Consider the following 57,671-nt stretch of genomic DNA (forward strand, 5'->3'; position numbering starts at 1 on the left):
GGCGGACGCCAACCCGGTGATCCAGGTGGCGGCATTTCGGGATGCGGTGGGTCTGGGGCGCAAGCGCAGCATTCAGATACTGGAGTACTTTGACCGTATCGGTCTGACACGACGCTTGGGTGATCGCCGGCAGATTCGCCTGGACAGTGCGTTGGCCCAGCACACAGAGCGCTGATTCAAAGACATGATTTCAAGGAAGGCAATCGCGCCCGGTGGCGCGGCCGGGCTTCAAACCCGGTTGGGGACGGCATCCGTTCCCGGGCAGGTTCGACTCCGGCTGCCTTCCGCCACTTCCCGGTCAGAACGGCCCGAAGCCCAACGGGTACTGGATGACCACGTACACCCGGTCGATGTCGTCGCCTGCCTGGGCCGCGTTGGCCCGGTGCGACACATGGGACAATTGCAACGACAAGCCCTTCGCCGCCCCGGACTGCACGACGTAGTGCAGGTCGATGTCGCGCTCCCAGTGTTTGCCCCCATCACCCTGTTGCGGCACGAAGGTGCCGGTCGCCGGGTCGAACGGGTTGTAGGCCCCGCCTTGCGGCGCATGGGTGCCATCGATCCGGTCGCCGGTGACGTAACGGGTCATGAACTTCAGGCCGGGTATCCCGAAGGTGGCCAGGTCCAGGTCGTAACGCGCCTGCCAGGAGCGTTCGCGGGCGCCGTTGAGGTCGGCGTATTTGATCGAGTTGGCCAGGTAGATGGAGTCGCCACCGACAAAATCGAACGGCGTATCACCGTTGATCTTCTGATAGGCCAGGGTGAAACTATGGGCGCCCAGCGTGTATCGGCCGGACAGGCTGTACGCAGTATTGTCGATGGCACCGGCCAGCGCCTGACCGGTGTCCCGGGTGTGATAGAGGTTGGCGTCGAGGAACACCTCGGACTGCTTGAAGTGCAGATTGCCGTAGTACTGATGCCAGGTATCGGTGAGCTCCGAAGCGTACAGGGCGCCGCCAACCGGGCTTTGGGTAAACAGGTCGGCGCCGACAAACGAAATGCCGCCGGCCTCGGTGTTGGCGCCATAACCGAAAAAGTTGCCCTTGCCTGACGCACTGTCCTGATTCTTGAACGCCGTGAAGTGGCCGGCCTGCAGGTTCATTCCGTCGATTTCGCGGCTGTCGAGCAGAAAACCGGTGGCGTACTCCGGTTGCAGGCGTTTGTCCGCGGTGTCGAACACCGGGCTTTCGACCTCCATTTCACCAAACGCCAGGGTGGTGTTCGAGGTCTTGAGCTTGATCGCGCCGCCACCGCCGGAGTAGTTACTTTCGCTACGACCGTCACTGCCCACGGGCAGTAATCCGGTCCCGGAATGGCCTTTGCCGCTATCGAGTTTCAACCCCAGAAAGGCATGGGCATCGAGGCCGAAGCCGACGGTACCCGGCGTGAAACCGGATTCAAAAGCGCTGATAAAACCTTGAGCCCATTCAGCCTTGTAGCTCTTGCCGGATGGCGAGGGCGATCGATAGTCGCTGTTCAGATAGAAGTTTCGGCTGAGCACGCCAAGGGTCGCGCCCTCGAAAAATCCTACGCTGTCTTTCGCCGATTCCTCGGCCAGTGCGTGGGTTGCCACCAGGCAGCAGCACAGGGCAATGGCCGCCCTGGATTCTTGCGGGGAAAAGATCATCAATGGGTCACCACAGGGGCAGGGTTTTGCCGGGTACTGCCTTTGCAATGACCATGACACTGTCCTTAGGGGGGAGTGAGGACGTGATGGTTACGTAGATCGGGTCGGGAATATTGAGTCGGTGTGCTGTCTTTTGATGCCTTTTGTCCCGCCGGTCGTTGCTGGTGTCGATCGACCTGAGTGAGATCCATTACTCCTAGCAAAAATTGTGTGTTGGCGTAACCAGATTTGATTATCCCGCTCTAGTCCTACAAATTAACTTCTCTTTTGCTGATTGGTCATGTAGGAAACTTCCGAAAGTGCTAGAGGGGGATGGAGAATTAACTTCAGATGCTTCATCGTTTATAGACAGAGAGACAAAAGTTGTCGCTTGGAGTTGCGGCTTCTATGCATTGAAAGGAATTTTAGGGCTGTGGATGGCAACTCTGCGTATAGAGTTGATCGCCGTTCTGGATTCCAGTCTTATTTATCTTCGTGATGGTTGTTACAGTTGCGCGGGTGTCAGGAGGAATGATGACTGCAAGTAGTTTTCAAAACGAAGTGCCCAAGGCTCGAGTTAATATCAAGCTCGATTTGCACACGGGTGGCGCACAGAAAAAAGTCGAATTGCCGCTTAAGTTGATGGTGATGGGCGACTACAGCAACGGTAAGGAACAGCGCCCGCTGTCCGCAAGAAACAAAATGAACATTGACAAGAATAATTTCGACAGTGTTTTGTCCGAGTATTCACCAAGCCTGAAGCTGGCGGTGGAAAACACACTGGTCAATGACCACTGCGACACCTCTGTGGAATTGAGTTTCCGGGCCATGAAAGACTTTGAACCGGAACAGGTGGCGCGGCAGATTCCGCAGTTGCGCGCACTGTTGGCCATGCGCAACCTGCTGCGCGATCTCAAGTCGAACCTGCTGGACAACGCGACCTTTCGGCACGAACTGGAGCGCATCCTCAAGGATGATGCGCTGAGTGACGAACTGCGTGCCGAACTGGCTGCCCTGGCTCCAAAAGAAGTTCGTTAATTTCCCTTCGGTTCGCTTCACAGGAAAACTCTAAATGTCCGTTGAACATTCTTCCGCGCAATCGCGTGGCGATACAGTGTTGTCTGAAGAAAGCCAGGGTATATATAGCGCTTTGTTCAGTAAGATCAATCTGAATCCAGTAGAGGAGTTGGCCGGTTTCGACTCCTTTCAGGACAATGAAGCATTGTCCGAGGCCTCTGCCGATGAGCGCGTGACCGCTGCCGTCAGCGTTTTCCTGAACTTGCTCAAGCAGTCTTCACATAAAGTCGAGCGTCTGGACAAGGCGCTGCTCGATGAGCACATTGCATCGTTGGACGAGCAGATCAGTCGCCAGCTCGATGCCGTCATGCACCATCCCGACTTCCAGCGCGTCGAGTCGACCTGGCGCGGCGTGAAATCGCTGATCGACCAAACCGATTTCCGCCGCAACGTTCGCATCGAGTTGCTGGATATCAGCAAGGACCATTTGGTCCAGGACTTCGAAGACGCACCGGAAATCGCCCAGAGCGGGTTGTATTTCCATAGCTACATCCAGGAATACGACACGCCGGGTGGCGAACCTATCGCTGCAGCCATTTCCAATTACGAATTCGACCGCAGCCCTCAGGATGTTGCCTTGTTGCGCAATGTTTCCAAGGTGGCGGCCGCAGCACACATGCCGTTCATAGGTTCTGTGGGACCTGCTTTTTTCGGCAAGGAATCGATGGAAGAAGTCGCTGCGATCAAGGACATCGGCAACTACTTTGACCGCGCCGAATACATCAAGTGGAAAGCCTTTCGCGACAGTGACGATGCCCGCTACATCGGCCTGACCATGCCGCGGGTGCTCGGTCGCTTGCCCTACGGTCCTGACACCATTGCGGTGCGCAGCTTCAACTACATCGAAAGCGTCAAGGGGCCAGACCACGACAAGTACCTGTGGACCAATGCCTCGTTCGCGTTTGCCGCGAACATGGTCAAGAGCTTCATCAGCAACGGCTGGTGTGTGCAGATCCGCGGCCCACAGTCGGGTGGCGCGGTCACCGGCCTGCCGATTCATCTGTACGACCTGGGCACCGGCAATCAGGTGAAAATCCCCTCGGAGGTGATGATTCCCGAGACGCGTGAATTTGAATTCGCCAACCTCGGTTTCATTCCTTTGTCGTACTACAAGAATCGCGACTACGCGTGTTTCTTCTCAGCCAACTCCAGCCAGAAACCCGCCCTGTACGACACCGCCGACGCGACTGCCAACAGCCGTATCAACTCGCGCTTGCCGTACATTTTCCTCCTGTCGCGCATCGCTCACTACTTGAAAATGATCCAGCGCGAGAACATCGGAACCACCAAGGATCGTCGCTTGCTGGAGCTTGAGCTCAACAAGTGGATCGGTGGGCTGGTCACCGAAATGACCGACCCCGGCGACGATTTGCAGGCTTCGCACCCGCTGCGTGAGGCGAAGGTGACGGTGGAAGACATCGAGGACAACCCCGGATTCTTCCGCGTCAAGTTGTACGCCGTGCCGCACTTTCAGGTGGAAGGCATGGACGTCAACCTGTCACTGGTTTCGCAGATGCCCAAGGCCAAAAACTGAGCCTGTTCAAACCCGGGCCATTTCGTAGGAAACGACTGTCATGAAGATCGACCGCCCCCTGTGGGCCGCGGGGGCGTTGCTGTCTCCGCAGCAATTCCAGCAGCAGGCGCGCTGGGAAGCCTGGACCAATGAGTGCCTTGCGCACCTGTCGTTGGTACATCCCTGGGGTGTACAAGCAATGGACGTTGATCTGCAGGCACTGCGCCTGGGCAAGTTAAAACTGACCCGGCTGCACTTGCGCATGGCCGACGGTACCCTGGTCGATACCGATCATGTCGATCGCCTGCCTCCTGCACTGGAGTTGGCTCGGCAGCTGCCTGATGACAGTCAGAGCGTCACGCTGTTGCTGGCCTTGCCGCTGGAACAGGGCAATGGCAACAACTGTCTGTTCGACGGGGGCAGGGCCGATCGACCGATGCGCTATCGTCAGGCCTGGCGCAAGGTTCAAGACGTGTTTGGCGATGAGGTGCAATCGATCGGGGTGCTGGAGCATGCCTTGAGCTTGCGCCTGGTCAACGATGACAACGCCGACTACCTGACTTGCCCGATTGCCCGTCTGATTCGCGACGGGCAGGGGGCCTGGATGCTCGACCCGGGCTACGTACCCCCGCTTCTCAGCTTTGCTGCTCACCCGGGTTTGCTTACCCAACTGGACAACCTGTTGACCCAGTTGGCCGCCAAGCGTCAACGGCTCATGGGCATGCGGCGCGAGAGTAATCAGCGCATGGCGGACTTTGCGGTGGCCGATGTGTCGTTGTTCTGGCTGCTAAATGCCTTGAACAGCTATCAACCCGTGTTGGCTGACCTCAAGGCGCATCCGGGGCGCCATCCCGAACAGGTCTATCTGGAACTGGCCAGGCTGGCTGGAAGCCTGCTGACCTTTTCGCTGGAACATGACATCGAGCTGATTCCTGCCTATCGGCACGAACACCTGGAAACCGTCTTCCCGCCGTTGATGAGCATGATTTCCACCTTGCTGGAAGCCAGCCTTCCGTCCCGGGTCATCGCCCTGGAGTTGCAGGAAACGGGCGCCAACCGCTGGCAAGTCAGTCTCAACGACGCTCGTTTGTGTGAGCCTGGCGGCGCGGACTTCTATCTGTCCGTGCGTTGTCGCCTGCCGGCCGCGCAGTTGCAGAGCCAGTTTCCTCGACTGTGCAAGATCGGTACGCCGGATGAGGTGGATCAATTGATCAATGCTGCACTGGACGGCGTGCCCATGCAGGCGCTCAGCCATGTGCCGGCCGCGATTCCGTTGCGCCTGGAAAATCAATACTTTGCCCTTGATCTCAATCATGCCAAGGGGCTGGCGATGCTGGCCGCGGGGGTCTGCGCATTGTATGTGCCGAGCACATTGGTCGAGGTCAGGCTTGAACTGTTTGCGGTGTTGCGCACATGAACGGAAAAACCGAAAAGCAAACCCGCTCGCCCGTGAACATCGACGTCCTGTTGCAGGACAGCTACCTGCTGGTGGTTGAACTGCGCCAGGCTGGATCAGCAAAAAACAGCCAGGGGCTGTGGTTACGTTGTGCCGACCAGATCGAATACGTTCGCCAGTCGCTTGAACAGGCCGGTTTGAGTCGGCGCAGCATCGACTACATCAGCTACGCCCAATGCGCGTTGCTCGATGAAACCGTGCTCGGCTATGCCGAGGGCAAAGATCATGCTTCCTGGGCCAGCGAACCCTTGCAGGCGAAGTTCTTCAGCCGCCACCAGGCCGGTGAGTTTCTGTATGAAGACATGCGCGAAGTGTTGCGCGAGCCCGCACCGGACCGGCAGGTGCTGACAGCATTCCAGCGGGTATTGATGCTGGGCTTTCGCGGCCGCTATCGCGAGCTGAATGACCCTGATCGCCTGCAACTGCTGGCAGCCTTGAATGCGCAGGTTCCGCCACTGCAACTCAACCATGGGTTAGCGACACAAGCGGGCATCGGCTACCGATCCGGCAGCTGGCGTTGGCAGCGTTCCCCGCTGGCCCAGGTTGTGCTGGCAGGGTTGTTGCTCACGGGGATCTGGCTGGGGCTCGATCACCTGTTGGGCGGTGTCATCGCCAACCTCCAGCCTGGCCAGGCGTGAGCCACCGATGACGTACAAACTCAATCGACTCCTCTGGCTTTGGGCCGGCGCGCTTGTCCTGGCATTGCTGGCGATCATCCCGCTGGCGGCCTGGACACGTGCAACGGCGGTTTTGTTCGTGGCGTGCGTTGCCATAGCGGTCTGGATCAGGATCGGGCGACGGGCGAAGCGTCAAGCCGGGTCACGGGTGCTGGCCGCTAACCTGACGCTGCCACCGGCGGATTATTGTCAGCCGGTGGTATTGGTCTGTGGTGATGGCCTGGACGGTCTGTTCGGCGCGGTTGCCGGTGATTCGCCAGCGTTGCGCAAGACCGGGCAAGGTTGCTACTTGCGGGTGCCAGACCTGATGCAACTGCCGGAGCTGATAGCCAGCGTATTGGCCCGTCGGCCGGCATGGGGCGGGCAGCTTGCTGTCATGTTCGTTTCCAACCCGGGCGAGCATGACGACCGCGCCGTACTGGCGGGGCAGGTGCGGGCTTTTTGTCATCAGGTTGCCCTGGTTCGCAAACGCGGGATTGCATTGCCGATGTTGCTGGTCAGTTACCTGCAAGCTTCGCAGGGCGAGGGGGCCTGGGTCAGTTGGGAGGCGGGGCAGACCAGCCCCGAGGTCCGTGAGGCCGGGATGCATGCCAGCCTGGTCGATTGGCAGCAGTTGGCAGTGGACGATGTCACGCGTATGGCGCGCATGCATGCCGGCGTTCAAGTGAGCAGCGTTGCGGCCTGGCTGGAGGAGGCGGTACTGCCGGACCTGGCCGCGCGTGACCGCCGCCATTCGATAGGTCCCGCAGTGGCCATCGCCATCACGCTGGTGCCGGTGTTGCCCCGGACCGTGTCGGGGAACCTCTGGCAACAATGGCTGAGCGACAAGCTGTCGCTGTCAGTCGACTGGCAGGTACAGACCGCAGACGCGGCGCCACTGCCATTCCCTGACCCGTTGCTGCAATTGCTGCCCATCCGTATCCAGCGAACGCCGATACGCCGGGCGGGGGTGATTGCGCTGTGGCTGTTTGTGGCCGCGACTGCCATTGCCTTGGCCAGTTCAGCCTGGCAGAACACGTTGCTGGCGCGTCAGGTCACCGATGACCTGCGTCGCTACACCTCCATGGCGCCACCGGCCCCTTTCGACCAGACCGGGATTGTCCAGCGCGAAGCGGCATTGACGACGCTTCGCCAGCACGCCGAGCGTCTGGACAACCATTACCGTCATGGTGCTCCGCTGAAGTTGGGTTTGGGCCTGTATCGCGGCGACCGACTGCGTGCGCCGGTGCTGGCGGCGATTGCCAGTCACCGCACTCCGCCGTCAGCGCCACTCGCGGTAAAAGTCGCCAAAGCGGTACGTCTGGACAGCCTGTCTCTGTTCGACAGCGGCAGCGCCGTGCTCAAGCCGGATTCGACCAAAGTGCTGATCAATGCCCTGGTGGACATCAAGGCCCAGCCGGGATGGCTGATCGTCATCGCCGGGCATACCGATGCGTCGGGCAATGACGCGCAAAACCTTCTGCTGTCCCGGGCCCGCGCGGCGTCGGTGCGGGACTGGATGCAACGCATGGGCGATCTCCCCGACAGTTGTTTTGCCGTCCAGGGTTTCGGCGCCAGGCAGCCGATCGCCAGCAATGACACCGAGGCGGGGCGCACTGCCAACCGTCGAGTCGATATTCGCCTGGTACCGGAAGCGGGGGCTTGCTCGCATTCCCCGCCGATACCGGGCTGACAACCCCAGTCGCATCACGCGGCATTCATGTTCTTGGAAAAAGGAGCTTCACATGGCATCTCCCATTCACCTCTGGCTAAAAGATGATGGCGGCGCGGACATTAAAGGCTCGGTAGACGTACAAGAGCGCCAGGGCAGCATCGAAGTGATCGCCAAGGATCACGCCTTGCAAATTCCTACCGACGACAACACCGGCAAGTTGACCGGCGCTCGGGTCCACAGCGCGTACCGGTTCACCAAGGAAGTCGATGCCTCCAGCCCGTACCTGTTCAAGGCGGTGAGCACCGGCCAGACCCTCAAGAGTGCCGAGTTCAAATGGTATCGCACCAACGTACAGGGCCAGGAAGCCGAGTACTTCAAGACGCTACTGGAAAACGTCAGAGTCGTGAAAGTCAAGTCAATGGTCCACGACCTCAAAGACCACTCCAAGCAGCACTACAACCACTTGGAAGAGGTTGAGTTGCGCTACGAAAAAATCACCTGGACCTTCGTCGACGGCAACATCATCCACAGCGATTCCTGGAACGAACGCCAGACTGCCTGACGCGAAAACACCAGCAGGCAGAACGCTGCCTGCTGGTCTTGAGTGTTTCGGCTTGAGCGCCTGTCAGCGGGCGCTCAAGCCGGCACATCGAGCTTCAAGCCCACCACCGGCAATACGCCAGGAACTCAGCACAAGGACGCCCCGCATGGCCCATCACGCCACCCGTTTGCTTCGCCGCCTCAATCCTTACTGCGCCCAGGCCTTGAGCGCGGCGGCATCGTTGTGCCAAAGCCGCGCCCACGGGCAGATCAGCATCGAGCACTGGCTCCTCAAACTGCTGGAGCAGGGCGAGGGTGACCTGACGATTATTGCGCGCCGTTACGAATGGGATATAGACGCCCTCTGGCACGGCTTGCTCGAGCATCTCGACAGCTTGCCGCGCAGCGTGCAGGGCAAGCCGCAGCTGTGCGGCAAGTTACAGCAATTGATCAAGAACGCCTGGCTACGTGCATCGCTGGACGACGACAATGACAGCCTGCGCTCGGCCCATCTGCTCGGTGCGCTGCTGGAGACCCCGACACTGCTGGTCTGTGAAGCGGCCTGGCCGATGCTCAGTCTCGGTCCGGTGCAATTGCAGCACTTGCTCCCGCTGCTGGACCAGCACTCCGAAGAACGACCGCACCTGCAACAGGAGCAGACGCTGGATCGCAAGGCGGTGATCCTCGACAACTCATCGAGTGCTCAACGGTGCGATGCATTGAGGGCGGTGCTGGACAAGTACACCCAGGACCTGACCGCCAAGGCCCGGGAGGGAGGCATCGACCCGGTGTTCGGGCGTGACGATGAAATCCGTCAGGTCATCGATATCCTCAGTCGTCGGCGCAAGAACAACCCGTTGCTGGTGGGGGAACCGGGGGTCGGCAAGACCGCGCTGGTCGAGGGCCTGGCCTTGCGCATTGCCGAGGGCAATGTGCCCGACAGCCTCAAGCCGGTCAGCGTGCGCACCCTCGATCTGGGCCTGTTGCAAGCCGGAGCCGGGGTCAAGGGCGAGTTCGAACAACGCCTGAAAAACGTCATCGAGGCCGTTCAGCAATCAGAAACCCCGGTACTGCTGTTCATCGACGAAGCCCACACCCTGATCGGTGCCGGCAACCAGGCCGGCGGCGCCGATGCGGCAAATCTGCTCAAGCCCGCCCTGGCTCGCGGAGAATTGCGCACCATCGCGGCCACCACCTGGAGTGAGTACAAACAATACTTTGAGCGCGATGCCGCACTTGAGCGACGGTTCCAGAGGGTCAAGGTCGACGAACCGGACGATGCCAGTGCCTGCCTCATGTTGCGCGGCCTCAAAGCCCGCTACGCCAGCCACCACGGCGTGCACATCGAAGACGCGGCGGTAGAGGCGGCGGTCAGCCTGTCGCGGCGTTACCTCACCGGCCGTCAACTGCCGGACAAGGCCGTCGACCTGCTCGACACCGCCAGTGCACGGGTACGCATGAGCCTCGATTGCGAACCGCAGGTGCTGGTGCGCCTCAAAGCCCGAATGGCTGCCCTGGACCTGGAACGCCAGGCCCGGCAAGAGGATCAGCAACTGAGCGGCGACGCCACCGATCAACGGCTCGCCCTGATCGCCCAGCAATACGCGCAATTGCAGCGAGAACAAATCGACCTGGTGCGGCAATACCAGAGCGAGCTCGAACTGACCCGCCAACTCCTCGACGCACGCCAGACCGAACCACCAAACATGGAACACTGCGCCCGGTTGCAGCGACAACTGAGCGAGATTCAGGGCAGTCAGCCACTGCTTTTGCTCGACGTAAACCCGCGCAGCGTGGCTGAAGTGATCGCCGACTGGACCGGCGTACCGCTGGGCAGCCTGCTCAAGGATGAACAGGCCAGTCTGCTGGAGCTGGAACAGCAACTCAGCGAGCGGGTGATTGGCCAACCCCATGCCCTCAGTGCCATGGCCCAACGCCTGCGCGCGGCCAAGACCGGCCTGACTGACGAAAAGACGCCTTTGGGCGTGTTCCTGCTGGTGGGCACCAGCGGGGTCGGCAAGACCGAAACGGCCCTGGCCCTGGCAGACAGCCTGTTCGGTGGCGAAAAGTCACTGATCACGATCAATCTCTCTGAATACCAGGAAGCCCATACCGTCAGCCAGCTCAAGGGCTCGCCGCCCGGCTACGTCGGCTACGGGCAGGGCGGGGTGCTCACCGAGGCCGTACGCCAACGACCCTATAGCGTCGTGCTGCTCGACGAGGTGGAAAAAGCCCATCGTGACGTGCTTGACCTGTTTTACCAGGTGTTCGATCGCGGCTGCATGCGCGACGGCGAAGGCCGTGAAATCGACTTTCGCAACACCGTCATTCTCATGACCTCCAACCTGGGGAGTCATGAGTTGCAAGGTTTCTTGCAAGAACAACCCGAAGCCTCGGACAGCACCTTGCACGAACTGCTGCGACCCATTTTGCGCGAGCATTTTCAGCCGGCCCTGTTGGCCCGCTTTCAGACGCTGATCTATCGACCGCTGCAAGCCGAGGCCCTCAAAGGCATCGTCGCCATCAAACTCGCCCAGGTCGGCAAACGCTTGCAGCGTCACTACGCACTGGACTGCCGGATCGAAACCGCGCTCAACGACGCCCTGGTCGCCGCCTGCCTGTTGCCCGATACCGGCGCCCGCAACATCGACAGCCTGCTTGACCAGCAGATTCTGCCGGTGCTCAGCCAGCAGTTGTTGCAGCGCCAGGCCGCTGGGCAGAGCACCCATGGTGTGACCCTGGGTTACAGCGAGGAACAGGGAGTCACCCTGCAGTTCTCCAACACGCAGGATTGCGCGGCAAATACCGCCATGGAGGCCTGAACATGCTCAACGAACTGCGCACTTTCTTCGACCACAGCCGCCACACACTCTGGGTCCGGGAGCTGGACGCCCCCCTCGACGTCCTGGCCTTCCACGGCGAAGAACACCTCAGCCAGCCGTTCAGCTACTACATCGAGTTCACCTCCAGCCAGCTCGACATCGACGCCGAACTCATGCTTGGCCAACAAGCCAGCTTCAGCCTGCACGCACTGCCGGAAAAGGTCTCGTCGCTGATCTTCGAACCGTCCGAAGTCAAGCCGCTGCGCAGCTTGCACGGGGTAATCAGCGGCTTCAAACGCCTGTCCGCTTCCATCGACGAGGCACGCTACGAAGTCACCCTGCAACCGCGCCTGGCGCTGCTCGCGCGGGGCCGGCAATACCGGATCTACCAGCACCGGTCGGTGCCGGAAATCGTCGAGCACATCCTGCGCAGTCGCCACGAATTCAGGGGCCAGGACTTCCTCTTCCACCTGCACCGCGAATACCCCCGGCGCGAGCAGGTGATGCAATACGGCGAAAGCGACCTGGCCTTCATTGCCAGGTTGCTGGCCGAAGTCGGCATCTGGTACCGCTTCACCAGCGACGAACGCCTGAGTATCGACGTCGTCGAATTCCACGACTCCCCGCGCGCCTACCAGTTCGACGTCGAACTGCCGCTGCGTCCGCTCTGCGGGTTGAGCAGCAGCGGTGAGGACAGCGTCTGGGCCCTGCAGTCGGAACACCAGGTGGTGGAGCAGCACGTGAATATCCGCGCCTACCATCACCGCGACGCCCGCGCGCACCTCGACGGCGACATCGACCAGACGCGCGGCGCCAAGGGCACCTACGGCGAGGCCTATCACTACGCCGAACCCTACACCGCGCTCGGCGACCGCCATGCCTTCCCCGAAGACGTGCAGTGCGAAAGCGGCTACTTCTATGCGCGCCTGCGCCACGAGCGTTACCTCAACCGCCGCACCCGCCTTTGCGGCATGAGCAGCAGCGCCCGCCTGGCGCCAGGCCAGGTACTGGAAGTCACCGACGGCGCGCCCCAGGCCTTCGCGCCGCGGGCGGTGATCATCGGGCTCAAGGCCGGCGCCGCCCGCGACCGCAGCTTCGAGTGCAGCTTCCAGGCCATTCCCTACGCGCAGACGGTGTGCTTTCGCCCAGACGTACCGCCCAAACCCTTGATCGCCGGCACCGTGCCGGCCCGGGTGACCAGCGCGCAGGCCCACAACCCCTACGCCGATACCGACGCCGAGGGCCGCTACCGGGTGCAGTTCCTGTTCGACCGCGACACCTGGGACGCCGGTCGCGAAAGCACCTGGCTGCGCCTGGCCCGGGCATACGCCGGCGACACCCACGGCCTGCACCTGCCGCTGATCGCCGGCACCGAAGTGGCGGTGGCCTTCGAACAGGGCGACCCCGACCGGCCCTACATCGCCCACGCCCTGCACGACAGCCAGCACCCCGACCACGTCACCATGTACAACGAAAAGCGCAACGTGCTGCGCACCCCGGCCAACAACAAGCTGCGCCTGGACGATACCCGAGGGCAGGAGCACATCAAGCTCAGCACCGAACACAGCGGCAAGAGCCAGCTCAACCTCGGGCATGTGGTGGATGCCGAGCGGCAGAAGCGCGGCGAGGGGTTTGAGTTGCGCACCGATGCCTGGGGGGCGATTCGGGCGGGCAAGGGGTTGTTTATCAGTGCCGATGAACAAACCAAGGCCCAAGGCCAGGTGCTGGAAATGGGCCCGGCGATCGAGCGCCTGCGACAGGCCGGCGACCAACTGCAAACGCTGTCCGTCGATGCCTTGGCCGCCAACGCCGATCCCGCAGATGTGGCGGCGCAATTGGCGCTGATGCGCCAGCAACTCGATGAACTGAAAGCCGCGGTCCTGCTGCTCAGCGCACCCCAGGGCATCGCCCTGACCAGCGGCCAGCACCTGCAACTGGCGGCAAAAGACAACCTGATGCTCAACGCCGGCGGCGAGGCCGACCTCAGCGTGGTCAAGCGCCTGTTCATCGGCGTCGGCCAGGGCCTGAGCCTGTTCGTACGCAAGCTGGGGATCAAGCTGATCGCCAATCAGGGCCCGGTGAGGGTGCAGGCGCAGAACGATCGCCTGGAGCTGATCGCACGGCACGGGTTGGAGATCACCAGCACCGAAGATGAAATCCACATCACGGCGAAGAAGAAAATCGTCCTCAACGGCGGGGGCAGCTACATCACCCTGGAGACGTGTGGCATCGAATCCGGCACGGCGGGTGACCACAACATCAAGGCGGCGTTTCTGGAGTACGTCCCGACCAAGGTCACGCAGGCGGCGCGCTTGCCGCCGCTGCCGGCGGTGTTTGATCCGCCGCTGGCGTTCGATCAGCAGTACCAGATTTTTGCCAACGATGGCGAGCAAGTCCTGGCCGGCGTCCCGTACAAGATCTCCAGCGCCAGCGGCAACGTGTGGAAAGGCACTACCGACAGCCAGGGTTTCACCGAACGGGTGTACACCGCTGTTCCTGAAGAACTCTCGCTGATCTACGACATGGACGAAGAGGAGGAAGAGGAAGAACTCGAAGGCATCACCCTGCGCATCGGGCTGTTTTTTGATGGCACCGGTAACAACCAGGCCAACGCCGCTCTCACCGAACAGTGCCGACGCGAGGATCTGGAACTGTTCGATGAAAGCGATCTGGCGTCCATCATTCAGTTGTGCAACCAGTATGGGTTTGACGAGTTTGATGGCAGTGGTTTTGGTCGTACGCCGGATAACAGTTATGGGAATGCGCCGAGTAATGTGGTGCATTTGTTTGCGCTGTATCCCGATCACGCCACCGATGGTCTCCCGCCCGGAGCTGAAATTGGTTTTGTAAAAATCTATCTGGAGGGTATCGGTACCCGCAGCGGAGGTGGCGACTCGCTCTTCGGGCAAGGCATGGGGCGGGGTGAAACCGGGGTGGTGGCGCGGGTTGAACAAGCGCCGGGGTTGGTGGAGAGGCAGTTGGACAGTTTTCAGGAAGCTAACCCTGGCATTTCCATACGCGCTGTCGAGTTCGACATCTTCGGCTTTAGCCGCGGTGCCGCCGCCGCACGCCACTGTGCCAACGAACTGCTCAAACCGGGTCGAGGTGTATTCGGTGATCTGCTGCAGGGAGGCCGCTTCGGCCTGCTCGACAGCTTCGACCCGGCGGTCGATATCAGCCTCAACCTGATCGGCCTGTTCGACACCGTTGCAGCCATCGGCGGCATTGACCTGAACGTGGCCGATGACCACAACCCGGGCGTGAACCTGTACCTGCCACCCGGTTGTGCGCGTCAGATCGTCCAGCTGCAGGCCCGCGATGAGTGCCGCCACAACTTTTCCCTCAACGAAGTGCTGCACGATCATCGACAAATCAGTCTGCCCGGGGTGCACTCAGACATTGGCGGCGGTTATTTACCGCGTGCCCGGGAGCGGCTGTGGTTGACCCCGCCCGGTCGTATCACCCTGCGCCGTAACCAGCCGGTGCAGTCTTCACCGCAGTGGGCCAAGGCCCTGGCTCAAGTGCAGGCCTTGCGGTCCAGTGGTCTGGCCGACGACGGCAGCATCGAGGCCAAGGCCTGGCCGTTCACCCCGGCCGCCCGGGGCAAGCTGGAGTCCAACCAGGACGACTATCTGCTGGCGATTGTTCTGGACCGCCCGGTCCGGGGCGAGTTGGCGCTGATTGCCCTGCGCCTGATGCGCGAACTGGGTGTGCGCCATGGTGTGCCCTTCAAAAGTCTTGAAGCGCAACCCGGATTGGCACTACCCACGGATTTGCAACCGATCGCTGCACAAATCCTTGGGCATGCACTGTCGGGCACCGAGGTCATCCTCGACCCCGAGCAGGAACGCTTGCTGCGTGCTCGTTATATCCACCAGTCCGCCCACTGGACGCCCAACAAAGGTTTGATGATCAACAAACCGGCACCCGACAGCACACGCAAGATCCATCCGCATCAGCCGCAAAAGGGCTATCCGCAATGAAGCGCCTGAGCCTGCTGGTCGGCCTATTGTTCAGCCTGTGTGCCTGCGCCGGTGGTCCCACACCGCCCAAGTTGCCCTACCAGAGCTGGTACGTCGGCCTGGCCGCGCCACGCTTCATGGAAGTCTGGGTCGAGAGCGTGGATGTGCTCGATCAGCGCGGGCTGGCGTTCTTTCATGTGTTTGGGGGCGTGGCCAGTTACACCGGCAAAGCGGAAGGCTGGCACAAGGGCGGAGGGAAAACGAAGCCGGTGAACAACGTCGATCTACCAGACCGCATCTTCGTGCGCTGGCAATCGCTGGTGGAGCCGCAGACCTACAAGATCGGTATCCGGATCCCGCAGTGGGTGCGCGATGAGATGGTCAAGTCCGAACGGGTGTTTTGCGAAGGCTCAAAAAAATGGAAGGACGACTTTCGAAAAGTGATCACTTTAGGCATGGCTCCCGGTGGCATCGTCAAGGTCTGGGTGGGTGGGCCATGCCTGGGGTTCAAGGAGGTTGGACGCTTTCAGGCCGAGATCGAGCCGCTTGGGCCTTACAAAGGAAAGAGCAACGGCCAATACGTGCCCATAGAAGCTGAAAACAAAGCCTACGTGGACCAGCACGGGATTCCCTATGGCACTTGGTAAGGGCTATCCGCAATGAAGCGTCTGATCTTGCTGGTTGGCCTGCTGTTCAGCCTGTGTGCCTGCGCCACTGGTCCCACGCCACCCAAGTTGCCCTACCACAGCTGGTACGTCGGCCTGGCCGCGCCGCGCTTCATGGAAGTGTGGGTCGAGAGTGTGGATGTGCTCGATCAGCGCGGGCTGGCGTTCTTTCGCGTGTCTGCCGGGGTGGCCGGTTACACCCGCAAACCTGAAGGTTGGCACAAAGGGGGCGGATCGATGATGCCGGTGAACAATGTCGACTTGCCGGACCGCATCTTCGTGCGCTGGCAATCGCTGGTGGAGCCACAGACCTACAAGATCGGTATCCGGATCCCGCAGTGGGTGCGGGATGAGATGGTCAAGTCCGAGCGGGTGTTTTGCAAAGGCTCAAAAAAATGGAAGGACGAGTATCGGGATTCCATCACCTTGGGCATGGCCCCCGGTGGCATCGTCAAGGTCTGGGTTGGTGGGCCATGCCTGGGGTTCAAGGAGGTTGGACGCTTTCAGGCGGAGATTGAGCCGCTAGGGCCTAATCAAAACGGTAAGGGTAACTATTACCGCGCACCGAAGCCTGAGGCGCAGGCCTACATCGATCAACACGGAATCCCCTATGGCACTTGGTAGGAGTTAGTTAAAACGTATTTTGATTTCACTCGAAAAGAACATGGTGTCATTGCGGGATTGATTTTTAAAGGGATAAAGCCATGCAGCAATTAAAACATGCAGTTAGCACGAATAACGCGGACAGTACCGTCATCAAGGTCGTGTCTGCGCAAAGTACATTGACCTGGGTATCACCCGCTGAAAATGAAGTGTTCAAGATTACCCAAGATGCCACGTTGCCCGTTATCGCGTTCGAGTTTCGAGCGCAATTCGTTGGCGATATCAAATGGTCCTGGGTCATTGAATGGGAGGCAAAAGTCAGTGGTTTGAAGGAGCGGGCGCGAAAAGGTAAAACACTGAATACGTTCAATGAGTCAGGTTCATTTGTCAGCGGCGAAAAAACGTGGACGGCTGATTTCTCCGGCCAGGTTCTCGGTGGAACGTTGTCCGTAAAAGTACAGGTCGGTCAAAAGTCGCTCACGAGGACTGTTGCCATTAAAGGACAGAATCCTGTTCAAGAGAGTATCGCTACTTATGTTGCAAGCCTGGATGGCATGACCGGATTCGAGAACCTGCTGGAACAAGAGACGGGCAGTAAACACTTCATCGATTTCGACGGCGAGCCAATCGTTGCGTTCGACAAAGGTTACGGCATCACGCAAATGACCAATCCGGCACCGTCCTACGAACAGGCGTGGAACTGGAAAGCGAACATCCTGGGAGGCTCCTCCATCTACAAGGATAAGGTCCGGATCGCGAAAAAATATCTGGGTCAGTCTGGTAGGAGCTATACGACTGAGCAGCTGGAACATGAGGTATTCAGCCGCTGGAACGGTGGTTCCTACCATGAGTGGGACACCGCCTCAAGATCCTGGGTCAGGAAAAAGAACATCCTGTGCGACGCCAATACCGGAAACATCGGTTGGTCGATGGACAATGAAAAAAACCAGGACAAGACCGAAGCCGAACTGCACGAGAGAGATGTGGATACCTACAAAAAAGGCACCAAGGGGCAATCGGAGGACCACCCTTGGACTTATCAGGGGGTGTGCTATGCCGATCATGTGTTGTCGAAGTAAATATGTTTGTTCTTTGTTTTTTTTATTGTTGGGTTTCATGGCAGTGAGTGGCGCTTTCGCCGATACGGCAATGCCTTGGGTCAGCAATGAAAAGAGTGGGGTGATTTTGCATATGGAAGACGGAAGTCTCTATCGGCTGAAGTTGAATGCTGGAGTGGGCGGTGTTTTCTATGACAGGCATAAATACCCCATTGCTGGAGAAACTTATCTCGCACTGTTTGAAGTGTCTCCCTCCAACCCTGGAAAGCCTACAGGTTTCTGTGGCGCCGGCAGTGAGGTTTGGTTGCACGTATATAGAGTGGCGGATACCAGTCTGAGGACCAAAACAAGGACACTGGTCAGTAGTTGCCTGCGCTCGATTTCAATGGCAAGCCAGAACTCCGGAACGGAAAAACAAGACACTGATTTTTCTTCGGTGCAATGGAATGAAAAGGGGTTTTCTATTGATTGGTTCAATCATGTTAATGCTGCTGGCCAGGCATTAACTTCAACGAACTATGTGCTGCATGGCAAGGCGGTTTCGATTCAGGAAGTCCTGAGTCAATAGCCGTTGGGCACGTGAGTAATCAAGTGGGTCTTTAAAAAAGGGAAATGGAATGAAAGGCATCATCCGTATTGGTGACAAAACAACCGGAAAGGGCACTGTGCTTACGGGGTCCGCCGTGATGCGGTTCGGTGGTATCGGCGTGGCTCGGGAGGGTGACGCGGTAATGTGCCCCGTTCCAGGTCATGGTCGAACAGTGATTGCCGAGGGGCATCCGAGGTTTCACGAAAACGGCGTACCGATTGCGTTTCACGGACATTGTTGTGCCTGCGGTTGCACCTTGATTTCGTCACTCCCCGAAGCGGGCGCGAGCTGATCATGTCGGTCCGTCTCGATCAAGTACCTGCTCCGGCGTCCCGTCCTGCGCGGCCCCGTGTCTGGCTTTGGCTGAGTCTGTTGCCGCTGCTTTGGTTGCTGGGTTTCGGGTTGATGTTTGGCTTCGCCAGTCAATCGTTGCGGCAACAACCGTTGGATTTCTACGGTCTGGCCTTGGGTGTTCCGTTCTTGGGTTGGTGCGTCATGAGCTTCGGGCGCGCGCTGCTGTACATCGGCGGACAAGCTGTTGCAGATGGCTGGGATGAGGCCCGTGAGGAGGATTCGGTTCGGCGACTGCGCCGTGGCCGGCGATCCCAGCAAGTATTGAATGTGAGTCTTTACACGGCCTTGCGAGCGCCGGGAGAGGAGTCGCAAGTCCAACTGGACGCTTTGCTGAGTGGGGTCAAGGCGCTCAAGACTCAGCCCTCCTTGTCTGGCGGTGACGCGGTACGTCAAAGCCGCTTGCCCGGCAATACGACGCCGGCCTCTGAACACGTGTTGTTGAGCATTTTGGTGCAGGTGCTCGTTGACCTGGCACAAACCTTGGGGCAACTGCCAGACGAGACGCCGCTGGCACTGTTGCTCGAAGTCGATAGCGGATTACCGGAACATACTTTGCGCAGAGTGTGGCGACAGGCCTGGACAGAGTCTGGCATTCGCCAGTCGACCACGCCTGTCGAAGGGCAGGGCCTGGCGGCGCTGGATCAATGGCTTGACCAGCGAATTGCCGACCAGGCGTTACTGATGGTGGTGGCGGCACAGTTTGCGCCGGAACAGCCCGAAGAGACGGCGGAAGCGGTCGTCGGACTGCTGCTGGGTAATCGTTTGACGCAAACCACATTGCCGCCCATTGCCTACCTGCACCGTCCGGAGCAGGAGCGAGAGCCCAGCCCCGATGCGCTGCTGTATGCCACTCGTCAAGCCCTGGATTGGGTGCCACTGGATGCCGAATCAATCGAGCATGTGTGGCGTGTGGGGGGGAATGCGCAACGCGAGGTGGCAATCAGCACTGTCCTGGCGCAACTGCCGATGGCGGTGACGCACAACCTGGATACCTTGCTGGGACACCCGGGCACAGCGTCTGCGTGGTTGGCGATCGTGGCCGCGACGCAAACCCTTCAGCGCGGCGTCGGGCCGCAGTTCATTTTCAGTGGTGACGATGTCGCAGCCGGGCTTTGGTGCACGGTTTTGACACCGGTGTCACCACTTTCGAAGTAGGAATCTCGAAATGCAGTTTCGACGCTCTGTAGGGTTGGGTGTTCTGGTTGGCGTTGTGTTGCTGACCGGTTTGGTTTCAGGTGCTGTGGTCTGGCTTCACCCCGAGTCGCTGGGCATTGCAAATGGCAGCGCCCGGCAAACAATTTGGCTTTCGGCAATATTGGCCACCACCTTTTTCGTGGTGATGTTTCTGGGGGGATACCCTCTGCTGGGACGTCTAGGTCGCTCAGGCTATCGTCCGCTTGTCGCCGATGATGTTACTCAACCTGGGCAAGCGCCACTCAATGAATCCACTGATGCTCAGCTGGAGAAGCGAATGGCAGCGGTTAAAACGTACCTGCGGAAAAACCACAGCCTCCTCTGGCCCCGCAAAGTCCGCCTCCTGCTCGTCGTCGGCGAACCCGAGCAAATCACTGCCATCGCCCCCGGCCTGACCTCGGAAAACTGGCTCGACGCGCAAAACATCGTGCTGATCTGGGGCGGCAGCCTGCAAGCCGAGCCCACCGAGGCGACGCTGAATCAGTACCGCCGCCTGACCCGTTGGCGCGGGCTGGACGGCGTGGTCTGGGCGCTGAGCAAGGAGCAAAGCAGCGATGCTGCCGCCATGGGCGCCGGTGTGCGTCACTTGAAGGTGCTGGCCCGCGAATTGGGCTGGCAGTTGCCCTTGCACCTTTGGCAGGTCTGCGCGAGCAAGTGGGTACAGGACCCGCGGCCGACCCAGGCGGTGGGTTGCCGGTTGTCCTCGCGGGTCACGGCGCTTGAACTGGACACCCGGTTAGAAGCATTGCTCGACCCTTTGCGACAGCAGGGCCTGGAGCAAATGCAGGAGGCGATGGCGCATGACTTTCTGCTGCGCCTGTCCCGCGACTTGCAGGCCGAGGGCATGGCCCGGTGGCGTCGGGCGCTGTCGCCCTTGTTCGGTGAGTTGGCCCACAACGTGCCGCTGCGGGGGCTGTGGTTCAGCCTGCCGCTGCCGTCGGGCAATAAAATTGATCGGCTGCACTTTTGGCCGGTCGATCCGGCCTGGCACGGCGTGCTGGCCGATCAGGCCGTCAGCCCTCGGCGCCTGGGCTGGTCCGTCCCGCGAGTCGCTTATGCGCTGGTGATGGCCGTGGCGCTGATCTGGGGCGCCGGCCTGCTGCTGTCCTTCGCCAGCAACCGCGTGCACATTGCCCAGATGCAGAGCACGTTGGTCTCTCTCGAACAGTCGCAGAGCCCCGACGAACAACTGCTGGCGTTCAACGAGTTGACCCGCGAGCTGGGGCGCCTGGATTACCGCGCCGCGCACGGCACGCCCTGGTACCTGCGTTTCGGCCTCAACCAGAACGACCCATTGCTGGCGACGCTGTGGCCGCGCTACGTCGACGCCAACCAGCGGTTGCTGCGCGACCCGGCCGTGGCCACGCTGCAGCAGCAACTCAAGGCGCTGATCCAGTTGCCGCCGGACAGCCCCGAACGCGCCAGGCGTGCCCCGCAAGCCTACGCGCAGCTCAAGGCCTACCTGATGATGGCGCGCCCGGAAAAAACCGACGCGGCTTTCCTCGCCAAGGTGCTGGTCGAGACCCAGGCGCAGCGCGCCGACATGACGCCGGGGCTCTGGCAGGGCCTGTCACCCGGCCTCTGGCAGTTTTATGCCGAGCAACTGGCCGCCCATCCGGCCTGGCGTATCGAGGCTGACCCGACGCTGGTGGCCCAGGCCCGTCAAGTACTGCTCGGCCAGCTTGGCCAGCGCAATGCCGAAGCCAGCCTGTACCGCCAGGTGCTCGATGCGGCGGCCAATCACTACCCGGCCCTGAGCTTGCCGCAGATGGTCGGCGACACCGACGCCCGCGCGCTGTTCGCCACCACGGCCAGCGTTCCCGGGGTGTTCACCCGCCAGGCCTGGGAGGGTCAGGTCCGCCAAGCCATCGACGAGGTGGCCGAGGCCCGCCGCGATGAGATCGACTGGGTGCTCAGCGACAATCCCGCCAGCCTCGCCGCCGACTTGAGCCCGGAGCAACTCAAGGAACGCCTGACCGAGCGCTACTTTCAGGACTACGCCAGCGCCTGGCTGGACTTCCTCAATCGCCTGGACTGGCAACCGGCACGCAGCCTGGATCAGGTGATCGACCAGTTGACCCTGATGAGCGACGTGCGCCAGTCGCCGCTGATCGCGCTGATGAATACCCTGGCGTATCAGGGCCAGGCCGGCACTCGCGGCCCGGCCCTGGGTGCGTCGTTGATCCACTCCGCGCAGAAGCTGATGACCCAGGACAAGGTGCCGCTGATCGACCAACAAGTCCGCGGCGCGAGCGGTCCGCTGGACGCCACCTTCGGTCCGCTGCTGGCGCTGTTGGGCAAGGAGGCCGAAGGCAAGAACGACAACGACCGGCTGAGCCTGCAGGCCTTCCTCACCCAAGTCACCCGGGTACGCCTGAAGCTGCAACAGGTAAGCAGCGCCGCCGATCCGCAGGAGATGACCCAGGCCCTGGCGCAAACCGTGTTCCAGGGCAAAAGCGTCGACCTCACCGACACCCGCGCCTACGGCAGCCTGATCGCCGCCAGCCTGGGGGCGGAGTGGGGCGGGGTCGGCCAGACCCTGTTCGTGCAGCCGCTGGAACAGGCCTGGCAACGGGTGCTGCAGCCGTCGGCGGCAAGCCTCAATCGCCAGTGGCAACGGGCGATCGTCAGCGACTGGCACGGCGCGTTTGCCGGGCGTTACCCGTTCGTGGCGACCACCAGCGATGCGTCATTGCCGATGCTGGGGCAAATGATCCGTGCCGACTCCGGGCGCATCGAGCAGTTCCTGCAACAGCAACTGGGCGGTGTGTTGCGCAAGGAAGGCCAGCGCTGGGTGACCGACTCGCGGCACAGCCAGGGCCTGCGCATCAACCCGCGGTTTCTCGCGGCGCTCAATCAGCTCAGCCACCTGGCCGATGTGCTGTTCACCGACGGCGGTCTCGGCCTGGGGTTCGAGCTACGGGCCAAGCCGGTGCGCGACGTGGTGCAGACCACCTTCATCCTCAACGGCGAAAAACACCACTACTTCAACCAGAAGGAAAGCTGGCAACGCTTCAGCTGGCCAGGCTACAGCGACCGTCCGGGGGTGAGCCTGACCTGGACCAGCGTGCAGGCCGGCGAGCGTCTGTTTGGTGATTACCAGGGTACTTGGGGCTTGATCCGCCTGCTCGAACAGGCTCGGGTCACCACGCTGGACGACGGCGACAGCCACTACCGCGTGCAGCTCAAGGCCCCGGACGGCCTGGGCCTGACCTGGCACCTGCGCACCGAACTGGGCGCGGGACCGCTGGCGCTGCTCAAGCTGCGCGGCTTCAAGCTGCCGACGCAGATTTTTCTCGGGGTGGGCAACAACGCCGAGCCTTATGCGCAGAACGGGGAAGTGCCATGAGCTTGCAAGGATTGATCAGCAGTTGCCTGGGTGAACGCGATGCGCTGGCACTGGCCCGGGAAACGTCAGGGCGCTGGCAAGCCTGGTTGCAACCGATCAGCGCAGATACTCCGGTGGGTGAAGACCCCGGTTACGACGATGATTTCCAGCGCATGCGCGAAGAGGTCAACAAGTTGTCCGGCGCGGATGCCGAGCGGGTGGCGCAACTGGCTGAAAAACTTCTGCGGCAAAGCTGCAAGGACCTGCGCGTCGCCACTTACTACCTGTGGGCCCGCTTGCACAAAGACGGCGAGGCCGGGCTCGCCGATGGCCTTGGCCTGCTGGCCGCGCTGGTCGGACATTACGCGCAGCAGGTGCTGCCGGTGCGGCCCAATAGCCGCAAGATGGCCCTCGAGTGGCTGGCCGGCGGCAAGGTGCTGGACAGCCTGTCGCTGTATCCGGAGGTTGTACGCAGCGAAGCTGAACGCACGGTCGCGGCGCTGGCCTGGCTGGAGCAGGGGCTTGACGCCTGGCCGCAGGACCAGCGCCCGGCCCTGGGCGCGCTGTACTCCGCGTTGTCTGCGCGGTTGACGCAGTCCGGCGGGGTGGATGCCCTGGTGCCGCAGAACAGTGCCAGCCATGAAGCAAATACCCAATCGGATGTGCCGGGTGTCACGTCCATCAAGTCCGGACGCGATCTGTTGGACAGTGGCCGGGCCCTGGCGGGCTATCTGCGTGAACAACCTCAGGGTTGGCTGGCGGCCCATCGCCTGATGAAAAGCCTGCGCTGGGACACGCTGCATCAGCCACCGCCTCAGGACGTCAATGGCAATACCCGTCTGGCTCCCCCACGTGGCGACTACAAGGCACAACTCAAGCGACTGCACCTGCAGCAGAACTGGCAGGAACTGCTGGATCAGGTCGAAGGGATGTTCGCCGAGGGTGTGAATCATTTCTGGCTGGATCTGCAGTGGTATGTGTACCAGGCGTTGAGAAAGCAATCCGCGCCGCTGGACAGCTGCGCCGATATGACCACGCGCGACCTGGGGATGTTCCTTGAGCGGCTCCCGGGTCTGGAGGCCCTGTGCTGGAGCGACGGCACACCGTTCGCCAACGAGACCACTCGCGAGTGGATCGCTCAGCACGTCAGCGGTAATCAGGCCCAACAGTGGTTGCCTGCTCCGGCGACGACAGCCATCGATGCAGGTGCCGAGATCCTGTCCCTGGAAGCCCAGGCACTGGCACAAGCCGACAGCGATGGGGTGGAGGCGGCGCTGGCCTGGCTGGCCGCGCGGCCCGACGTGCACACAGGCCGTCAGCGCTGGTTGCTGCGCCTGTTGATGGCGCGGGTGGCCGAGCAGTACGGCAAGAGCGACCTGGCCATTCACCTGTTGGGTGAACTGGATGCCACCGCCCAACGCCAGGCGCTGGCGGAGTGGGAGCCGGACCTGAACTTTGAGGTCAAGGCCCGCCTGCTCAAATTGCTGCGCCTCAAAGCGCAACGCAATGACACAGATAAACCCGCGCTGGCCCGGCGCATGGACGCGTTGCTGGCGGCGCTGGTCGCCATCGATCCGGTACGCGCCGCGGTGCTCTGCGGCTGAACCTCATTTATCAGGATGTATTTGTGAACACGGAAAATCTGACGCTGCGGTATTTCGACGCAGAGATGCGTTACCTGCGCGAGGCCGGCAAGGAGTTCGCAGAGGCGTTCCCTGACCGGGCCGCGCAACTGAACCTGGATAAACCGGGGGCGCAGGACCCTTATGTAGAGCGCCTGTTCGAAGGCTTTGCCTTCCTCATGGGGCGACTGCGTGAAAAGCTCGACGATGATTTGCCGGAGTTGACCGAAGGCCTGGTCAGCCTGCTGTGGCCCCATTACCTGCGCACCATCGCTTCGTTGTCGATCGTCGAACTGGCGCCGGACTTCGCGCAGATGAAGCTCGGCGAACGAATCGCCAAGGGCTTTGAAGTGTTGTCGCAGCCCATCGGACCGCAACGCACCCGATGCAGTTACACCACCACTCAGGACCTGACATTGCACCCGCTGGCCATAGCGTCTGTACGGCATGCCCAGGAGTCGGACGGGCGCTCGGTGCTGCGCCTGCGCTTTGCCTGCGGAACAATGACCGACTGGAGCCAGGTCGACCTGAGCCGCCTGCCGTTGTACCTCAATGCCGATGCGGCGTTGGCCAGCGCGCTGCATCAGGCGCTGACCCTCAAGGTTCAGGCGCTGTACGTGCGATGTGCGGGGGATTCGGATCGCCAGGCGCTGGAGGGGCATTTTGCGCCCAAGGGATTTGCCGACGAAGATCGTCTGTGGCCCAAGGGCGACAGTGCGTTCAGCGGCTATCAGTTATTGCTGGAGTACTTCACGTTCCGCGAAAAATTCATGTTCGTGACCCTTTGCGGGCTGGAGCGCCTGAACCTCAAGCCGGGTACACCCTGGTTCGAGCTGGACGTGGTCTTTGGCGAGGCATGGCCCCATGGCTTCGATCTGAGTGTCGAGCACATTCGCCTGCATGCCGTGCCGGTGATCAACCTGTTTGCGCTGGAAGCCGATCCACTGGAACTCGCCCCCTTGCAAACGGACTACCTGCTGCGCCCCTTGCGCCTGCAGGACGGTCACACCGAGATTTATTCGGTGGACCAGGTCACGTCTTCGAAGAACGCCGAGCGGCATGACTATGTGCCGTTCAGCAGTTTTCGCCACAAGGGCGGCATGCTGCGTGACGACGCACCGGAGCGTTATTTCCATACGCGTTTGCGCCAGGGCGCCAATGGCCTGCATGACACCTGGCTGATTCTGGGCGGCGAGGGCTTCGATCAGGACCGGTTGTTTCAGCGTGAAGGCCTGTCGTTGCGACTGACCGGGACCAACGGGCAACTGCCGCGCAAGGCCCTGCAAAGCACACTGCTCGATACCGTCGCACAGAACGCTCAGTCCCGCTTGCGGGCACGCAACCTGTGTGCACCCACCTTGCCGTGCTATCCGCCGAACCGTGACCGTTTCCATTGGCGGGTGCTCAGTCACCTGGGTTCGAACTTCCTGCCGATGCTCGACAGTGCCGAAGTACTGCGAGGCACCCTGGCGCTGTATGACTGGACGGGCAGTGAACTGAACCGGCGGCGCCTGGAAGCGATCGTCGAGGTCAGGCATCACCTGATCCAGCGTTTCGAGAAAGGTTTTTTGCTGCGTGGGGTGGATATCGAGGTAACCCTGGATGCCAACGGCTTCTGTGGCGAAGGCGATATCAGCCTGTTTGGCGAAATGCTCAATCGCTTCTTCGGCCTGTATGCCGACATTCATCTGTTCAACCAGCTCACGCTGATCCTTCAACCCACCGGGAAGTGCCTGCGATGGAACGAGAACCACAGTCAGCGTATTCCCGGTTGAAAGCCGGCGGTTTGCTGCAAACGCTGCAGGGGCGGGTGGCCGAGGCCAGCCTGTATCGTTTCTGTCAGTTGCTGGAACAGTCATTGCCCGGGCATCCACCGTTGGGGAGTACCGCGCGTGTGGCGGATGATCCGGTGCGGTTTCGGCCGGATCCCGGCATGGGGTTTCCGGCCGGCGAATTGAAGTCTATCGAGGTTGATGAGGAACATCCGCAACGCCCGGCCACGGTGCGTACCAGTTTGCTGGGTCTGTACGGTGTCGATTCACCGATGCCCACGGCGTTCGTCGACGACATTGCCCAGCGCCGGGAAGGGCACGAGGCACTGGAAGCGTTCCTCGACATTTTCAACCACCGGATCTTCACCCAGTTCTACCGGATCTGGCGCAAGTACTCGTACCCGGCCACATTCGAATCCGGCGCGACCGACAAGACTTCGCAGTGTTTGCTCGGCCTGATCGGCCTCGGCATACCCGGCACCGCCGGGCGGATCGCCACGCCGATTTCGCGTTTTCTCGCGTTGCTCAGTGTCATGCGTCTGCCAACCCGAAACGCCGAAGGCATCAGCGCATTGGTCAGGCTGCTGGCACCGAACACGCAAGCGCGGGTGACGCCACACTGGCCTCGCAAAGTCCCTTTGCTGCAACCGGCCGGCCTGTGCGCAAGCCACCCCGTCAGCCTGTCCCAAGGAACACCACTGGGCCATACCGGACACGATGCCAACAGCCAATTACTCCTTGGGCTTTTCACCGAGGACACCCGGGAGGCCAGAGGCTGGTTGCCCGGGGGACAGTTGCACCGTGACCTGCTGGTGTTGCTACGCGTGTATCTGGGCTGGCGCTGTACTGCGCAGTTGCAGTTGCGGCTACCGATGCGCAGCCTGCCAGCACCGGTATTGGGCCATCCGCAGGTATTGCTTGGCATGACCGGCGTATTGGCACAGGGCAGCGACGCCTGCCAGACCGCGCAACACGACACCATCACCATCAGCCTTGGTCGCTACCAGGGCCTTTCGCAGAATCCACGGAACAGAGAGGTACAGCATGTTGCGTACGCTGGGTAATTCATTGGCATGGGTGACGCTGGGCACCTTGCTCGGCGGTTGCGGGTTGACCCAGACCGTCTCGGACAGCACCGCCTCGGCGGCACGGGCCGTGTTCTACAAGCAGGTCACGACGCTGCACCTGGACTTTTCCGGTCGCGCGGCGAACAACACCGATGAAACGGACATGAGTGCATTGTCGGTTCCGACCCTGGTGCGGGTGTACCAATTGCGTGACAGCAAAGCCGTGGAGCAGGCCAGCTATGACAGCCTGCTCAGCCATGGCGACAGCAAACTCAGTGCCGATCTACTGGACGCGCATGCCGTGGTGATCAAGCCCGGCGAGGGTGCGTTACTGAACGTGCCCCTGAACAGGGACGCAAAATTCGTCACGGTGGTCGGTCTGTTCCGTCAACCGGACACCCGAATGAACACCTGGCGCCTGACCCTGACCCGCAATGACCTTGAACCGGACCAGCCTCGGGTGATCGAGCTGGCGGACAACCGATTGACATTACGGCCATTGGCGAAGGAGTAGGTAGTGGGCGATCTCAACCCCTCGCTGTACGAAATGCTCTTGCAGAACTTCGATGGCGAACTGGAGCTGTATCGAGTCGGCGAAGAGGACCAGAAAATCCTGTCGGTGCTGGACAATCTGCAACGCATCCTCAATAGCCGCGCCGGCACGCTCAGCCACCTGCCGGACTACGGCTTGCCGGACATGGGCGTGATCCTGCAGGGATTGCCCGCCACGGCCCATGACCTGATGAAAACGATGAGCAGGACCCTGCTCAAGTACGAACCGCGTTTGGCCGCGGTCAGCATCGAGTTGTTGGCACAGGTGCTGCCGGGCCATCTGGAGTATGCCCTCGACATGCAACTCAAGGGCGGCAAACGGGTGACTTTCGGTACCACTCTGGCGCCTGAAGGCAAGGTACTCATGCGTCACCTCAAACGGCAGCGCTACCTGTCGACGCCGTGATATCGGACAGGCAAAAGGAAGGAAACGAAATGACCGGGTTGTTTGGGCTTGATGTGCGGGCAGGTGGCGATCCACGGGACTTTGACGAGTTTGTCGCACTTCGCGATGAACTGGCCCATCTGAGCCATCCGGCGTGTCCGGACGTGGATTGGGGCCGTATACAGCAGTTGTGCCTGGCGTTGTTCCAGAAAAATGGCGCGGATCTGCAAAGCGCTGCGGCTTTTGCACTGGCGAACGGACAACGCTACGGCCTGGATGGCATCGTGCAAGGGGTGTCACTGATCGAGGCATTACTCGGCGATCGGGAGGGTGTGTGGCCCCCCCTGGAGTCTGCGCGCCTGGACATTCTGGCCTGGCTATGCGGTCAACTGCAGGCCTTGATGCGGAGTGTGGACATCAGTTCGCGGAACTTGCCGGCGCTTGTCCAGTTGGGCACCGAGCTTGACCGATTGGGCGCGCGCCTGGAATGCACGGGGCTGATTGCTCCGCAAACGCTTCTGGCGTTGGGTCAACAAGTCGGCAGTCTGCTGCAACGGACGCAGGCAAGGCGCTTGTCGAGCGCACCGGGGCTGCCTTCGATCGGGGGCTACGTGCCGGAATATGTCATGCCGGTGATGATCATTCCCAGTCCACCGCTGCCCGATTTATCGGGGTCAAAACAGCGAAAAAAAATACGGAGAATCAGTCTGTGGGTGTCTGCTGTGGCCACCACCTTGATTCTGGTTGGTGGATTGTGGTGGCAGGGCTGGGTGACCATTTCGTCTACTGAGGGCAGGGCCCGCCATCTGGCCTTTATCCAGCACAAGCAGGACATCGGCGAACCCGTGCATCTGCGCAGCCTGTCACTGTTCGAGGCAGGCAGTGCCACGCTCAAGCCCGGCTCGACCAAAGTACTGATCAATGCCTTGGTCGACATCAAGGCTCAGCCAGACCTGTTGATTGTCATTACCGGGCACAGTGACGCCACGGGCAATCCTGAAGAGAACATCAGACTGTCCCAGGCCCGCGCCGCCAGCGTGCACGACTGGATGCAACGCATGGGTGATATCCCGGCCAGTTGCTTTGCCGTTCGGGGGGCTGCCGCCAGTCAACCGATTGCCAGCAATGACACCGAGGCGGGGCGGGAAGCCAACCGTCGTGTCGATATTCGTCTGGTACCGGAAAAGGGCGCCTGTCAGTCGTCGACCTGAGGTTTGCTTCGGGAGCGGATGCCGGGGAGGGGGAGCCGATATTCCCTGTGGGAGCTTTCTCGCGATGAGGCCGACACAGCCAGCACTGATAGAGGCTGACACTCCGCCATCGCGAGCAAGCTCGATCCTACAGAGGGTTTTGTGTGACCCAAACGAAATGAGCGCCACTTGGGCGCTCATTTGTTCACGGCATCACGGATTACGAAGCGGCCAACGCCAGTGCGGTCAGCGTTTTGCTGGCTGCGTTCATCGTCGAAGTCCTTTTCACTTGGTTTTCACCACCGCCGGCGGGGTCCAGTCGCCATCGAGGGCATCGGCTTGCGGCCAGTAGGCGCGGATGTACAGCGAGAACCCGGCGCCTTTGGGCGAGGGCAGCCAGTTGCTTTCCTTGTCCTGGCCCGGTGATTCGCTTTGCACGTAGAGAGTCAGCGAGCCGTCTGGGTTGGTTTGCAGGGACTTGTTCTTGGTGCCGATGGAGTAGCGCTTGAGCTCGTTCGGCGAGAAGAAGTGCTGTTCGTTGTACAGCGTCAGCGACCAGAACCCCTTGACCGGCGGCAGCTTGCCCTTGGCGAACGTGACGCTGTAGCCGTACTGGCCGTTGAGACGCAGGCCGTTCTCATCCAGGTCCTGGTAGAAGTATTTGGTCTCTTTCTGCTGGTTCACGAAAATGTTCGAGCGCGCGACGGCGGTACGGGTGAAATAATCGGTGCCGAACGCTGCGCCGTTGCTTACCGTGCTCCAGTGATTGGGCAATTGCAGGCCGTAGTTGCGGAACTGCAACAGCGGGTCGATCACTTCTTTGTCGGCCTTTTTCGCCTCGTCGATCATCGCGGCGCGCAGTTGCGGGTCGGCCTTGGCGATGGCCGCGAGGGCGGTCATTTGTGCGTAGCGGGCGTCTTCGCCCGGTAATGGCTTGGCGTCCTTGAGCAAGGCCGGCAGTTCGTCGAAGAACTTTTCCGGCACAACCCATTTGGTTTCGGCGCTGCCTTCAGAAGCCTGGGCCGGGAATTTCGGCAACCGGGCCCAGTTGCGCTTCTTCATCTTGCCGTCGTACTGCGACAGCGGGTACATGTCGATGCCCGACAATGCCGGCTGCACGGCCAGGCGGTCAGCGGCGGTGTCGTCCTGGAATACCCGAGGAATCACGAACCCGGTGTTTGTACGCGCCCGGTACACCCGCTTGATGCCCGGCGGCACCTTGCCGTTCCAGTCCGGCCCGACCAGCAGGTAGAAACCCGGTTGGGTGTTATACATTTTACCCATCTCGGCGAAGCTGTCGGAGCGCAGGTCGACCACCTGATATACCCAGAAGCGGCCGTCGAAGTCCGGCACTTGCAGCACCACCGGCTCAAGGTCCAGGGCGATGCTGCCGGCGCCGTACACCACGTCCTGGTTCGGGCAGGCCACCAGCCGCTCGGCCGGGTCGATGTAGTCGCTGAGCATCGACAACCGATTGATCGGGGCCACCGGTACGATGCCGCCCATCAAGCCGGGCTCGGGCAAGTCCTTGAATGCCTGGCGACGATTGAAGATGTTGGCCATCGGCCAGGCCCAGAAATACGCCTCGCGCGCCATCATGCGTACGTACGGTTCAGTTACTTTGGTACCCGCGACAGGGCCTGAGACAGGGCTGGCGGCCGGAGCGGCGACTGTGGCTTGCGCTGCGTAACCCTGCGTACTCAATAGCGCTGTGGCTGTGAGCGTACTGGCCAGAGACAAGGCGAAGAGGGCATGGCGCCGGGGCAAACGATTCATGAAGCGTCCTTACTGGCTGGCAGTCAATGGATGCAGGTGATTCGCTCTCAAGATAGCTCATCTTTACCCCGGTGCTGTTCAACGCAGGCGCGAGATCGTCAGATCGACCTCAAAGATGATCGGCATCAATCACTGCCTTGGCGAACGCCTGGGGATCTTCCTGCGGCAAGTTGTGGCCGATGCCGCCGTTGATCAGGCGGAACTGATATTTGCCGGTGAAGCGCTTGGCATAGTCTTCAGGCGCCGGGTGCGGTGCGCCGTTGGCATCGCCTTCAAGGGTAATGGTCGGTACGCTGATGGACGGTGCCGTGGCCAGTTTCTGCTCCAGCGCTTCGTATCGGCTCTCGCCTTGGACCAGGCCCAGGCGCCAGCGGTAGTTGAACACGGTGATATCGACATGATCGGGGTTGTCCAGCGCCTTGGCACTGCGGTCGAAGGTGGCGTCATCGAACGCCCATTTCGGCGAAGCCAGTTGCCAGATCAATTTGGCGAAGTCGTGAGTGTTCTTCTCGTAACCGGCGCGACCACGGTCAGTGGCGAAGTAGAACTGATACCACCACTGCAATTCCGCCTTGGGTGGCAACGGGTTCTTGCCGGCGGCCTGGTTGCCGATCAGATAACCGCTGACCGAGACCAGCGCCTTGACCCGCTCCGGCCACAGCGCCGAGACAATGTCGGCCGAACGCGCCCCCCAGTCATAGCCACCGAGCACCGCTTGCTTGATCTTCAGGGCATCCATGAAGTCGATGACATCACTGGCCAGTGCAGCCGGTTGGCCATTGCGCAGGGTTTTGTCGGAGAGAAAATGCGTATCGCCATAACCGCGGGCATAGGGCATCAGCACCCGATAACCCTTGGCGGCCAGCAACGGCGCGACCTCGTCATAGCTGTGGATGTCATACGGCCAGCCGTGCAGCAGGATCACCACCGGCCCGTTGGCCGGACCGGTTTCAGCGTACGCCACATCCAGCAGTCCGGCGTTGACATGCTTGAGCGGGCCGAACGGCGAGGGCGCTGCCTGGGTGGTGCCGGCAGGGGCCAACGCCGGCTGCGCGGTGGCGGCCGTTTGTGCGTGGGCCGCGCCAAGTACGCCGAACAGTGTCAGCGCGAGGATCGAAGGGCCGACCAGGTGGCGACGAGTCTTGCCGGGGTTGCTGTTGCGCAGTGCCATCTTCATGGGATCTCTCCTTTACCAGCCATGGGTCAGGGGATCCGTCCGAGCCCCTTCAAACCTTGCGAGCATTGGAGCGCGGCAACGTATCTGGCCTGTGTCCAATCGTCGGCCGGATGAAAGTTTGTGTGTCGAGGTGTCGCGCCGATACACTGTGATACCAAGTCCCAGGGCCGAGTCGGCAGCAGTCATAAGCTTGGATAGTCGAGCAGTCTGCTGATTGTCGGCGCATCAATCCACTGCATGGGAAAGTCCCCAGAGTGCCAGCAACGGTTTGTCGGTTGACCTCATGGAATGGACAGCCGATGGTGGGTTGAACACTACGCCGCCCGGCCCGGGATTCCACCAGCCAACATCTTCCCGATACCAGTAACCTTCCGATAGAACGACATAAAACTCTGCCGGAGGATGCTTGTGGTACGGATAGCAAAGTTTGGGCTCCATTACCGCCAACCCCACTGTCAAAGTTGAACATTCAAGCAGTGCGCCCTTGCCGAGAATCAGCGCATGTCGGTGCCTTTCTTCAAACGCATCATCGTCCCCTTCTGAAGCCGATCGTTTTATCCAGCGACTACTGGACAGCAGGGTCTCAAGAGCCGATAGCAGAATCTTGAAGTCCCGATCCGTTCGGGGAGCATCCGCCAATGCCCGTGCTACCGTGGGCCCCAGGCAAGCGGGCAGGGAAGTGCCCGAGAACGGAGGCAAGCCGATGTCCAGGCGCGCATTGCTCAAGGCACAAACACAGATTTCTGTATCCACGCCATCATCACTACTCCCTTGAGAATGACGGGCCAGGATTCGCAGGAGTGCCTCGCGCATCACCACTCCCTGTATCAGGAGTTCTTGTTCCGACATCTGTAAATACGACTGCATGACCGTTTACCTCTTGAACGTACCTGGCAGGTGACTTTGAAAACTCAGTGATCCATCCGTCGAGATGCCTCCTGGTTTTCTGGGCGAAGAGTTCGATTCGCAATGGCCAATGCTGAAATCGCGCCGGAAACGATTGGGTTAATTGCGAAGAAATCGTGCTGTTGCACTGACAAAAACGAGGAGGACAATCAGACCGCCCAGAGCGAACGACAAGGTGCTCAGATGGGCGACCGCCCCAATAAACACGGGACCGATCAGAATGCCCGCGTAACCCATCGAGATGACAGCGGGGATCGCTACTGCCTGTGGCATACGTTGCTGGCGGCCCACGGCGGTAAAGAGCACAGGGACAATGTTCGAGCAGCCAGCCCCGACCAGGGCATAGCCGATCAAGGACGCGGGCCAGCCATCGATTCCAAGGGACACAATCATGCCCGCGGCTGCGCAAAGCCCGCCAAGCGCAACGACGCGCACGCCGCCCAGTTTGCTGACGATGGCGTCCCCCGTCAGGCGGCCCACAGTCATCGCAGCGGCGAAGGATGCGTAGCCCAAACCGGAGATGCTCGGCTCTAACCCTCGGTTTGAGACAAGGAAGACTGCGCTCCAGTCAAGCATTGCACCTTCAGTGAGGAAGACGATGAAACAGAGCGTCCCTAAAAGCAGCACGATACCTCTGGGCACCGCGAACAATGGCCCACCCCGTTCGGTGCCATAAGTCAGCAAAGCAGGCGCAGCCTTGTAAAGCGATCCCAAAACGGTGGCAACGATACAGAATGCCGCAATCAGTGGATCGAGCCCTAAGGTCAATAAAGCGGTCATGGCCCCGGCGCCCACTATGCCTCCGACGCTGTAAAGGCCATGGAAGCCGGACTGAAGTGCCTGCCCGCTGTTTTTCTCGACGATGACGGACTGTATGTTCATGGCGCAATCAAGCATGCCCATACTGGCACCGAAGAGAGTGACAGCGATGACCAAGCCAGGCAGCCAGGCCACGGTGCTCAACAGTGGAAGAACAGCACACAAGACAATCGTCGCCCAGATTACGACCGGTCGGCATCCATAGTGTGCAGTGAGATAGCCAGCGAAGGGCATGGCCACAATAGATCCTCCGCCAAGGCCAAGCAGCAGCAAACCCAGGCCACCATCGTCCAGGCCGGCGCGTGCTTTAACCAATGGAACCAGAGGCGCCCAAGCGGACATGAGTAAGCCCGCGATGAGGAAGGCAATGCGTGTAGACATCCGCTCGCTGTGGTTAGCCGTGGTTATCAACACCGGCGATGGAGCATTCATAATTCTCGGTAATCCTTATCGATGATGTCAGCCATCGTTTACTCGGCTTGGACAGTGCGGGTTTCGTATATTTTTCGCGTGCACGGGTTTCAAAACTTAGCGCCTGCGCTCATACGTTGCTCTATAACTGCTTGGCGCTACGCCAAAGAAGTCACGAAAGCGCATATGGAAGTTGGCGAAACTACAGAAGCCGGTCGCAATCGCGATATCGGTGATCGGCCGATTGCTCTGCAGAATAAGCTGTCGTGCTCGAGTCAAGCGCAGCTCAAGGTAGTAGCGTGTGGGCGTGGCGCCCACGAAACGGCAGAAGCGACGCTCCAATTGTCGTCGGGAAATGTTCACACATTCAGCCAGTTCGTCGATCGATAGTGGCTCTTCGATGTTCTTTTGCATCAGTTCTAAAGCGAGCTTCAGGGTTTGTGGCAAGGTGGGGTCAGTGTCAACGATGACAGTCGATATCCCGGAGACTTCAGCGGTTTGATCGCAACTGAGTATTTCCTCGACAGCATGGGTCAGCGACACGCCTTGTTTAGCGGTGATGAGCTCCAGCATCATGCGTAACGAGCTGCTGGCGCCGGCGCACGTGATACGGTTTCGATCGATTACGTGCGTTCGACAAGTGACCAGGACTTTGGGGAAAACATCCTCCATCATCGCTCGCCCATCTGGATGGAAGGCACACTCGACACCGTCCATTAACTGGGCTTCCGCCAGAAAAAACGCACCATTCCACAAACCGCCCATGGTCGCGCCAAGAGATGCGAGGTTACGTAGCTTGCGCCGTAACAGTGGGTCGCTGATCAGCTTCACTCGCAAACCACCAGCGACAATGAGAACGTCGATACGATCCGGTAGTTGGGATAACTCCAGGTCCGCTGAAATGGCGATTCCCAGATCGCTCATCACAAGACGGTTCTTGATGCCGACCGTCAACACCTCAAACGCCGGCGTCTCGCTAATCAGGTTGGCGGTCACCAGCGCATCGATAGCGCCGGTGAACGACATCATCGAGAAATTGTTCAAAAGCACGAAAGCTACACGAGTCACCGCCTGCGGCTTTATTGGTTTCTGCGCCGTATAGGAGTACCCCATGTTCTTGTCTTTAAGCACGCTCTCGAATACGAATGGCATAAGTCCTCTTTGACACCTTTACCAATAGCTACGAAACCGTTTCGCAATCTAGACAGCGGTTTTTGGCGCAGACAGCAACAAATCCAAGAATGACTGGCAGTCATCGCTCTCAGGCAGTGCATCAACACTGTTCTTGATCGCATTGCTGAGCGTGGATCCCAAGCTGTCATCAGCCAGCAAATGATATTTAGCCGTGAGTTCGGCACTCGACATAGGGTTGTCGGGGTCGCCCTTGGCCGTCGCGGTTGGGCTCGTAAGACGCGTGCCGTCTTTCAGGGTAACCGTGACGCGGGAGAGGATTTCCTCAGGGAACCTGGCGGACAGGTCGGGCGCCTCATGAAGGGTTATCTTCCCGCTGATGTTCAGGATGTCTGGCGCATGAATGGAGTCCCCGGTGACTTCGTCAGGGCCCAGCTTTCCACGAACGATCAAGGCGGCCAGCGGAAATGCGAGCGCGTACTGGGCCTCGTCCGCACTCTTCGGAAAATGCCCCTGCAGGCACACAGACTCGTGGAATGTCTCGACATCGATGGTCTCGATCAACTCAGCAGTGATGACTGGATGTGCTCGCATCAAATCGGTCATGGCCGTGAGTGCCGGTTGCGCCCAGCGACATACCGGCCATGGTTTGAAATATTGCTCGTCGATCTCCCAACGGGTTCCGATGTCCTGCCAGAAAGTGGAAATCTCCAAAGGTTCAACAGTGGCGGCTGGAGCGCCAGTGACACCGAGCTGTGCCATCAGTAATGCGTTCAGTCCGGCATACGCCCCGGCGCCGTGGGCATCGCGCAACATCGTCGGAAAGCTCACCAGGCGCATCATCGGGCACCTCGGGCCGAAGTATTCCGCGATACCCAGCGCATGACGGAATGTCGTTTCATCAAGCTTCAGCAAGCGGGCTCCGGCGCAAACGACCCCGATCCCGGAAAAGGCACCTGAAGCATGATATTCCGGGGCAGTGGCCATCAATGCCTGGCCCGCCCGCAAGGCAGTCTCGTAACCGATGCACAGTGCGCTGAGGAACTCTTCGCCGCTGATGTCTTTGCCCTGACGACGATACGCGTCTACCAATGCAACAACGGCCGGGACTACGGTCGCACCCGCATGTCCCTTGGAGGTGAAGTGACCTTCATGTGCATCCAGGCTATCAACGCAGAAACCGCCGGCATACGCGGCGCCCAATGGGTGTACGGCTCTGCCGTCGAACCAAAGGCGACTGGACAGCTTGTTGGCAGTGTAGTGGGTGTCAGCGTAGGTTTTGAGCATCACGCTGGTTTGATTATTGCGAGCTCCGGCGGCCACGCCAATGATGTCGAGCAGGCAAGTTTTGAGCAACTCGCGTGTATGTAGGGGCGCGTCCTTGTAACTGAAATTCTGGACGAATGAATACAACTGCATTTCAATATTCCCGAGTGATGAACGCCGAAACGGATAAAAAAGTTGCCCGGTGAAGGGCAACCTTTTATGCAGCTTTATAAGAAGGGACTAGTTCTTTGCGGTGGCGGTATTTGCCGCGGCGCGAGCGTCTGCCAGCCAGCTGTCGTATTTCGCGCGATGAGCCGCGATCCATTCTTTGGCGTGCCGGGTAATGTCAGCCGCACTTTTTTCGCCATCGTGCATTTTGAGATTTTGCGCGCTTTCATCGTCGGTAGTGATCTGCATTTCAGACAGAAACTTCACGGCCGCCGGATTTTTCTCGGCGAACTCTTTATTGATGACCGCTTTGACACTGTCTACCGCGAAACCAAGGTTTTTACCATTGAAGGTAGTGTTGACATCGTTTTTGCCACCTGGAAGATCCGTACGCGGCACGGTCAGCCAGACAACATCTTTACCTTCGACCAGAACACCGGAGATCCACTGAGGCACCCAGGTGTAATAGAGAATCGGCTTGCCTTGTTTATAACGAGCGATGGTGTCAGCCATCAGGGCAAAGTAGGAGCCCTGGTTATTGGTAACGGTCTTTTCCAGGCCATAGGCGTTCATATGGTGGGCAATGATGAGCTCACATCCCCAACCAGGGTTGCAACCAGTGAGGTCAGCTTTACCGTCACCATTAGCATCGAACAGTTTGGCAATTTCCGGTTTCTGTAAGTCTTCGATAGAGGTGATGTGGTGTTCATCAGCCGTTTTCTTGTCAATCATGTAGCCCTGCAACACGCCCGGCATAATGTCGCCGGTTTTCACCATCGTCTCATCGCCACCGGCCTTCTGGTAGAAAGATTTGTGCAGCTCCTCCCACAGATGTACCGAGAAATCAGCGTCACCATTGGAAATCGCTACCATCATGGTGGAGTACTCGGTTTCCTTGGGTGTCTCAACGTCGTAGCCCAATTCCTTGAGACCCGCCATTGCAATCTCTCCACGGAATCGCTCTTCGGCGATTGACGGGAAAATGGGAGTGATCGATACCCCTTTTCCGGGCAACTGCGCCGTGGCGGCCGATGCGAAAACAGGTGAAACCGCTAGTACTAAAAGCGCCACAGAATGAATGAATTTCTGTTTTATTCCGACTGTTGTGAAGTTCATTATTGTTTACCTTGGCTGGATTACTGAGTTGGCATTTCTTTTGGTTCACGACGCGCCACTGAGCGGGTTAACTTTCTTTGGGACTGACTTCTATTGTTGTAATCGCGTTTTTTCTTTTCAGGCGATAAATGACACCCGCCGGGCCGGTCTGGTACCAGTGCTCACCTTTGGTTGCTCTGTTACTGCGCTCGCCCATCGCCTGGGTCAGGCGGTCAAGGAAAATCGCCAGCAATACCAGGCCCAAGCCACCGACGGTTGCCAAGCCCATATCAAGGCGGCCAATCCCGCGAAGCACCATCATCCCCAACCCACCAACCGAAATCATTGATGCGATCACCACCATCGACAGTGACAACATCAATGCCTGATTCAAACCCGCCATGATCGTTGGTGCAGCTAAAGGAAGTTGAACCCGCCTCAGCATCTGGCGTGGGGTACATCCGAAAGCCCGGGCGGCCTCAACCTTGTCTTCCGGTACCTGGCGAATTCCCAGATTGGTGAGCCTGACCAGTGGTGCTACCGAAAAGATGATCGTGACCAGTACCCCCGGTACGTTGCCGATACCAAACAGCATCACCACGGGTACCAGATAAACAAAAGCAGGCAGTGTTTGCATTGCATCGAGCACTGGCCGCAGAAGCATCTCCAGCCGGTCACTCCGGGCACACAGGACACCCAGCGGTATGCCAATTACTGCACAGAAAAACAGTGAAGTGAGCACCAGAGCGAGGGTAATCATGGCGTCATTCCATACGCCGATCACGCCTAATAGCGTAAGAGTAACAAAGCAAAGAATACCTATTTTTTTTCCGCCTACCTGCCAGCCAAAGAGTGTGGCGATAATAATGAATATTGACGGAGGAATGGCCAGTAGTCCGTACTGAATACCATTAAGTACCTGGTCGATAGGCCATCTTATCGAGCGAAATATCTCGCGGAAATTATGGACCATATAATTCAGGGCAACTTCTACCCATTGGCCCAAAGGGACGTTGATGGATTGAAACGGGTCTAGAAAACTGAATTCGTTCATGCTAATCACCTGAATGTCCGAGCCTGGCAAGCCAGCTAATAGAGACTATTAGTGTCGGCTCATTGTCTGAAGCAGTAGGCTCTTGGAGATCGTGCCTTTGAACACACCCTGGCGATCCAGGACGGCAACTGGATTAACTGCATCGGCAACGATGTGAAAGACGTCCTGCAGGAGTACATCGTCGCGCAGCGTAGGCGTGGATTGATCCGCGGCGTACGGATGCTCTGCACAAATCCTGGCAACATCGCCAGCCTTGAGGATCTTCGAGGCATCGAAACCTTTGAAGAAAGCCCTGACGTAATCGTTCACCGGGTTGCAAAGCAGTTCTTGCGGGGTACCGATCTGTACTACCCGACCACCCTCCATGATCGCAATGCGATGGCCGATGCGAATCGCCTCGTCAATGTCATGGGAGATGAAGATGATGGTGCGATGCTGTTCTGCCTGCAGGCGGATCAGTTCGCCCTGCATTTCGTGGCGAATCAACGGGTCGAGTGCCGAGAAGGCTTCGTCCATCAGCAGGATGGCTGGGTCGTTAGCCAGCGCTCGGGCCAGACCTACCCGCTGTTGCATACCGCCGGACAGTTGGTGCGGGTAACTGTAGGCGTGGCCATCGAGCCCCACCTGTTTAAGTGCCTCGAGTGCACGTTTATGCCGTTCGCTTTCCTCGACACCCGAGATTTCCAGGCCGAAAGCAACGTTGTCGATCACACTCATGTGAGGCATCAGGGCAAACGACTGAAACACCATGCTCATGTCTTTGCGACGAACGCTGAGGAGATCAGCATCCGACAGACCGGTGATTTCCTGGCCGTTGAGATGGATTGTTCCGGAGGTTGGCTCGATCAGTCGATTGAACAAGCGGACCATCGTCGACTTCCCGGAACCGGAAAGCCCCATGATGACGAAAATCTCTCCACGTTTTACGGAGAAACTGGCATCAAAAACGCCAACGACTTGACCGGTTTTGCTGAAAATTTCACTTTTATCAGCACCGCGAGCCAGCATCTCCATCGCGAGTTTTGGCTGAGCACCAAAGACTTTGTAAATGTTTTTTACCGAGAGTATCTCGTCACCAAGACTCATAACCCCTCCTGCTGCAATTACGATGTAAGACCAAGAATTCAGGTGTACGTGTCTTGATCAGTTCAGACGGTGCTTGTGGGGGCAGTCAAGCTGGGAGAAAGGTTGGGAAATAGTCATTGTGACCATCCTCTTTATTATGTGATGTTTATTATTCTTGTTTTATCAGCGCTGAATTAAGCAGTACCGTTGAGAACCAAGTTATTACCTAATAGAGTCAGCGTCTAACAACATTTCTTCCAGCCAATCAATAACGTCATGTTATCAATCATTTAATTATGTCAATTTGCGACTGCGGCAGTGCCAGTTGCGCAGACGAGTGCGGCTGGCCCTGTCTTAGGCCCTGTGTTTGAGCTACGCTCCAGCCTAGGCTCTAGGTGGAACCCTCTCGCCGATCTCGTCCCTAACGGCCCTCCAAAGGGCCCCGAACCGGATATTCAATACTCTAGGTTATGGTTAAGCACATCGATCCAGACATGACGCTGCTGAAAATGCCGTCTCTGAAAGCAGTGAAGTCATTCGTAGCCGCCGCAAAATATCAGAGCTTTACGCGTGCGGCAGAAGCACTGTGCGTAACTCAAGCGGCAATCAGCCGTCAGATTCGGGAACTTGAGGCGTACCTTGGGGTGGATCTCTTCAAGAGAGTGGGGCGAGCAGTCGAGTTGACGGAAGCCGGAACCATCTTTTTTGATGCGGCACAGATATCTTTCGTCAACATTTCCCAGGCGGCGGAGCGCATTCGCACCAACAATGCAGGCAAGCGCACGTTGACGCTTTGCTGTTCTCCCGCGTTTTCAGCCCTCTGGCTCGCAGCGAAGCTGCCGGGGTTTTTTACCAAAAACGCAGATATCGACCTCAATCTGGTCACCACTCAAAACTTTTTGTCGATGGAGCCGGGTGTAACTCCGGACATCTTCATCACCAAAATGGCCAGGATTCAGGATGGCTACCGCAGTTATCCGTTGTTTCATGACGTCATCTACCCGGTGTGCACTCCTCGTTACAAAGAGGAGCACCCTGAGCTGTCCAGCCTGGAAGCACTGCGCGACGGGGTTTTGCTAAACCTCAGTCCCTATGGCAGATCCCAGGTAGCTGAGCACGTTGACTGGGGCGTTTGGCTGGCTTATCACGATGTCGATATCGAGAAACGTCCCCACGACAGCCCTCACGTTTTCAACGCGAACGACTACAACCTGGTCATCAGCATGGTGTTGACCCATCAGGGTGTAGCCCTCGGATGGAATCACCTGGTTGCAACCCTGATCGAAAACGGCACGCTGATTCGGCCGATCGAAGAGGAAGTGGTTCTCCATGAAAGTCAGCACTATCTGACCTTTCGTGAAGACCGGATCAATGACGACGCGTGTTGTCGGCTACGAGACTGGATTCTCGCCCAGTTTTCCTGAGCTGTCAGGAAGGCAGGAGTACTGATTGAGCCGTGACTCGGGGTGCGGGGAGGGGAGAAGTTTGAGTATGCCGGTGGTGATCATTCGTGGTTCTCACCACCGGCAGTTTTGCTCTTAGCCGACAGATCTTAACGGGATCGTGTCATTGAGCTGCTCAAGCATCGTTTTGCAGTACCAATCATCAAACTGACACACACCGATTTCGCTGGCCACCGACAACGGACCCGGCTCGTAAGCAGGAGAGCTGACGCCGACCTGTGCGCCTTCAACCAGGGTGCGATCCTGGTCATTGGTTGCAAGCCAAACCTTGGTCAGGCGATCGATGTCGTAGTCGACACCTTCCTGCGCATCCTTCTTGACGATCCATTTTGTAGTGACCATCGTCTCGCCCGGACCGATGGGCAGAACGCGGAAGCTCAGCGCGTGATCGCCCAGAAAGTGGTTCCAGGTCGATGGGTAGTTGAAATACAGCAGCGCACCGATGTTGGCTTCACCGGTCGTGTCCAAGCGACCGGCAACCGCGGGCTTACCATCCATTGTGTAGCTGACGGCACCGGAAAAAAGGGGGATGCGCGTCATGCGGAAGCGACCGTCTTCGTCCATGACCAATCGGCTGGGCAGGCCTGCCGCTTCGCAACGATCCCAATGCTCTTTGAGTTCAAGATCCTCATCGCCGCCGGCGCCACCCACTGATGGGTTGTCAACGAATGAGTGCATCAATTCCGGGTGAGTAAAATCGCAGTGGTAACACTCGCGGTTGTTCTCGAAAACCAGTTTCCAGTTGCCTTTCTCGATGATGTTCGACTCAAACGCGACTTTGCAGTCGTCCAGGTTATGAGGCGCAACGAAGGGCGTCAGAGACTTTCTGAATGACGAAAAGTCAGGTGCCACATCAGCGACGCACACATAAATGTACGTTTCGACGACCTCACAATGCACGGACTTCAACCCATGTTGAGACTTGTCGAAATCCTCCCCCATATTCCCGGCGAACAGCAGTCTGCCGTCCAGCTCGAAGGTCCATTTGTGGTAAGGGCACACCAGCTTGGCTACCTTGCCGCTGGCTTGCGGGCACACCTTTGAACCGCGATGACGGCAGGCGTTGTGAAAGGCCCGAATCTGTTTGTCTGCGCCGCGCACGATAGCGACAGGATAATCGCCGATTTGCAGCGACAGGTACTGACCCGACTTCTCCAGCTCAAATGTGTGCCCGGCGAAGATCCAGCTTTTGTGCCAGATCTGTTCCAGATCCTGCCTGTAAACGTCTGGATCGCTATAAAGGGCACCTGGCAGCGCATGGTCAGGCTTGCGCTGCGCAACAAGATTTGAAACTGCCGATTTAGTGCTCACGGTCAACACACTCCAAAATACCAAAGGGACGACGAAAGACCATTGTTTGCATCAATCTAGATATTGGGTAACGCCATTTCGCCGGTAAAATATCGCTGTTGTAAAGACTACGTCTGCAATCACACCCCAACAAGAAACTTTTACGCTTATCAATGCATAAACAAATGTTATCGATCGATAGCGTAGCTTTAAGATGATATTCGTAACCTATTGAATTTAATGAATAAATAATTTTCGACGCTGTGCGCTATATCGCTTTAAAGATGTCTGCGCGAGGAAGACACGCTATTGACCACTCTATTGCCCCATGCCAGTCTGGATTCAACAGCTAACGGTACTTAGTCAGTAAAACAACCTCTGGCGATCTCGTGTTTGAGTCTTGGGAACTGTCCCGTGAAAACATGGAGGTTTTTATCGCGCCTCAAGGTATCAAAGCTGACGCGTTCATTGACCTTCCACCTAACTCGCATTCGGAGCATTCATCTTGAAATTTGAAGGTATTTATACGCCAGCAGTAACTCCTTATAACTCTGATGGGGAGATTGACTGGGATGTGTACTCCCAAGTTTTGGAGTCGCTGATTGAGGCGAAAGTGCACGGCATTATTATCGGCGGGTCGACCGGCGAGTATTATGCGCAGACGTCGGAAGAACGCACCGAGTTGGCGGCCTACGCGAAAGATGTGATCGGCACTCGGGTGCAACTGATCGTCAGCACCGGGGCGATTCGTACCGAAGATGCGGTTCAGTACGCCAAGGATGCCAAATCGATCAAAGCGGACGCCATTCTCGTCACGTCCCCGCCTTACGCGCTGCCAACCTCACAGGAAAACGCGATTCACGCGCTCACTATCGATCGCGCAGCGGACTTGCCGATCATGCTTTACAACTATCCGGGGCGCATGTGCGTTTCGATGGATGAAGAGTATTTCACGCGTGTCAGCCAATCGAAAAACGTCGTCGCCATCAAGGAAAGTTCCGGCGACATGGGTCAGGTGCATATGCTGGCCCGGCAGTTCCCCAACATCGCTTTGTCCTGCGGATGGGACGACCAGGCCCTCGAGTTTTTTGCCTGGGGCGCCCGCAGTTGGGTGTGCGCAGGTTCCAACTTCCTGCCCAAGGAACACGTTGCGCTTTATGAAGCCTGCGTGATCGAAAAGAACTTCGACAAAGGCCGTCAAATCATGTCGGCAATGATGCCGCTGATGAATGCCCTGGACGGTGGCAAGTTCGTGCAGTCGATCAAGTACGGCTGTGAAGTTGCCGGATTGAAAGTCGGTAACGTGCGCCTGCCATTGCAGCCACTTGAAACGGACGAAAAGCAGAGTTTCGCGTCGATCATTACTGAACTCAAACGTAACGTAGCCAACATTTCTTCGGGAGCCAGCCATGGGTGATCTTCTGAGCAAGGCCGAGTACGCCGCACTGGCCAAAGACATTTCGCTGCCATCCAAGGCGTTCATCAATGGCGCGTTTAAACCCGCGATCTCTGGCAAAACCTTCGCCACGAACAATCCGGCGACGGGTGATTTTTTGACTGACGTCGCCGCCTGTTCGTCCGAGGATGTCGACTTTGCGGTGAGCAATGCCAAAGAGGCCTTTGAGGATGGACGCTGGAGATCTGTTTCTCCTCGGGAGCGCAAAGCGGTTCTGTTGAAGTTTGCAAACCTGCTTGAAAACCATCAACACGAACTGGCCGTCCTCGAAAGTCTCGATAGCGGCAAACCTGTCAGTGAATGTCAGTTGGTCGACATCCCGGACACCATCCACACGATCCGCTGGCACGCAGAACTGATCGACAAGATTTATGACAACACCGCCCCGGTGGGCAGCGACGCGCTGACCATGGTGGTCCGGGAGCCGATCGGCGTGGTGGGCTGCGTATTGCCCTGGAACTTCCCGCTGCTGATGCTGGCCTGGAAAATCGGCCCGGCGCTCGCTGCGGGCTGTTCGGTCATCGTCAAACCTGCTGAACAAACCTCGCTGACCACGTTGCGTGTCGCTCAACTGGCGTTTGAAGCCGGTATACCCGCTGGTGTTCTCAACATTGTGACCGGCACGGGCAAAGACGTCGGTGAGCCGATCGGTTTGCATAACGATGTCGACATGGTGAGCTTCACCGGCTCCACTGCGACCGGCCGCCGCTTCCTGCATTACGCCGCCGATTCGAACCTCAAGCGCATCGTCCTTGAGTGCGGCGGGAAAAACCCGGCCGTGGTGATGGACGATGCGCAAGACCTGGATCTCGTTGCTCAGCATGTCGTCAATGGCGCGTTCTGGAACATGGGTGAAAACTGCTCCGCGACCTCACGTCTGATCGTCCATGCGTCTGTTAAAGACGAACTGCTGGAGCGCATGGGCGCCTACATCCGCGAATGGAAAATGGGTGACCCACTCGATCCGGAAAACCGCGTAGGGTCGCTGGTCAGCCCAGAGCATTTCGCCAAAGTGAAGTCGTACCTTGAGCACGCCACCGCCGCAAAGCTTGAAGTTGTGTACGGCGGCGCGACGAAAGACGGTGCCTTCGTAGAGCCGACAGTGATTGACGGTGTCGATCGAGACAGTCGGCTGTTCCAGGAAGAGATCTTCGGCCCGATTCTTTCGGTCACCACCTTTCATTCGATTTCCGAAGCCATTGCCCTGGCCAATGACACGGTCTACGGCCTGGCCGCCTCGGTGTACACCGCCAGTCTGCGCCGGGCGATCAAGTTGTCGCGTGAGATTCGCGCCGGCATCGTCACCGTGAACTGCTTTGGTGAGGGCGATGCTTCGACGCCATTCGGCGGCTACAAGGAGTCGGGCTTCGGTGGTCGGGACAAATCCATTTTTGCCCATGACCAGTACACCGAAATCAAAACAATCTGGATCGATGTGTCTGATCGGTCGGATGAAGAGACCGAAAAATGAGCACCCATACCATCAAGCGCCTGCCGGTAGATACTGGGGTTTCGGGTTGGGAGGCGATTTCCGCACGCACTGCGCCTGTCCGCATGCTTGATGGAAACGTGACGGCGGACTGGCTGATTATCGGTGCCGGTTTTGCCGGCTTGTCCGCCGCTCGCAGACTTTCACAGTTACACCCCGGTGACAGCATTGTTGTGGTCGATGCTCATGAAGTCGCCAAGGGGCCGGCAGGCAGGAACTCTGGCTTCATGATCGATGTGCCGCACAGTCTGTCGTCCGGGGAATACTCCGTGGCGAGTGAGTCTGCAACGGCGCTGGAAATCACGCAAAATCGTTTTGCGATTGAGTTTGCCGCGCAAGCCGCACGCGAGTACGGCATGTCCACAAACACCTTTGACCCATCAGGGAAGATCAACGCGGCCGCCACTGAGCGGGGATTGAAGCTGAACGTCAATTACGCACAGTCCCTTGAGCGCATCGGCGAAAAGTTCGAGATGTTTGATGCCGCGCAAATGCGCGAAATCACCGGGTCCACCTATTACCACGGTGGGATCTACACACCCGGCGCAGTGTTGATTCAACCCGCTCAATACATTAGGGACCTGGCAGCAGGGCTCGAAGGGAAAATCACGCTGTTCGAACGCTCTCCGATTATTGAATTGACCAAGCAGGGAAGCGGTTGGAGCGCTCGATCTCATAACGGGACGGTGCACGCACCCAAGGTCATCCTGGGGGTTAACGGGCACATTGAGGACTTTGGACATTATCAAGGACGCCTGTTGCACGTCTTCACTTACGCCTCCATGACGGCTGCGTACAGTGATGATGCATTCAAGAAAGACGTGCCGGGTAGAGCCAAGTGGGCATTGTTGCCAGCTGATCCAATGGGAGCGACTGTTCGTAAAATCTCTACGGACGGTCTCTCGCGTATCGTCATCCGGACAAAATTCACCTATGACCCGAGTATCCAGGTCACCCCAGAGCGTGTGGCTGCGGTTGCCAAAGAACAGCGACAGTCTCTGGATGCACGCTTTCCCGAATTGAAATCCACTGCGTTGGAGTTCAGTTGGGCCGGCCGTCTGTGTTTGAGTCGTAACAGCGCCGCTGCATTTGGCGAGATCGAAGAAAACCTGTATTCGGCTTGCTGCGAAAATGGGTTGGGAACGGTCAAGAGCACGCTGGCAGGTGTAATGGCAGCGGAATTGGCTTCGGGTATACGTTCTGATTTTCTGGATAGTTTCAGTCACGCGCCAGGACCCAGCAGGCTCCCCCCCCAAATAATAACGAAGCTGGGCGTCAGTTCGGTCATTCGTTGGCATGAGTTTTGGGCCGGGCGAGAAGGTTAGCAAGTTTAAGTTGTCGGCTTTTCCTATAAAGGCCGTTTAATAAGTCACTAATAAGAACGGAACAATCCATGAAGAATATTTGGAAGGCATTCTGCGCGCTCGCGTTTGTGGGCATGATGAGTTTGCAGGCACACGCTGAAGAAAAAAACATAGTAATGGGGACCATGTCTTGGGAGGATTTGGTGCCCATTACCGGCATTACCAAGAAGGTACTTGAGAACGCTGGGTATACCGTAAAAGTCGTGGAGTTTTCCGAGTGGGGTATCGCTTACGCTGCACTCAGCAAAGGGGATATTCAGGTATTGGCCTCCCAGATTGATTACGCCGCCGCCGATTATTGGAAAAAGAACAAGAACAAAATCGAGAAGCTGTCACCGGTCTCCTTTGGTCTTTATCAGGGCATGGCAGTACCCAGTTACGTAGACATCGACTCCATCGAACAGCTGAATGCAAACGCGGACAAACTGGGGAACAGAATCATTGGCATCGAACCAGGTTCGGGTTTGATGAGTGACGCGAACAACGTGGTCAAAGCGTACGACATCAAGCTCAAGCTGGTCGAGGGCAGTACTTCGGCCATGACCGCGGCTTTAAAGTCGGCAGTCGACCGAAAAGAATGGGTGGCGGTAACCGTCTGGGATCCTTCCTGGATGACCAGGAAATTTGATCTCAAATTCTTGAAAGATCCAAAAGGGGTCTTCCCGCCGTTGCAGGGTTATTACTGGATTGGACACAAAGGCTTCGCTGAAGCCAATCCGCGTGCGCGTGAACTGATGGCCAGTGTTTATGTGCCTATCACGGACATCACCGCGATGAATGCTGAAGTCAAGGATGGCAAGACCATGGACGAGGCTATCAAGGGTTGGATTGATGGTCATACAGATCTTGTAAATCGTTGGGGAAATATCAAGAACTATTAAGTTTTGTTTGTTTGCCACTGCCGCCCTTTGATTAATTAAAGAAACCAGCAAACAACTGGTTCGATGGATTGCGAAATGACAATGGCCACAATTAATACTGACGAAGTGCTGGTAGATTGCCAGTCGGTTTGGAAAATCTTCGGTAAAAATGCACCGGCAGCCATGGACGCGGTTGTCCAGCAGGGTCTTTCAAAGACCCAGATCCTGCAAAACCATGGCTGCGTGGTCGGGGTTTCCGATGTCAGTCTCCAGGTTCGCCGGGGGGAAATATTTTGCATCATGGGTTTGTCCGGCAGTGGCAAATCCACCCTTATAAGGTTGCTGAACAAGCTGATCACCCCGAGCTCGGGGAAGGTGCTGGTCAAAGGCAAGGACGTTTCATCCTTGTCGCCGGCACAACTGCGAGAGGTGAGGGCGCGTCACATCGGTATGGTCTTTCAAAGCGTTGCCTTGCTGCCTAACCGTACGGTTCTTGAGAACACCGCGTTTGGCCTGGAAGTGCAGGGCGTGGGCAAGGCTGCACGTTACAAAGTGGCCGAGCAGGCGCTGGCAAAGGTTGGATTGAGCGAGTGGACTTCACGCTATCCAAGCGAACTGTCAGGCGGCATGCAACAACGGGTCGGACTGGCGCGTGCACTCACGGCTGACCCAGAAATAATTTTGATGGATGAGCCGTTCAGCGCGCTTGATCCGCTGATTCGCCGACAGTTGCAGGATGAGTTCCGCCTGCTGACCAAGGAACTGGGCAAGTCCGCGGTGTTTATTACACACGACCTGGACGAGGCCATCCGCATCGGTGACCGCATTGCAATCATGAAGGATGGCGCCATCATTCAGGTTGGCACCGCCGAGGAAATCGTGCTCAACCCGGCTGACGACTACGTGGCGGAATTCGTCGCCGGCATTTCCCGATTGCATCTGGTCAAGGCTCACTCGGTCATGACGTCTGTCCAGGCCTACAAGGCTGCACAGCCGACTTGCGATATTTCCCGGCTCATCCAAACCTCGCTTGACGCCGATATCGATGAGCTTATCAGCTTGACGATGAAGTCCAGGCGGGACGGGCTTGCCGTGGTCGATAACGGAACAGTGGTCGGGATCATCACGCCTCGTGATCTGCTGCGTGGCGTTCAAGGTATTCCCAACGAGTTGGCGCCCGTAGCTACGGCCAACGCGATGGAGGCGTCCGCATGAGCATGCCGGATTTTTCCAGTCAGTTCGATGCATCCATTGATACAGGACTGGAATGGCTTTCAGATAATGGCGAGTTCGTGTTCGATGCCGTCAATGCGGTGCTCAATGGCATTTACGAAGGCGTGCTGTGGTGTGTCGCCTATCCACCGCACTACGTTGTAGCGATTGTCATGGCGTGGATTGGCTGGCGTCTGGCTGGCGTTCGCTTTGCAATTCTTGCAGGTTTGGCCCTGTTGTTTTGCGACCTCATCGGCTTGTGGCCAGAGACAGTCAGCACGCTTGCCCTGGTGCTTACAGCGACTGTCCTGGCACTGGTTGTCGCCATTCCGCTGGGAGTCATTGCCGGTCTGGCGCCGGCCTTTGATCGCGTGGTTGATCCTTGTCTGGATTTGATCCAGACGATGCCGCCCTACATCTACCTGCTACCGGCCATTGCACTGCTCGGCTACGGCCCTGCCACGGCGCTGTTGGCGACTTTTATTGTCGCGCTTCCCCCTGCGCTACGACTGACCTCCCTGGGTATTCGCATGACACCCAAGGAGTTCATCGAGTTGGGAGAGGCCAGCGGTGTGACTGGAATCCAGATGTTTTTCAAGATCCGCTTACCGTTCGCCTTGCCCAGCATCATGGCCGGTGTCAACCAAAGCTTGATGATGGCGTTCGGTATGGTCGTCATCGCCGGTATTGTGGGTTCGGGCGGTTTGGGCGAGGCGATTTACGGTTCCATCCGTACGTTGGATATCGCCAAGTCGATCAACGCGGCCATCGCTATCGTTATCCTGACCATGATCCTGGATCGTCTGGCGCAGAGTGCTGCACAGGCGCGGGTGAGGGCTTCCCAATGACAACGCACATTCAATTTTCTCCAGGCGATTACCTGGCTCCCGCCGTTGACTGGCTGAACACTAATTTACATGGATTGTTCAAAGGGATAAGTCAGGTCATTGAGGCGGTACTCGGTGCAGTGGAGGGGGCGCTGCTTGCTCCCCATCCGTACTTATTCATCGGTATTGTCGTCGTTGCGGCGTTCTTTTTTGCCAATAAACGAGTCGCTGTTTTCGCTGCGGTGATGTTGGCTTTCTGTTTGTTCGCTGGCCTTTGGGTCGCGTCCATCCAGACGATTGCGCTGGTCAGCGTGTCGGTCCTGATCTCTGTCGCCATCGCTTTCCCGCTGGGGGTTCTGGCCGCCCGGGTGAAGCGTGTAGATGAAGCGTTGCTGCCGATTCTGAACATCATGCAAACGGTGCCGCCCTGGGTATACCTGATCCCCGCCGTGATGCTGTTCAGCTTGGGACGGGTGCCCGCGATCATCGCAACGATTGTTTACGGCATCCCGCCGATGCTCAGATTGACGACCCTGGCCTTCAAGCAGCTGCCCAAGGATCTCCTTGAGTTGGGCCAGGCGTCCGGTGCTTCACCTAAAGACATTCTGTTCAAAATTGAACTGCCGACTGCCGCTCCCACGCTGTTGGTAGGCCTGAACCAATGTATCCTCATGTCGTTGGCGATGGTGGTGCTGGCAGGTTTGGTGGGGGCGGGCGGTCTGGGGGCTGAAGTGACTCGTGGCCTCTCGAGGATGGAGATGGGATTGGGCCTTCGAGCGGGCCTGGCCATTGTCGCTATTGCGCTGCTGTTGGATCGACTGTCACGGGGCGCGTTGCAGCGTCACTCGCCCAGTAAACTCCTTTGAAGGGGGCGGCTGAACGTCGGCGACGTTCGTCAGTGTAAACAAGCGAGGCTTAAAGTGATCGAACGACGAGACTTCAGCGGGTGTATGAAAGGTAAAAACCTGCGCTATGTGGAAGAGACCCGGAGTGAGTCGACGGCCCATGCCCGGGCAGGATTTTTACTGCTCGAGCACTTCTCGTTGCCTGCATTTACGCAAGCGCTCGATACGATTGTCACTGCCAACCTTTTGCGTCCGGCGTTGTTCTCTTCACGAACCTTCGGGGTGCAGGATGGAGAGGTTACCAGCGACCTTGGCCTGGTCATTCGACCGGATGCGCGTTTGGACGTGGCAGCACTCAAAGACCTTGATTTGCTGGTCATATGCGGCGGCTATCGCACCGAACTCAAAGTCAATCACGAGCTGATCAGCATCCTTAAAACGGCATCGGAACTGGGTATCACCCTGGCCGGGCTGTGGAATGGGGCGTGGTTTTTGGGCGTGTCAGGTTTGCTTGAGGGATATCGTTGTGCGATTCATCCCGAACACCGACCCGCGCTCGCAGAAATTTCAAAAGTCACGCATGTCACCAGTGAAGCATTTGTCATGGATCGAGACCGGCTCACGGCTTCGAGTCCGGCGGGTGCCTATCATATGGCTCTCGAGTGGATCAAAGGGCTGCACGGCAAGGCACTTGTCGAGGGCATCGAAGACATTCTGTCTTTCGAAGAGTCGCGGTATCGGCGTATCAAACCGACACAGAACATCTCGTTGAGTGCCCCCCTCAAAGAGGTGGTCAAGCTGATGGATGCCAACCTGGAAGAACCGTTGCAAATGGACCAACTTGCGGTCTATGCCGGTCGTTCCCGTCGACAAATAGAGCGCTTGTTCAAAGAGCAACTGGGTACCACGCCGCAACGGTATTACCTGGAATTGCGCATTACCGAAGCACGGCGATTACTTCAGCACACAGAGCTGTCTCAGGTTGACGTGCTGGTCGCGTGCGGCTTTGTTTCACCGAGCCATTTCAGTAAATGCTACAGCTCGTACTTCGGTTACCGGCCTTCGAGAGAAACGCGGTTGGTGAAGTAAAAACCGGGCTGTCGCAAAAAGTTAAGGGAGGAGGGCATGACCGAGTTGCGATTGAAGTGCGACCAAACAAAAAATGCTGCGCCCACCGTTGCTGCTGGTCCTGGCGTCGCAAGGCCTCAACTCGGGATTTTTTTATGCCTGCTTTCAATGCTTATCTTTGCGAGCCAGGACGGACTAACCAAGGTGCTTGTCAAAGACTTCCCGGTTGCCCAACTGGTCATGGTGCGCTATTGGGTGTTTGTCGTTTTTGCCCTCGGATATGCCGCCTGCCAAGGTAGGGGCAAAGAGTCTTTTCGCAGTAAGCACCCTTGGCTCCAAATCATTCGAGCGCTGTTAGCCGTGGGTGAAACCATACTGTTTGCAGTGGGGCTACGATATTTGGGCCTGGCCGAAATGCATGCGCTCTATGCCGTATTTCCGCTGATGGCACTGGCATTGGCGGGGGCCGTGCTTGGGGAGTTCATAGGTCTGCGGCGCTGGATTGCCGCCGCCATAGGGTTCGCCGGGACACTGATCATCCTTCGACCAGGCGCGGGCGTTTTTGAACTCGCGGCGCTGATTCCCCTGCTGGCTGCTTTAGCATTCGCGGTGTTCAACGTACTGACGCGCCGGATTAGCCAGCACGACGCCTTTGCTACGAACATGCTCTTTATGGCAAGTGTGGGTGCCCTGACAGTCACATTTGCGGGGCTACCCGCATGGGTTTCTCCGACTCCGGTCCAAGGCCTCTTGATGGGGATCCTGTCATTGACGGGCGTAGTCGCTCAGATTCTGTTCATTCAAGCACTGAAATACGCAACCGCTTCTACCCTGCAACCTTTCAACTATGCGCTTCTGGTGTTCGCCACTTTGATTGGTGTGATCGTCTTTGCCGAGCACCCCGACACATGGGTAGTTGTCGGAGCAGCGTTGGTTATTATCGGTGGGCTGTATGCGATTAAAGCCAAGGCGTGAACACTCCAGAGGAAGAGAAGGCAGCGAAGTATGTCCCGGTTGGCAGGGCAGGTCGCCCAGGGGAAGTGGCTGCTGCCGTTACGTTCCTGGCGTCACCGGAGTCCAGTTACATTACCGGTGAATTGCTGGTGGTCGATGGTGGCAATTGCCTGATAGAGAACAAAGCGCCCAAGTAATCAATACGTGCCCGTCACGAAATTTTGCAGCGGAGGAGAGTAAGTGACTCCCTCCGTTGCAAGTCAGGTTGTCAGGCTGATTCGATCAAAACGGCAGTGGCAGTTTCGCTGTGCGCCCCCCATCCACCACGAGCACTTGTCCGGTAATGAAGGCCGATGACTGCGAAGCGAGGAAAACGACTGTCCCGCCAACATCCGCCGGCAATCCGGTACGTCCGACCGGGTGAAGGCGCTGGAGTGCCTGGCGCGCCGCATGCGGATCAGCTTGAGCGGCGAGATATGCATCACTCAACTCGGAGTTTATCCACCCTGGAGCAATGGCATTGCAGCGAATGCCGTCCCGTCCGAGATCGACTGCCAAGGCTCGGGTCAGCCCATGGATGCCAGCCTTGGAGGCACAGTACGCGGCATGTTCAGGGTTGGCGCCTATCCCTTCGATCGACCCGATGTTGATGATGCTGCCACCGCCTCGCTGACGCATTTGAGGCACCAACGCCTTGCACAAGAACGCTGGTGCCCGCAGATTGACAGCCATCATGCGATCCCAGTCCTGCTCGGTCATCTCATCAATCGATTTCTCGAACATGAACCCCGCATTATTCACCAGGACATCGACTCCGCCGAGCTGCTCCCGGGCTATTTGCGCGATCAAACCTGGAGACTCCACCGAAGCGAGATCTGCCTCGACGAAATAGACCTGAGGGTGACTTTGCAAGTCGACGTCCAGTGCCTGACGCTGAGCGATCAACACAGTAGCTCCCGCCTCAAGCAATTGTTCGGTGATGCCTCGGCCAATCCCTCTGCCGCCCCCGGTCACCACTACATTTTTACCGTTGAGCATCGCTACCTCTCCTTAGCCGGACACCGGCTTGGCGCCTGTGACTTCTACCGTTTCACCGGCGATGTACCTGGCCTCGTCGGACGCCAGAAATGCGATGACATCCGCAATGTCTTCGGGCTCGGCGATACGGCCTAGTGGGACGCTCTTGTTTAGCTCTTGCACGGCTTTGTCCGGATCCAGGCCGCGACGTTCAAAGCCGCTGCGTATCATCGGGGTATTGATTTCGTGCGGGCACACGGCGTTGACACGGATGCCCAAAGGGGCGCAATCGCGGCCCAGATTTTTGGTTAAAGCCGCAACGGCCCCTTTGCTTGTGCAATACGCCACGTGGGCGGGGCCTGGATAAATTCCCCAGACAGATGATGTGTTGACGATTGCGGCGCCCGGGCGATTTTTCATGTGCGGTATCGCGGCACGGCAGATGAAGAACACCGCATTCAGGTTTACGCCCATGGCGTCGAACCACATGTCGTCAGTGGTTTCCTCTATCGTGCCACGGGGAATGATGCCCGCATTGTTCAATACGATATCGATCCCCGAAAAAACATCGACGGCCGTTTGGACAATCGCTTCGCAATATTCTTTTCGGCGTAAATCGCCTGCCACGTAGAGTACTTCGGCGCCCAGGTCACGAACTTTGGCTAAGATTGATTTGCAACCGGCTTCGTCAAGATCAGATAAAACAAGCTTTGCGCCTTCTCGGGCGAACAATAATGCTAACGCCTGTCCGACACCTCCGGCAGCGCCCGTAATGACCACCACTTTATTATTGAATTTCATAGGACAACCCACCTGGTAAGTTTTTGGCGGAGTCATTATTTAATTTCAATGGATCGCAGCGTCCAACAACTTTTTTACAGGGCCAAAGATAACGTGGCGTTATCCTCAAGTTTCTGACTCGATAGTTTTTCTGGTGTCGGCGAAGTCTTGATAAAAGTGTCCGCACTTTTTCAAAAAATTAATTGATTCGGGTCATTGATGGCGTGCTCTATTGATTTGACGATTGATCGTCTCGAAAATGTACGCCCCTGTACATGCCGTGTACGCCAAAGATCCTGGGGTGTACAGTGTCGAAGAATTTTCAAATAAAGGTGCACCCGAATGTCACAGACAGGAAGGGCGAAAACCAAAGCGCAGGACGCCGGCTGGCGAGGCTCCGTCGATGGTTGGCTGGACGCCGCCTATGATGCCCTGAAGGAGTCGGGTGTTGATGCTGTGCGGGTGATGCCGCTGGCCAAACGCTTGAATTTGTCCCGTACCAGCTTTTACTGGTTCTATGAAGATCGCGAACAGCTGCTCGCGGCACTCCTGGCTCGATGGCGGGACAAGAACACCGGCGGTATGGTCAGCCAATGCGAAAGTTACGCAGAAAGTATTTCCGAAGCGATTCTCAACGTCTTCGAATGCTGGGTGAACCCTGAACTGTTCGACTCGCAGTTCGAATTTGCCGTGCGCAGTTGGGCGCTGCAATCGGACGAGGTCACTGCTGAAATCGCTTTGGCCGATGAGGCTCGGATGAATGCCCTGGCCGCGATGTTCCGACGGTTTGGCTACGACGGCGAGGGTGCCGACGTTCGGGCCAGGACGATCTACCTCACGCAGATTGGCTACATCTCCATGAAAACCAGTGAAGATATCGTCGTTAGATTTCGACGGATTCCTCAGTACGTGAGTGTGTTCACCGGCAAAGTACCTAAGCGGCGAGAGCTGGACCGCTTTTATGGAAAGTTCGGCTACGCGGAAAAAGAGCCCGGCGTTTTCGTTCCCTTGGTCGATACATTCGAGGAGTCGACTGCCGATGGAGAATAGAACTCTGGGCATCATCGGAGGTACCGGCTGGCTCGGGCGCGCAATCGCCCAGGCGCTGCTCGATAGCGGGGTCATCGGGCCTGACCGCTTATTGATCTCGAACCGCTCCGGCGTCAGTCCCTTCGAGCCAGGCGTGAGACTGCTGGCTGACAACCAGCAGTTGGTGGACCTCAGCGATATTGTCGTGCTGTCCATCCGACCGGAGCAGTTTCGTGAACTGCAGATCAACGCCCGCGGCAAGCGGGTGATTTCCCTGATGGCCGGAGTTCCGGCGGCATCCATCAGCGCGGCCACCGGTGCGGATGCAGTGGTGCGGGCCATGCCGAATGCGGCCGTGGAAATCAGGCAGTCGTTTACGCCCTGGTACTGTGCCGGAAACCTTGTTGAATGCGACCGCCAGTGGGTGCAACGACTGTTCGAGTGCGTAGGTTCAGCGGACGAAGTGCCTGATGAAGACTGTATTGATTACCTCAGCGCCTTGTCCGGGACTGGGCCGGCCTTTCCGGCAATGTTGCAAATGGCGCTGACTAATCAGGCGGTGGCAGCGGGAATTCCCCTTGCCATCGCACAGCGCGCTGCACAAGGCGTGGTGGTGGGGGGCGGCCAGATGCTTGCCAGCCGCGATCCGCGGCAAATGATTGAGTCGTTGATGGCTTACCGTGGCGTGACGGCAGCAGCGCTGCAGTCGATGGCCGATCAGGGCATCGACTGCATTGTGGGGCGGGCAGTCAATGCAGGCGCTGAGGTTGCGCGGCGGGGAATGTAGCAGGGCAGGGGATAACAGTGAAGGGCCGTGAAGGGCCTTCACTGCCGAAGGCGTCATGGGAAGCTCCGTGCGTCCCTTGACCGCACCAGACGTGCCAGGGGTTCAGATTTCTTTCACCAGGCGCAAAGCGTCGTAGATGGCCGCGTGGGTGTTGCGAGCAGACACGGCGTCGCCGATCCGGAACAGTTGGAAGCGTCCTTCGGGATGGGTGACGATGTTCTGTGCCGTGCCAGCGATCAGGTCATGCTGCTCTACCGCGCCGCCATTGGTGGAGAGAGGACGCAGCTCGAAGTACAAGTCATCCAGCGGAAGGGTGCCGTGGTTGACGACCACCTGATCGACCACGCGCTGCTTGTGAACCTGTCCGTAATCGCTGCCAAAGGTTGCAACGAGCCCGCCATCACGTTTTTCCACTGTATCGACCCGGTAGGTCACGGTGAAGGTGACGTCCAGGTCCTGCAGGCTGCGCATGTAGGGCACCAGGTTCATGGCCATGACTTCAGGTGCGAACGAGCGGTCAGGGGTGACGATCTCCACGGTCGCACCGCTTTGTGCGATCACCTCGGCAGCCTGCAGTGCAGCATGATCCCCCGCATCGTCGAAGATCAGTACGTTGCGACCAGGCTTGATGTCGCCGGAAATGATGTCCCAGGTTGAAACCACGAGTTCGTTGCCT

Annotated in this window: 48 protein-coding genes, 1 tRNA gene and 2 pseudogenes (2 of these 51 running past the window's edge); 37 read left to right on the plus strand and 14 right to left on the minus strand. The window is 58.4% G+C overall.

Translation table 11 applies throughout. The annotated features are described in order from the left end of the window. Together selB and ACM6IT_RS27495 are read left to right on the plus strand one after the other, a co-directional pair. Positions 1–175: the 3' portion of a selenocysteine-specific translation elongation factor gene (gene selB, locus ACM6IT_RS27490; protein ID WP_414919062.1), read on the plus strand. Its footprint begins 1,733 nt before the window's first position; the window shows 175 of its 1,908 coding nt (coding positions 1,734–1,908); its start codon lies off the left edge, out of view; the stop codon is at positions 173–175. A 19-nt stretch (positions 176–194) separates the two neighbouring features. Further along, a tRNA-Sec gene (locus ACM6IT_RS27495) sits at positions 195–290 on the plus strand. An 8-nt stretch (positions 291–298) separates the two neighbouring features. Here the strand turns inward: ACM6IT_RS27495 and ACM6IT_RS27500 are convergent. Then, positions 299–1,627 (minus strand): OprD family porin, encoded by a 1,329-nt coding sequence (locus ACM6IT_RS27500; protein WP_414919063.1) that lies wholly within the window; start codon positions 1,625–1,627, stop codon positions 299–301. 513 nt (positions 1,628–2,140) lie between these two features. Between ACM6IT_RS27500 and tssB the strand changes: the two genes are divergently transcribed. The 21 genes from tssB (at position 2,141) to ACM6IT_RS27605 (ending at position 29,707) form a co-directional block, all read left to right on the plus strand. Continuing rightward, on the plus strand, positions 2,141–2,644 hold the full coding sequence (tssB, locus tag ACM6IT_RS27505; protein ID WP_056724801.1) for a type VI secretion system contractile sheath small subunit: 504 nt from the start codon (positions 2,141–2,143) through the stop codon (positions 2,642–2,644). A gap of 34 nt (positions 2,645–2,678) precedes the next feature. Further along, on the plus strand, positions 2,679–4,217 hold the full coding sequence (gene tssC, locus ACM6IT_RS27510; protein WP_056724803.1) for a type VI secretion system contractile sheath large subunit: 1,539 nt from the start codon (positions 2,679–2,681) through the stop codon (positions 4,215–4,217). 40 nt (positions 4,218–4,257) lie between these two features. After that, complete coding sequence (gene tssK / locus ACM6IT_RS27515) at positions 4,258–5,613, plus strand: type VI secretion system baseplate subunit TssK (protein ID WP_056724805.1); 1,356 nt, start codon at positions 4,258–4,260, stop codon at positions 5,611–5,613. Continuing rightward, on the plus strand, positions 5,610–6,290 hold the full coding sequence (gene tssL / locus ACM6IT_RS27520; RefSeq protein WP_414919064.1) for a type VI secretion system protein TssL, short form: 681 nt from the start codon (positions 5,610–5,612) through the stop codon (positions 6,288–6,290). The genes tssK and tssL overlap by 4 nt, the downstream gene beginning before the upstream one ends. 7 nt (positions 6,291–6,297) lie before the next feature. Continuing rightward, on the plus strand, positions 6,298–8,001 hold the full coding sequence (locus ACM6IT_RS27525; RefSeq protein WP_414919065.1) for an OmpA family protein: 1,704 nt from the start codon (positions 6,298–6,300) through the stop codon (positions 7,999–8,001). Positions 8,002–8,053: 52 nt separating this feature from the next. Then, complete coding sequence (locus ACM6IT_RS27530; protein ID WP_414919066.1) at positions 8,054–8,545, plus strand: Hcp family type VI secretion system effector; 492 nt, start codon at positions 8,054–8,056, stop codon at positions 8,543–8,545. A 145-nt stretch (positions 8,546–8,690) separates the two neighbouring features. Beyond that, positions 8,691–11,345 carry a type VI secretion system ATPase TssH gene (gene tssH / locus ACM6IT_RS27535; RefSeq protein WP_414919067.1) on the plus strand — a complete coding sequence of 885 codons (2,655 nt, stop codon included), beginning with the start codon at positions 8,691–8,693 and terminating at the stop codon, positions 11,343–11,345. A gap of 2 nt (positions 11,346–11,347) precedes the next feature. Beyond that, complete coding sequence (gene vgrG / locus ACM6IT_RS27540; protein WP_414919068.1) at positions 11,348–15,328, plus strand: type VI secretion system tip protein VgrG; 3,981 nt, start codon at positions 11,348–11,350, stop codon at positions 15,326–15,328. Then, on the plus strand, positions 15,325–15,954 hold the full coding sequence (locus tag ACM6IT_RS27545; protein WP_414919069.1) for a DUF2931 family protein: 630 nt from the start codon (positions 15,325–15,327) through the stop codon (positions 15,952–15,954). Before vgrG ends, ACM6IT_RS27545 begins: the two co-directional genes overlap by 4 nt. 12 nt (positions 15,955–15,966) lie before the next feature. After that, on the plus strand, positions 15,967–16,596 hold the full coding sequence (locus ACM6IT_RS27550) for a DUF2931 family protein (protein WP_409079016.1): 630 nt from the start codon (positions 15,967–15,969) through the stop codon (positions 16,594–16,596). Between the two features lie 80 nt (positions 16,597–16,676). Beyond that, positions 16,677–17,654, plus strand: a complete 978-nt coding sequence (locus ACM6IT_RS27555) for a hypothetical protein (protein WP_409079015.1) — start codon at positions 16,677–16,679, stop codon at positions 17,652–17,654. Then, positions 17,629–18,201: a hypothetical protein gene (locus tag ACM6IT_RS27560; RefSeq protein ID WP_409079014.1), complete on the plus strand. Its 573-nt coding sequence runs from the start codon at positions 17,629–17,631 to the stop codon at positions 18,199–18,201. The genes ACM6IT_RS27555 and ACM6IT_RS27560 overlap by 26 nt, the downstream gene beginning before the upstream one ends. A 49-nt stretch (positions 18,202–18,250) precedes the next feature. Next, the gene (locus ACM6IT_RS27565; protein ID WP_414919070.1) at positions 18,251–18,514 is read left to right on the plus strand and encodes a PAAR domain-containing protein; all 264 of its coding nucleotides are present in this window, start codon (positions 18,251–18,253) and stop codon (positions 18,512–18,514) included. Between the two features lie 2 nt (positions 18,515–18,516). Then, a complete protein-coding gene (locus ACM6IT_RS27570) occupies positions 18,517–19,731 on the plus strand; it encodes a hypothetical protein (protein ID WP_414919071.1) in 1,215 nt (404 codons plus the stop codon). 316 nt (positions 19,732–20,047) lie between these two features. Then, a complete protein-coding gene (locus tag ACM6IT_RS27575; protein ID WP_414919072.1) occupies positions 20,048–23,119 on the plus strand; it encodes an ImcF-related family protein in 3,072 nt (1,023 codons plus the stop codon). Next, the gene (gene tssA / locus ACM6IT_RS27580) at positions 23,116–24,702 is read left to right on the plus strand and encodes a type VI secretion system protein TssA (protein ID WP_414919073.1); all 1,587 of its coding nucleotides are present in this window, start codon (positions 23,116–23,118) and stop codon (positions 24,700–24,702) included. Before ACM6IT_RS27575 ends, tssA begins: the two co-directional genes overlap by 4 nt. 23 nt (positions 24,703–24,725) lie before the next feature. After that, positions 24,726–26,495, plus strand: coding sequence for a type VI secretion system baseplate subunit TssF (tssF, locus tag ACM6IT_RS27585; protein WP_414919074.1), 1,770 nt, complete (start codon positions 24,726–24,728; stop codon positions 26,493–26,495). After that, positions 26,459–27,556, plus strand: a complete 1,098-nt coding sequence (gene tssG / locus ACM6IT_RS27590; protein WP_414919075.1) for a type VI secretion system baseplate subunit TssG — start codon at positions 26,459–26,461, stop codon at positions 27,554–27,556. The genes tssF and tssG overlap by 37 nt, the downstream gene beginning before the upstream one ends. Then, positions 27,537–28,073: a type VI secretion system lipoprotein TssJ gene (tssJ, locus tag ACM6IT_RS27595; RefSeq protein ID WP_414919076.1), complete on the plus strand. Its 537-nt coding sequence runs from the start codon at positions 27,537–27,539 to the stop codon at positions 28,071–28,073. Before tssG ends, tssJ begins: the two co-directional genes overlap by 20 nt. Positions 28,074–28,076: 3 nt before the next feature. Continuing rightward, a complete protein-coding gene (gene tssE / locus ACM6IT_RS27600) occupies positions 28,077–28,517 on the plus strand; it encodes a type VI secretion system baseplate subunit TssE (protein WP_414919077.1) in 441 nt (146 codons plus the stop codon). Positions 28,518–28,546: 29 nt separating this feature from the next. After that, positions 28,547–29,707 (plus strand): OmpA family protein, encoded by a 1,161-nt coding sequence (locus tag ACM6IT_RS27605; RefSeq protein ID WP_414919078.1) that lies wholly within the window; start codon positions 28,547–28,549, stop codon positions 29,705–29,707. Between the two features lie 264 nt (positions 29,708–29,971). Here the strand turns inward: ACM6IT_RS27605 and ACM6IT_RS27610 are convergent, their stop codons facing one another. The 9 genes from ACM6IT_RS27610 to ACM6IT_RS27650 all read right to left on the minus strand — a co-directional run bounded on the left by ACM6IT_RS27610 (position 29,972) and on the right by ACM6IT_RS27650 (position 40,575). After that, positions 29,972–31,462 carry a DUF1254 domain-containing protein gene (locus ACM6IT_RS27610; RefSeq protein ID WP_414919079.1) on the minus strand — a complete coding sequence of 497 codons (1,491 nt, stop codon included), beginning with the start codon at positions 31,460–31,462 and terminating at the stop codon, positions 29,972–29,974. Positions 31,463–31,571: 109 nt separating this feature from the next. Continuing rightward, positions 31,572–32,639, minus strand: coding sequence for an alpha/beta fold hydrolase (locus tag ACM6IT_RS27615; RefSeq protein WP_056724816.1), 1,068 nt, complete (start codon positions 32,637–32,639; stop codon positions 31,572–31,574). Between the two features lie 225 nt (positions 32,640–32,864). After that, entirely contained in the window at positions 32,865–33,506 is a 642-nt protein-coding gene (locus ACM6IT_RS27620) for a dimethylsulfonioproprionate lyase family protein (RefSeq protein WP_414919080.1), read from the minus strand. Between the two features lie 138 nt (positions 33,507–33,644). After that, the gene (locus ACM6IT_RS27625; protein ID WP_414919081.1) at positions 33,645–34,796 is read right to left on the minus strand and encodes an MFS transporter; all 1,152 of its coding nucleotides are present in this window, start codon (positions 34,794–34,796) and stop codon (positions 33,645–33,647) included. Between the two features lie 96 nt (positions 34,797–34,892). After that, positions 34,893–35,927, minus strand: a complete 1,035-nt coding sequence (locus ACM6IT_RS27630) for a GlxA family transcriptional regulator (protein WP_414919082.1) — start codon at positions 35,925–35,927, stop codon at positions 34,893–34,895. Positions 35,928–35,975: 48 nt separating this feature from the next. Then, positions 35,976–37,325 carry an MmgE/PrpD family protein gene (locus ACM6IT_RS27635; protein WP_414919083.1) on the minus strand — a complete coding sequence of 450 codons (1,350 nt, stop codon included), beginning with the start codon at positions 37,323–37,325 and terminating at the stop codon, positions 35,976–35,978. A gap of 87 nt (positions 37,326–37,412) precedes the next feature. Then, the gene (gene proX / locus ACM6IT_RS27640; RefSeq protein WP_414919084.1) at positions 37,413–38,456 is read right to left on the minus strand and encodes a glycine betaine/L-proline ABC transporter substrate-binding protein ProX; all 1,044 of its coding nucleotides are present in this window, start codon (positions 38,454–38,456) and stop codon (positions 37,413–37,415) included. A gap of 67 nt (positions 38,457–38,523) precedes the next feature. After that, complete coding sequence (gene proW, locus ACM6IT_RS27645; RefSeq protein ID WP_056724828.1) at positions 38,524–39,489, minus strand: glycine betaine/L-proline ABC transporter permease ProW; 966 nt, start codon at positions 39,487–39,489, stop codon at positions 38,524–38,526. A gap of 48 nt (positions 39,490–39,537) precedes the next feature. After that, the gene (locus ACM6IT_RS27650; RefSeq protein WP_056724830.1) at positions 39,538–40,575 is read right to left on the minus strand and encodes a quaternary amine ABC transporter ATP-binding protein; all 1,038 of its coding nucleotides are present in this window, start codon (positions 40,573–40,575) and stop codon (positions 39,538–39,540) included. A 449-nt stretch (positions 40,576–41,024) separates the two neighbouring features. On the opposite strand from ACM6IT_RS27650, the gene ACM6IT_RS27655 reads away from it, so the two are divergent. After that, positions 41,025–41,978, plus strand: a complete 954-nt coding sequence (locus ACM6IT_RS27655; RefSeq protein WP_409079453.1) for a LysR family transcriptional regulator — start codon at positions 41,025–41,027, stop codon at positions 41,976–41,978. A 114-nt stretch (positions 41,979–42,092) separates the two neighbouring features. On the opposite strand, the gene ACM6IT_RS27660 is transcribed toward ACM6IT_RS27655, so the two are convergent. Continuing rightward, a complete protein-coding gene (locus ACM6IT_RS27660) occupies positions 42,093–43,328 on the minus strand; it encodes an aromatic ring-hydroxylating oxygenase subunit alpha (protein ID WP_056724833.1) in 1,236 nt (411 codons plus the stop codon). 362 nt (positions 43,329–43,690) lie between these two features. Here ACM6IT_RS27660 and ACM6IT_RS27665 point away from each other — a divergent pair. The 11 genes and pseudogenes from ACM6IT_RS27665 to ACM6IT_RS27715 all read left to right on the plus strand — a co-directional run. Next, a pseudogene (locus ACM6IT_RS27665) lies at positions 43,691–43,816 on the plus strand (GntR family transcriptional regulator); the annotation flags it as partial. Then, positions 43,813–44,724, plus strand: coding sequence for a dihydrodipicolinate synthase family protein (locus ACM6IT_RS27670; protein ID WP_414919085.1), 912 nt, complete (start codon positions 43,813–43,815; stop codon positions 44,722–44,724). The pseudogene ACM6IT_RS27665 and the gene ACM6IT_RS27670, both read left to right, overlap by 4 nt. Continuing rightward, on the plus strand, positions 44,717–46,234 hold the full coding sequence (locus tag ACM6IT_RS27675) for an aldehyde dehydrogenase (RefSeq protein ID WP_414919086.1): 1,518 nt from the start codon (positions 44,717–44,719) through the stop codon (positions 46,232–46,234). The genes ACM6IT_RS27670 and ACM6IT_RS27675 overlap by 8 nt, the downstream gene beginning before the upstream one ends. Then, positions 46,231–47,577 carry an NAD(P)/FAD-dependent oxidoreductase gene (locus ACM6IT_RS27680; protein ID WP_223541209.1) on the plus strand — a complete coding sequence of 449 codons (1,347 nt, stop codon included), beginning with the start codon at positions 46,231–46,233 and terminating at the stop codon, positions 47,575–47,577. The genes ACM6IT_RS27675 and ACM6IT_RS27680 overlap by 4 nt, the downstream gene beginning before the upstream one ends. Before the next feature lie 68 nt (positions 47,578–47,645). Next, positions 47,646–48,497, plus strand: coding sequence for a glycine betaine ABC transporter substrate-binding protein (locus ACM6IT_RS27685; RefSeq protein ID WP_414919087.1), 852 nt, complete (start codon positions 47,646–47,648; stop codon positions 48,495–48,497). Between the two features lie 75 nt (positions 48,498–48,572). Continuing rightward, positions 48,573–49,691 carry a quaternary amine ABC transporter ATP-binding protein gene (locus tag ACM6IT_RS27690; RefSeq protein WP_414914497.1) on the plus strand — a complete coding sequence of 373 codons (1,119 nt, stop codon included), beginning with the start codon at positions 48,573–48,575 and terminating at the stop codon, positions 49,689–49,691. Continuing rightward, on the plus strand, positions 49,688–50,536 hold the full coding sequence (locus ACM6IT_RS27695; RefSeq protein WP_414914470.1) for an ABC transporter permease: 849 nt from the start codon (positions 49,688–49,690) through the stop codon (positions 50,534–50,536). Before ACM6IT_RS27690 ends, ACM6IT_RS27695 begins: the two co-directional genes overlap by 4 nt. Further along, positions 50,533–51,381 carry an ABC transporter permease gene (locus ACM6IT_RS27700; RefSeq protein WP_160386883.1) on the plus strand — a complete coding sequence of 283 codons (849 nt, stop codon included), beginning with the start codon at positions 50,533–50,535 and terminating at the stop codon, positions 51,379–51,381. The genes ACM6IT_RS27695 and ACM6IT_RS27700 overlap by 4 nt, the downstream gene beginning before the upstream one ends. A 54-nt stretch (positions 51,382–51,435) precedes the next feature. After that, positions 51,436–52,449 carry a GlxA family transcriptional regulator gene (locus ACM6IT_RS27705; RefSeq protein ID WP_177336472.1) on the plus strand — a complete coding sequence of 338 codons (1,014 nt, stop codon included), beginning with the start codon at positions 51,436–51,438 and terminating at the stop codon, positions 52,447–52,449. Positions 52,450–52,485: 36 nt separating this feature from the next. Next, positions 52,486–53,403, plus strand: coding sequence for a DMT family transporter (locus tag ACM6IT_RS27710; RefSeq protein WP_414919088.1), 918 nt, complete (start codon positions 52,486–52,488; stop codon positions 53,401–53,403). Beyond that, positions 53,397–53,579, plus strand: a pseudogene (locus tag ACM6IT_RS27715) (SDR family oxidoreductase); the annotation flags it as partial. The gene ACM6IT_RS27710 and the pseudogene ACM6IT_RS27715, both read left to right, overlap by 7 nt. 85 nt (positions 53,580–53,664) lie before the next feature. On the opposite strand, the gene ACM6IT_RS27720 reads toward ACM6IT_RS27715, so the two are convergent. Further along, on the minus strand, positions 53,665–54,420 hold the full coding sequence (locus ACM6IT_RS27720) for an SDR family NAD(P)-dependent oxidoreductase (RefSeq protein WP_056724851.1): 756 nt from the start codon (positions 54,418–54,420) through the stop codon (positions 53,665–53,667). Positions 54,421–54,432: 12 nt separating this feature from the next. Then, positions 54,433–55,200 carry an SDR family NAD(P)-dependent oxidoreductase gene (locus ACM6IT_RS27725; RefSeq protein WP_056724853.1) on the minus strand — a complete coding sequence of 256 codons (768 nt, stop codon included), beginning with the start codon at positions 55,198–55,200 and terminating at the stop codon, positions 54,433–54,435. A gap of 321 nt (positions 55,201–55,521) precedes the next feature. Between ACM6IT_RS27725 and ACM6IT_RS27730 the strand changes: the two genes are divergently transcribed. Further along, positions 55,522–56,229: a TetR/AcrR family transcriptional regulator gene (locus ACM6IT_RS27730; protein WP_056724856.1), complete on the plus strand. Its 708-nt coding sequence runs from the start codon at positions 55,522–55,524 to the stop codon at positions 56,227–56,229. Beyond that, positions 56,219–56,995 (plus strand): pyrroline-5-carboxylate reductase family protein, encoded by a 777-nt coding sequence (locus ACM6IT_RS27735; RefSeq protein WP_056724857.1) that lies wholly within the window; start codon positions 56,219–56,221, stop codon positions 56,993–56,995. The genes ACM6IT_RS27730 and ACM6IT_RS27735 overlap by 11 nt, the downstream gene beginning before the upstream one ends. Positions 56,996–57,097: 102 nt before the next feature. Here the strand turns inward: ACM6IT_RS27735 and ACM6IT_RS27740 are convergent, their stop codons facing one another. Continuing rightward, a protein-coding gene (locus tag ACM6IT_RS27740; protein ID WP_414919089.1) for an FAD-dependent oxidoreductase crosses the window boundary here: on the minus strand, positions 57,098–57,671 show its final stretch. The gene runs 1,463 nt beyond the window's last position; the window shows 574 of its 2,037 coding nt (coding positions 1,464–2,037); its start codon lies off the right edge, out of view; the stop codon is at positions 57,098–57,100.

This window comes from Pseudomonas sp. IT-P4 (assembly GCF_949767755.1).
GTDB lineage: Bacteria > Pseudomonadota > Gammaproteobacteria > Pseudomonadales > Pseudomonadaceae > Aquipseudomonas > Aquipseudomonas monachiensis.

Bases quoted from the DNA above. Each gene is read 5' to 3' on its own strand.
- ACM6IT_RS27500 (WP_414919063.1), bottom strand. From the start codon at position 1,627: ATGATCTTTTCCCCGCAAGAATCCAGGGCGGCCATTGCCCTGTGCTGC.
- tssB (WP_056724801.1), top strand. From the start codon at position 2,141: ATGACTGCAAGTAGTTTTCAAAACGAAGTGCCCAAGGCTCGAGTTAAT.
- tssC (WP_056724803.1), top strand. From the start codon at position 2,679: ATGTCCGTTGAACATTCTTCCGCGCAATCGCGTGGCGATACAGTGTTG.
- tssK (WP_056724805.1), top strand. From the start codon at position 4,258: ATGAAGATCGACCGCCCCCTGTGGGCCGCGGGGGCGTTGCTGTCTCCG.
- tssL (WP_414919064.1), top strand. From the start codon at position 5,610: ATGAACGGAAAAACCGAAAAGCAAACCCGCTCGCCCGTGAACATCGAC.
- ACM6IT_RS27525 (WP_414919065.1), top strand. From the start codon at position 6,298: ATGACGTACAAACTCAATCGACTCCTCTGGCTTTGGGCCGGCGCGCTT.
- ACM6IT_RS27530 (WP_414919066.1), top strand. From the start codon at position 8,054: ATGGCATCTCCCATTCACCTCTGGCTAAAAGATGATGGCGGCGCGGAC.
- tssH (WP_414919067.1), top strand. From the start codon at position 8,691: ATGGCCCATCACGCCACCCGTTTGCTTCGCCGCCTCAATCCTTACTGC.
- vgrG (WP_414919068.1), top strand. From the start codon at position 11,348: ATGCTCAACGAACTGCGCACTTTCTTCGACCACAGCCGCCACACACTC.
- ACM6IT_RS27545 (WP_414919069.1), top strand. From the start codon at position 15,325: ATGAAGCGCCTGAGCCTGCTGGTCGGCCTATTGTTCAGCCTGTGTGCC.
- ACM6IT_RS27550 (WP_409079016.1), top strand. From the start codon at position 15,967: ATGAAGCGTCTGATCTTGCTGGTTGGCCTGCTGTTCAGCCTGTGTGCC.
- ACM6IT_RS27555 (WP_409079015.1), top strand. From the start codon at position 16,677: ATGCAGCAATTAAAACATGCAGTTAGCACGAATAACGCGGACAGTACC.
- ACM6IT_RS27560 (WP_409079014.1), top strand. From the start codon at position 17,629: ATGCCGATCATGTGTTGTCGAAGTAAATATGTTTGTTCTTTGTTTTTT.
- ACM6IT_RS27565 (WP_414919070.1), top strand. From the start codon at position 18,251: ATGAAAGGCATCATCCGTATTGGTGACAAAACAACCGGAAAGGGCACT.
- ACM6IT_RS27570 (WP_414919071.1), top strand. From the start codon at position 18,517: ATGTCGGTCCGTCTCGATCAAGTACCTGCTCCGGCGTCCCGTCCTGCG.
- ACM6IT_RS27575 (WP_414919072.1), top strand. From the start codon at position 20,048: ATGGCAGCGGTTAAAACGTACCTGCGGAAAAACCACAGCCTCCTCTGG.
- tssA (WP_414919073.1), top strand. From the start codon at position 23,116: ATGAGCTTGCAAGGATTGATCAGCAGTTGCCTGGGTGAACGCGATGCG.
- tssG (WP_414919075.1), top strand. From the start codon at position 26,459: ATGGAACGAGAACCACAGTCAGCGTATTCCCGGTTGAAAGCCGGCGGT.
- tssJ (WP_414919076.1), top strand. From the start codon at position 27,537: ATGTTGCGTACGCTGGGTAATTCATTGGCATGGGTGACGCTGGGCACC.
- ACM6IT_RS27605 (WP_414919078.1), top strand. From the start codon at position 28,547: ATGACCGGGTTGTTTGGGCTTGATGTGCGGGCAGGTGGCGATCCACGG.
- ACM6IT_RS27610 (WP_414919079.1), bottom strand. From the start codon at position 31,462: ATGAATCGTTTGCCCCGGCGCCATGCCCTCTTCGCCTTGTCTCTGGCC.
- ACM6IT_RS27615 (WP_056724816.1), bottom strand. From the start codon at position 32,639: ATGAAGATGGCACTGCGCAACAGCAACCCCGGCAAGACTCGTCGCCAC.
- ACM6IT_RS27620 (WP_414919080.1), bottom strand. From the start codon at position 33,506: ATGCAGTCGTATTTACAGATGTCGGAACAAGAACTCCTGATACAGGGA.
- ACM6IT_RS27625 (WP_414919081.1), bottom strand. From the start codon at position 34,796: ATGAATGCTCCATCGCCGGTGTTGATAACCACGGCTAACCACAGCGAG.
- ACM6IT_RS27630 (WP_414919082.1), bottom strand. From the start codon at position 35,927: ATGCCATTCGTATTCGAGAGCGTGCTTAAAGACAAGAACATGGGGTAC.
- ACM6IT_RS27635 (WP_414919083.1), bottom strand. From the start codon at position 37,325: ATGCAGTTGTATTCATTCGTCCAGAATTTCAGTTACAAGGACGCGCCC.
- proX (WP_414919084.1), bottom strand. From the start codon at position 38,456: ATGAACTTCACAACAGTCGGAATAAAACAGAAATTCATTCATTCTGTG.
- proW (WP_056724828.1), bottom strand. From the start codon at position 39,489: ATGAACGAATTCAGTTTTCTAGACCCGTTTCAATCCATCAACGTCCCT.
- ACM6IT_RS27650 (WP_056724830.1), bottom strand. From the start codon at position 40,575: ATGAGTCTTGGTGACGAGATACTCTCGGTAAAAAACATTTACAAAGTC.
- ACM6IT_RS27655 (WP_409079453.1), top strand. From the start codon at position 41,025: ATGGTTAAGCACATCGATCCAGACATGACGCTGCTGAAAATGCCGTCT.
- ACM6IT_RS27675 (WP_414919086.1), top strand. From the start codon at position 44,717: ATGGGTGATCTTCTGAGCAAGGCCGAGTACGCCGCACTGGCCAAAGAC.
- ACM6IT_RS27680 (WP_223541209.1), top strand. From the start codon at position 46,231: ATGAGCACCCATACCATCAAGCGCCTGCCGGTAGATACTGGGGTTTCG.
- ACM6IT_RS27685 (WP_414919087.1), top strand. From the start codon at position 47,646: ATGAAGAATATTTGGAAGGCATTCTGCGCGCTCGCGTTTGTGGGCATG.
- ACM6IT_RS27690 (WP_414914497.1), top strand. From the start codon at position 48,573: ATGACAATGGCCACAATTAATACTGACGAAGTGCTGGTAGATTGCCAG.
- ACM6IT_RS27695 (WP_414914470.1), top strand. From the start codon at position 49,688: ATGAGCATGCCGGATTTTTCCAGTCAGTTCGATGCATCCATTGATACA.
- ACM6IT_RS27700 (WP_160386883.1), top strand. From the start codon at position 50,533: ATGACAACGCACATTCAATTTTCTCCAGGCGATTACCTGGCTCCCGCC.
- ACM6IT_RS27710 (WP_414919088.1), top strand. From the start codon at position 52,486: ATGACCGAGTTGCGATTGAAGTGCGACCAAACAAAAAATGCTGCGCCC.
- ACM6IT_RS27720 (WP_056724851.1), bottom strand. From the start codon at position 54,420: ATGCTCAACGGTAAAAATGTAGTGGTGACCGGGGGCGGCAGAGGGATT.
- ACM6IT_RS27725 (WP_056724853.1), bottom strand. From the start codon at position 55,200: ATGAAATTCAATAATAAAGTGGTGGTCATTACGGGCGCTGCCGGAGGT.
- ACM6IT_RS27730 (WP_056724856.1), top strand. From the start codon at position 55,522: ATGTCACAGACAGGAAGGGCGAAAACCAAAGCGCAGGACGCCGGCTGG.
- ACM6IT_RS27735 (WP_056724857.1), top strand. From the start codon at position 56,219: ATGGAGAATAGAACTCTGGGCATCATCGGAGGTACCGGCTGGCTCGGG.